Annotated in this window: 41 protein-coding genes and 1 pseudogene; 25 read left to right on the top strand and 17 right to left on the bottom strand. The window is 74.0% G+C overall.

Annotated features, from left to right (window positions below; genetic code table 11):
* Positions 1-89: 89 nt before the first annotated feature.
* Positions 90-1,535 (bottom strand): amidase, encoded by a 1,446-nt coding sequence (locus ACFY1T_RS34170; RefSeq protein WP_390791653.1) that lies wholly within the window; start codon positions 1,533-1,535, stop codon positions 90-92.
* Between the two features lie 120 nt (positions 1,536-1,655).
* Between ACFY1T_RS34170 and ACFY1T_RS34175 the strand changes: the two genes are divergently transcribed.
* Positions 1,656-2,279 carry a TetR/AcrR family transcriptional regulator gene (locus tag ACFY1T_RS34175; RefSeq protein WP_384705822.1) on the top strand — a complete coding sequence of 208 codons (624 nt, stop codon included), beginning with the start codon at positions 1,656-1,658 and terminating at the stop codon, positions 2,277-2,279.
* A gap of 105 nt (positions 2,280-2,384) precedes the next feature.
* Here the strand turns inward: ACFY1T_RS34175 and cynS are convergent, their stop codons facing one another.
* The gene (cynS, locus tag ACFY1T_RS34180; protein ID WP_384705820.1) at positions 2,385-2,855 is read right to left on the bottom strand and encodes a cyanase; all 471 of its coding nucleotides are present in this window, start codon (positions 2,853-2,855) and stop codon (positions 2,385-2,387) included.
* 50 nt (positions 2,856-2,905) lie between these two features.
* Positions 2,906-3,511 (bottom strand): carbonic anhydrase, encoded by a 606-nt coding sequence (locus tag ACFY1T_RS34185; RefSeq protein WP_384705818.1) that lies wholly within the window; start codon positions 3,509-3,511, stop codon positions 2,906-2,908.
* A 124-nt stretch (positions 3,512-3,635) separates the two neighbouring features.
* Here ACFY1T_RS34185 and cynR point away from each other — a divergent pair, with 124 nt between their 5' ends.
* On the top strand, positions 3,636-4,523 hold the full coding sequence (gene cynR / locus ACFY1T_RS34190; RefSeq protein WP_390791654.1) for a transcriptional regulator CynR: 888 nt from the start codon (positions 3,636-3,638) through the stop codon (positions 4,521-4,523).
* Positions 4,524-4,547: 24 nt separating this feature from the next.
* On the opposite strand, the gene ACFY1T_RS34195 is transcribed toward cynR, so the two are convergent.
* Positions 4,548-5,240, bottom strand: coding sequence for a hemerythrin domain-containing protein (locus ACFY1T_RS34195; RefSeq protein WP_390791655.1), 693 nt, complete (start codon positions 5,238-5,240; stop codon positions 4,548-4,550).
* A gap of 115 nt (positions 5,241-5,355) precedes the next feature.
* On the opposite strand from ACFY1T_RS34195, the gene ACFY1T_RS34200 reads away from it, so the two are divergent.
* Positions 5,356-6,099, top strand: coding sequence for an IclR family transcriptional regulator (locus ACFY1T_RS34200; protein WP_390791656.1), 744 nt, complete (start codon positions 5,356-5,358; stop codon positions 6,097-6,099).
* Positions 6,100-6,196: 97 nt separating this feature from the next.
* A complete protein-coding gene (locus ACFY1T_RS34205) occupies positions 6,197-6,523 on the top strand; it encodes a putative quinol monooxygenase (RefSeq protein WP_030160993.1) in 327 nt (108 codons plus the stop codon).
* 25 nt (positions 6,524-6,548) lie between these two features.
* Here ACFY1T_RS34205 and ACFY1T_RS34210 read toward each other — a convergent pair whose 3' ends face one another.
* Together ACFY1T_RS34210 and ACFY1T_RS34215 are read right to left on the bottom strand one after the other, a co-directional pair.
* Entirely contained in the window at positions 6,549-8,189 is a 1,641-nt protein-coding gene (locus tag ACFY1T_RS34210) for an AMP-binding protein (protein WP_390791657.1), read from the bottom strand.
* A 192-nt stretch (positions 8,190-8,381) separates the two neighbouring features.
* Positions 8,382-10,217 carry a hypothetical protein gene (locus tag ACFY1T_RS34215; RefSeq protein WP_390791658.1) on the bottom strand — a complete coding sequence of 612 codons (1,836 nt, stop codon included), beginning with the start codon at positions 10,215-10,217 and terminating at the stop codon, positions 8,382-8,384.
* A gap of 289 nt (positions 10,218-10,506) precedes the next feature.
* Between ACFY1T_RS34215 and ACFY1T_RS34220 the strand changes: the two genes are divergently transcribed.
* On the top strand, positions 10,507-12,096 hold the full coding sequence (locus tag ACFY1T_RS34220; RefSeq protein ID WP_390791659.1) for an alpha/beta hydrolase: 1,590 nt from the start codon (positions 10,507-10,509) through the stop codon (positions 12,094-12,096).
* A 12-nt stretch (positions 12,097-12,108) separates the two neighbouring features.
* Here the strand turns inward: ACFY1T_RS34220 and ACFY1T_RS34225 are convergent, their stop codons facing one another.
* From ACFY1T_RS34225 to ACFY1T_RS34235, 3 genes are all read right to left on the bottom strand, one after another.
* Entirely contained in the window at positions 12,109-12,801 is a 693-nt protein-coding gene (locus ACFY1T_RS34225; protein WP_390791660.1) for an RraA family protein, read from the bottom strand.
* A 99-nt stretch (positions 12,802-12,900) separates the two neighbouring features.
* Positions 12,901-13,149, bottom strand: coding sequence for a hypothetical protein (locus tag ACFY1T_RS34230; RefSeq protein ID WP_390791661.1), 249 nt, complete (start codon positions 13,147-13,149; stop codon positions 12,901-12,903).
* Between the two features lie 135 nt (positions 13,150-13,284).
* Positions 13,285-14,397, bottom strand: a complete 1,113-nt coding sequence (locus ACFY1T_RS34235; RefSeq protein ID WP_390791662.1) for an alpha/beta hydrolase — start codon at positions 14,395-14,397, stop codon at positions 13,285-13,287.
* A gap of 414 nt (positions 14,398-14,811) precedes the next feature.
* On the opposite strand from ACFY1T_RS34235, the gene ACFY1T_RS34240 reads away from it, so the two are divergent.
* Complete coding sequence (locus ACFY1T_RS34240) at positions 14,812-15,312, top strand: hypothetical protein (protein ID WP_384705799.1); 501 nt, start codon at positions 14,812-14,814, stop codon at positions 15,310-15,312.
* 57 nt (positions 15,313-15,369) lie between these two features.
* Here ACFY1T_RS34240 and ddaH read toward each other — a convergent pair whose 3' ends face one another.
* Both ddaH and ACFY1T_RS34250 read right to left on the bottom strand, forming a co-directional pair.
* Positions 15,370-16,206 (bottom strand): dimethylargininase, encoded by an 837-nt coding sequence (ddaH, locus tag ACFY1T_RS34245; RefSeq protein ID WP_390791663.1) that lies wholly within the window; start codon positions 16,204-16,206, stop codon positions 15,370-15,372.
* A 217-nt stretch (positions 16,207-16,423) separates the two neighbouring features.
* The gene (locus ACFY1T_RS34250) at positions 16,424-18,085 is read right to left on the bottom strand and encodes a phospholipase D-like domain-containing protein (RefSeq protein ID WP_390791664.1); all 1,662 of its coding nucleotides are present in this window, start codon (positions 18,083-18,085) and stop codon (positions 16,424-16,426) included.
* 308 nt (positions 18,086-18,393) lie between these two features.
* Between ACFY1T_RS34250 and ACFY1T_RS34255 the strand changes: the two genes are divergently transcribed.
* The 3 genes and pseudogenes from ACFY1T_RS34255 to ACFY1T_RS34265 all read left to right on the top strand — a co-directional run bounded on the left by ACFY1T_RS34255 (position 18,394) and on the right by ACFY1T_RS34265 (position 21,322).
* A complete protein-coding gene (locus ACFY1T_RS34255; RefSeq protein ID WP_390791665.1) occupies positions 18,394-19,047 on the top strand; it encodes an RDD family protein in 654 nt (217 codons plus the stop codon).
* Between the two features lie 282 nt (positions 19,048-19,329).
* Positions 19,330-20,976 (top strand): annotated as a pseudogene (locus ACFY1T_RS34260) (alpha-N-acetylglucosaminidase TIM-barrel domain-containing protein); the annotation flags it as partial.
* A 127-nt stretch (positions 20,977-21,103) separates the two neighbouring features.
* Positions 21,104-21,322: an alpha-N-acetylglucosaminidase C-terminal domain-containing protein gene (locus tag ACFY1T_RS34265; protein ID WP_390791678.1), complete on the top strand. Its 219-nt coding sequence runs from the start codon at positions 21,104-21,106 to the stop codon at positions 21,320-21,322.
* A 27-nt stretch (positions 21,323-21,349) separates the two neighbouring features.
* Here the strand turns inward: ACFY1T_RS34265 and ACFY1T_RS34270 are convergent, their stop codons facing one another.
* Both ACFY1T_RS34270 and ACFY1T_RS34275 read right to left on the bottom strand, forming a co-directional pair.
* Positions 21,350-22,303, bottom strand: coding sequence for an MASE1 domain-containing protein (locus ACFY1T_RS34270; RefSeq protein ID WP_390791679.1), 954 nt, complete (start codon positions 22,301-22,303; stop codon positions 21,350-21,352).
* Between the two features lie 45 nt (positions 22,304-22,348).
* Positions 22,349-23,182 carry a PP2C family protein-serine/threonine phosphatase gene (locus ACFY1T_RS34275; RefSeq protein WP_384705791.1) on the bottom strand — a complete coding sequence of 278 codons (834 nt, stop codon included), beginning with the start codon at positions 23,180-23,182 and terminating at the stop codon, positions 22,349-22,351.
* Between the two features lie 221 nt (positions 23,183-23,403).
* Here ACFY1T_RS34275 and ACFY1T_RS34280 point away from each other — a divergent pair, with 221 nt between their 5' ends.
* The 6 genes from ACFY1T_RS34280 (at position 23,404) to ACFY1T_RS34305 (ending at position 28,211) form a co-directional block, all read left to right on the top strand.
* Positions 23,404-24,324: a MurR/RpiR family transcriptional regulator gene (locus tag ACFY1T_RS34280; protein ID WP_384705789.1), complete on the top strand. Its 921-nt coding sequence runs from the start codon at positions 23,404-23,406 to the stop codon at positions 24,322-24,324.
* Between the two features lie 317 nt (positions 24,325-24,641).
* The gene (locus ACFY1T_RS34285; protein ID WP_390791666.1) at positions 24,642-25,013 is read left to right on the top strand and encodes a hypothetical protein; all 372 of its coding nucleotides are present in this window, start codon (positions 24,642-24,644) and stop codon (positions 25,011-25,013) included.
* Between the two features lie 60 nt (positions 25,014-25,073).
* A complete protein-coding gene (locus ACFY1T_RS34290; protein ID WP_390791667.1) occupies positions 25,074-26,009 on the top strand; it encodes a ketopantoate reductase family protein in 936 nt (311 codons plus the stop codon).
* A 258-nt stretch (positions 26,010-26,267) separates the two neighbouring features.
* The gene (locus tag ACFY1T_RS34295; protein ID WP_030860847.1) at positions 26,268-26,459 is read left to right on the top strand and encodes a DUF5302 domain-containing protein; all 192 of its coding nucleotides are present in this window, start codon (positions 26,268-26,270) and stop codon (positions 26,457-26,459) included.
* A 222-nt stretch (positions 26,460-26,681) separates the two neighbouring features.
* Entirely contained in the window at positions 26,682-27,095 is a 414-nt protein-coding gene (locus tag ACFY1T_RS34300) for a rodlin (RefSeq protein WP_030860844.1), read from the top strand.
* Between the two features lie 198 nt (positions 27,096-27,293).
* Positions 27,294-28,211: a glycoside hydrolase family 19 protein gene (locus tag ACFY1T_RS34305; RefSeq protein WP_229342868.1), complete on the top strand. Its 918-nt coding sequence runs from the start codon at positions 27,294-27,296 to the stop codon at positions 28,209-28,211.
* Positions 28,212-28,241: 30 nt separating this feature from the next.
* Here the strand turns inward: ACFY1T_RS34305 and ACFY1T_RS34310 are convergent, their stop codons facing one another.
* The 3 genes from ACFY1T_RS34310 to ACFY1T_RS34320 all read right to left on the bottom strand — a co-directional run bounded on the left by ACFY1T_RS34310 (position 28,242) and on the right by ACFY1T_RS34320 (position 34,267).
* Entirely contained in the window at positions 28,242-31,016 is a 2,775-nt protein-coding gene (locus tag ACFY1T_RS34310; protein ID WP_390791668.1) for an AAA family ATPase, read from the bottom strand.
* A gap of 225 nt (positions 31,017-31,241) precedes the next feature.
* Complete coding sequence (locus ACFY1T_RS34315) at positions 31,242-33,026, bottom strand: S8 family serine peptidase (protein WP_390791680.1); 1,785 nt, start codon at positions 33,024-33,026, stop codon at positions 31,242-31,244.
* 506 nt (positions 33,027-33,532) lie between these two features.
* On the bottom strand, positions 33,533-34,267 hold the full coding sequence (locus ACFY1T_RS34320) for a DUF1838 family protein (protein WP_390791669.1): 735 nt from the start codon (positions 34,265-34,267) through the stop codon (positions 33,533-33,535).
* Positions 34,268-34,391: 124 nt separating this feature from the next.
* Between ACFY1T_RS34320 and ACFY1T_RS34325 the strand changes: the two genes are divergently transcribed.
* From ACFY1T_RS34325 to ACFY1T_RS34365, 9 genes are all read left to right on the top strand, one after another.
* Positions 34,392-35,387, top strand: a complete 996-nt coding sequence (locus ACFY1T_RS34325) for a DUF1996 domain-containing protein (RefSeq protein WP_390791670.1) — start codon at positions 34,392-34,394, stop codon at positions 35,385-35,387.
* A gap of 99 nt (positions 35,388-35,486) precedes the next feature.
* The gene (locus tag ACFY1T_RS34330) at positions 35,487-36,092 is read left to right on the top strand and encodes a sigma-70 family RNA polymerase sigma factor (protein ID WP_030873768.1); all 606 of its coding nucleotides are present in this window, start codon (positions 35,487-35,489) and stop codon (positions 36,090-36,092) included.
* Positions 36,089-36,820, top strand: coding sequence for a zf-HC2 domain-containing protein (locus tag ACFY1T_RS34335; protein WP_030873770.1), 732 nt, complete (start codon positions 36,089-36,091; stop codon positions 36,818-36,820). Before ACFY1T_RS34330 ends, ACFY1T_RS34335 begins: the two co-directional genes overlap by 4 nt.
* 151 nt (positions 36,821-36,971) lie before the next feature.
* Positions 36,972-40,352 (top strand): hypothetical protein, encoded by a 3,381-nt coding sequence (locus ACFY1T_RS34340; protein WP_390791671.1) that lies wholly within the window; start codon positions 36,972-36,974, stop codon positions 40,350-40,352.
* A gap of 130 nt (positions 40,353-40,482) precedes the next feature.
* Positions 40,483-41,436 carry a RimK family alpha-L-glutamate ligase gene (locus ACFY1T_RS34345; RefSeq protein ID WP_390791672.1) on the top strand — a complete coding sequence of 318 codons (954 nt, stop codon included), beginning with the start codon at positions 40,483-40,485 and terminating at the stop codon, positions 41,434-41,436.
* Positions 41,433-42,236, top strand: coding sequence for a RimK family alpha-L-glutamate ligase (locus tag ACFY1T_RS34350; protein WP_390791673.1), 804 nt, complete (start codon positions 41,433-41,435; stop codon positions 42,234-42,236). Before ACFY1T_RS34345 ends, ACFY1T_RS34350 begins: the two co-directional genes overlap by 4 nt.
* A gap of 90 nt (positions 42,237-42,326) precedes the next feature.
* Positions 42,327-43,181, top strand: coding sequence for a DMT family transporter (locus ACFY1T_RS34355; RefSeq protein WP_390791674.1), 855 nt, complete (start codon positions 42,327-42,329; stop codon positions 43,179-43,181).
* Positions 43,182-43,240: 59 nt separating this feature from the next.
* The gene (locus ACFY1T_RS34360) at positions 43,241-44,293 is read left to right on the top strand and encodes a zinc-dependent alcohol dehydrogenase family protein (RefSeq protein ID WP_390791675.1); all 1,053 of its coding nucleotides are present in this window, start codon (positions 43,241-43,243) and stop codon (positions 44,291-44,293) included.
* A 46-nt stretch (positions 44,294-44,339) separates the two neighbouring features.
* Positions 44,340-44,771, top strand: coding sequence for a hypothetical protein (locus ACFY1T_RS34365; RefSeq protein ID WP_390791676.1), 432 nt, complete (start codon positions 44,340-44,342; stop codon positions 44,769-44,771).
* 45 nt (positions 44,772-44,816) lie between these two features.
* Here the strand turns inward: ACFY1T_RS34365 and ACFY1T_RS34370 are convergent, their stop codons facing one another.
* Positions 44,817-45,230 carry a helix-turn-helix domain-containing protein gene (locus tag ACFY1T_RS34370; protein ID WP_030864746.1) on the bottom strand — a complete coding sequence of 138 codons (414 nt, stop codon included), beginning with the start codon at positions 45,228-45,230 and terminating at the stop codon, positions 44,817-44,819.
* An 85-nt stretch (positions 45,231-45,315) separates the two neighbouring features.
* Here ACFY1T_RS34370 and ACFY1T_RS34375 point away from each other — a divergent pair, with 85 nt between their 5' ends.
* Positions 45,316-46,125 carry an NAD(P)H-binding protein gene (locus ACFY1T_RS34375; protein WP_390791677.1) on the top strand — a complete coding sequence of 270 codons (810 nt, stop codon included), beginning with the start codon at positions 45,316-45,318 and terminating at the stop codon, positions 46,123-46,125.
* Positions 46,126-46,216 lie beyond the last annotated feature (91 nt).

Here is a 46,216-nt window from a genome sequence, read left to right on the forward strand (position 1 = left end):
CCTTGTACTGGACGTACTCGGGATTTCGCCCGGTGCGCCGAGAGCGCGTGCCGGGCGTCGCGGGGCAGGCGGGACTTTGCGGACACGCCCTAGGGAGCGTCGCCCGCCCATACGGCGGGCTTGCGCTCCGCCCAGGGTTCGGCCTTCTCCAGTTGCGCGGCGAGCCGGAAGAGCAGGTCCTCGCGCCCGTAGCCCGCGGCGAACTGGACACCGATCGGCATGCCGGTCGCCGGGTCGGATGCGAGCGGAACCGACATCGCGGGTGTGCCGGCGACGTTGAAGGCGGCGGTGAACGGCGAGCGGTGGAACAGGTGCTCCACCCAGCCCCGCCCGTCGGCGCCCTCCGCCCCACGGCCGTAGGTGTTCAGGGCGACCGGCAGCTCGGGGAGCGTGGGCGTCAGCAGCAGGTCCCGGGCCTCGAACTGGGCCCCGATCGAGCGGGCGACCCGGTTGCGCACGTCGAGGGCGTGCACGAACTCCGCGCCGCTCACCGTGAGTCCCCACGCGTAGCTCGCGAGCATCTCGGGCTCGACGGTGGACTCGTCGACGGGCCGGCCGGACGCCTCGGCGAAGCCGTCGATCCACTGCACGAGGTTGGCGCACCACAGGCGGGCGTTGGCGAGGACGAACTCCTCCCAGCTCACGCCGAGTTCCACCGTGGTGACGTCGACCCGGTGGCCGAGTGATTCCAGCAGCCGGGCTGCGGCCAGGGTGGCTCCGGTCACCGCCGGTTCCACGGCGCGTCCGCTCCCGGGGGTGGTCACCAGGCCGACGCGCAGGCGGCCGGGTTCCCTGGTGACCTCTTCGAGGTACGGGCGGCGGGGGCGCTGCGCGAAGTAGGGGTCGCCGGTCTCCGGACCCTGGATCAGATCGAGCAGGGCGGCGCTGTCCCGTACGGTCCGGCTGAGTCCGCCGTGCACCGCGAGGCCGTTGAAGACCTCGTCGGCCTCCGGCCCCAGGGAGACCCGGCCCCGGGTGGGCTTGAGCCCGAACAGCCCGGTACTGGCGGCCGGTACCCGTATCGATCCCGCCGCATCGGTGGCGTGCGCGAGGGGGGTCACGCCGGCGGCGACGGCCGCGGCCGACCCGCCGCTGGAGCCGCCCGGCGTCCGGGTGAGGTCCCAGGGGTTGCGGGCGGCTCCGTACAGGACCGGCTCCGTGGTCGTGCTGAAGGCGAACTCGGGCGTGCCCGTGCGGCCCAGCGTCACCAGGCCGGCCCGGCGGAACCTCCGCATCAGGAAGGAGTCCTCCCCCGCCACGTTGCCGGCGGCGAGGCGGCTGCCCGACTCGACGCGCTTGCCCTTCATCGACACGGCCAGGTCCTTGATGAGGAACGGCACGCCGGCGAGCGGTGTGCCGCCCGGGAGCGGGGCGTCCTCGGCGGGCCAGCTCTCCACGACGGCGTTGATCCGCGGGTTCACGGCCGCGATCGCGGCCTGGGCCGCGTCCGTGAGCTCCGCCCGGGTCACCTCTCCCCGGGCCACGAGCCCGGCCAGTCCCACCGCGTCGTACCGGGTGTATTCGTGCAGCTCCACGGAGTCCCACCTCTGTTTCCGATCGGTCCTGTGCGATACCGATCGGTATCGCTTGGGGGTGATCGGTAACGTAACATGGCCCGGGAGAGGCCGGCCAGCGCGACCGAAGCGAGGCACACCATGACGAGCAGCACCACGAGGCCGGGGCGGGAGTCGAGGGTCCCCCGCCTCCCGCCGCGCGAGCGCATCCTCGACGCGGCGGAGGAACTGTTCCTCCGCGAGGGCGTCAGGGCGGTCGGGGTCCAGGCCATCGCCGAGCAGGCGCAGACCACGAAGATGGCCCTCTACCGCCACTTCGCCACCAAGGACGCGCTGATCGAGGAGTGGCTGGGGATCGTCGCGGCGCAGTACAGGACCGCCTTCGACCAGGTGGAGGCGGAGCACGCGGACGACGGCCGGGCCCAGGTGCTCGGCGTCGCGCGGTTCGTCGCCGACGGGCTGGCGGACATCGTCCGGAGGGGCTGCCCGTTCGTGAACTCCATCGCCGGGCTGGGCGATCCCGGCCACCCGGCCCGCCGGCTGATCGAGGACCACAAGGCCGGTCAGCGCCGCCGCCTCACGGCCATGTGCGAGCGGGCGGGTGCGCGGATGCCCGACGACGTGTCCGCGGAGATCACCTTCCTCCTGGAAGGGGCCCAGGTCAGTGCGCAGAACGGCAGCGTCGACCGTGCGGGCGAAAGGCTCGTGGCCGCGGTCACGGCGGCACTGGACCGGGCGACGGCGGTGCGCGAGGAACGCCGATGAGTCCTGAAGGGATTCCTTCAGGACTCACGGACACCCCGGAAGGGCCTGGCCCGCGGCAGGGCTCGGACCACGGCAGGGCCTGGACCCCTAGAAGGGCTTGGACCCCTAGAAGGGCTTGGTCGGGAGGTACTTGCCGTCGAGGGTGATGACGGCGCGCTCCCCGCCGTCCGGGTCGGCGACCTTCTTGACGTCCAGCCTGAAGTTGATCGCGCTGATGATGCCGTCGCCCAGCTGCTCGTGCACCAGGGCCTTGAGGGTGGTGCCGTAGACCTGGAGCATCTCGTGGAAGCGGTAGATCGTCGGGTCGGTCGGGATGCCGCCGGGGATGGAGCCGCGGGTCGGGATGGTCTGCAGGAGCCGTGCGGCGTCGGCGTCGAGGCCGAGGAGCCCGGCGACGGCCTCGGCGGAGGCGGCCGGCAGGGGGTGCTGGCCGAGCACGGCCGCGGTGACGAAGGCGACGGACAGGCCCGCCGCGTCGGCGATCTGCTGCCAGGAGAGGTCCTTTCGGATCTTGGCGTCGACGGCGGCGACGGCCAGGGCCTGACGGGCGGAGGGGTCGAACTGGGCGTGGATCACGAGAGGTTCCTCTTTCGGGGTGGGATGGTGCACGGCCGTGGGTACGGGCTTCAGGCCGCGAGGACGGCGGACCGGCCAGCGGCCGGGGCGATGCGCTCGACCGCGCCGGTGGGGATGTCGTAGACCCAGCCGTGCAGGGTGACGGTCCCGGCGGCCAGGGCGCGGGACACCGCGGGGTGTGTGGCCAGGTTCGCCAGTTGCGCGGCGACGTTGCCGCGGATCAGGGCCCCCAATTCCTGCCGTGACGCCGCGGCCGGGGCCGCGTGGCGCAGCCAGCGGGCGACGGCGGGCAGCTCCGCGAGGTCGTGGCCGGCGGCGAGTGCGGTCATGGCGCCGCAGGCGGAGTGCCCGCAGACCACGATGTCGCCGACGCCGAGGACGGCCACCGCGTACTCGATGCTGGCGGCGACTCCGTCGCCGCCGTCGGCACCTTCCGCGAGGGCCGCGTGGGCCGGTACGAGATTGCCGGCGGTCCGGATCACGAAGAGCTCGCCCGGCTCCCGCTGGGTGATCAGCTCGGGGACGACGCGGGCGTCGGAGCAGCCGATGAAGAGCGTCTGCGGCCGGTGGGTGGTCGCCAGGCGGGCGAATAGCTCCGCCTTCGCCGGGAAGACGTCCTGCTGAAAGTGCGCGAGGCCCTCGGTGAGGTCTTGCACGGTCACTCCCTTCGGTGGGGCCGGCCCTGGTCGGGCTGACGAGATCCACCATGCATGACCTGCATCTATAGTGTCCAAGTCGCATCAAGCATGATCGCTATTGCTGTCATCTATACTCACTCCCATGCCCCTGGAACTGCGCCACCTCCGCTACCTGCTGGCCGTGGCCGAACACGGCAGCTTCACCCGCGCCGCCGAGGAGCTGCACATCTCGCAGCCCACGCTCTCGCAGCAGGTCAAGCAGCTGGAGCGGACCGTCGGCGTTCAGCTCCTGGACCGCACCGGGCGCGCCGTGCGCCTGACCGACGCGGGCTCGGCCTTCGCCTCGTACGCGCGCCGTGCGGTCCAGGACCTGGCCGCCGCCGAGCGGGCCGTACTGGACGTGGCGGACCTGTCCCGCGGCAGCCTGCGCCTGGCGATGACGCCGACCTTCACCGCGTACCTGCTGGGTCCACTCGCCGCCCGGCTGCACGCCCTCCACCCCGGAATCACCCTGAACGTCAAGGAGATGACGCAGGGTCAGCTGGAGTCGGCGCTGCTGGCCGACGCCGTCGACCTCGGCATCGCCTTTCAGGGGGCGCACCTGCCCGGCATCGGCTCCACCGATCTGTTCACCGAGACCCTCGGCCTGGTCGTGGGCCCCGGCCATCCGCACGCCGGCCGCACCGAACCCCTGCCCGTGGCCGAACTCCGCGAGTTTCCACTCGCGTTGCTCAGCGGCGACTTCGCCACGAGGGCCCACATCGACGCGTACTTCCGCCGCCACCGCGTCGAACCGCGGATCGCCGTCGAGGCCAACTCCATCAGCGCCCTCACCGAGATCGTCCGGCGCACCGGGCTGGCCACCGTGCTGCCCGACGCCCTCACCCGCGACGGCGCCCCGCTGCACCCCGTCCCGCTCGACCCCGCCCTCCCCGCGCGGACCGTGGTCCTGCTGCGCCGCGAGAGCGCGTACGAGAGCGCCGCCGCCCTCGCCTTCGCCTCGCTCGCCCGGCGGTGGGCGCAGTCCTGACCCGGGCGCGGCGGCCGCAACCGCTCAGCCGGCGAACACCGCCGACGCCTCGGCGGCGTACGCCCGCAGCTGTGGTTCCAAGGCGGCCGTTCCCCCGCCCCCCGCGGGCAGCAGGCGGCGGGCCTCGTCCTCGGTGGCGTGGCTGAGCAGCCAGGCGCGGGACCAGGCCGGATCCGCGGACCGGTCGGCCCTGCGGATGCGGGCCTGCGCCGCGGCGTAGGCGGCGGCCGGCACCTGGCCGGAGATCACCGGGAGGACGTGCTCCTCCTCGGCCTCGAGGTGCGCGGCCAGCAGGTCCCGCTGGTCGGCGAGGAGCCCTGCCAGGCGGCCGGCGTGGCGGCCGGGTTCGGCGGCGAAACGGGCCGCGACGGCATCGCAGTCGGCGCGGAGCGCGTCGAGCGCCTCGTGGTCGGCGACGAAGCGCACGATGCCGGCCAGCGCCTCGGCGGCGTCGGGAACGGCGTCCAGGACGACCGGCCACAGGATCTCGTCCTCGCGGTGGTGGCCGCGTACGACGTCGTTGTACCGGTGCACGTACCCGGCGATGGCCTCGGCCCGCGCGGGCTCGGCCGGTTCGGCGGCCGCGGCGAGTGCGGCGAGCAGCCCGGCCAGGCGCTCGATGTCGGCCAGGATCGCGCGGTGGGCGACCCGGACACGTGTGAGATCGGCGGCCGCCCGGCCGTGAGCCCTCGCGGGGGCGACGTGTTCGCTGTCCATGGGGAGACTGTGCGCGCCACGTGTCAGCGTCGGGTCAACGTCCGATGAACGCCACCCGTCCACTGAGGCATAAGCTCGGGGACACGTCACGCCCCCGTCTCCGGAGATCCGCACCATGCCGCCCACCGGTCCGCAGTCCGTCGACCGCGCGCTCGCGATCCTCGACGCCGTCGCCGACGCGCCCGGACCGGTCGGCGCCAAGGCCCTGGCCCGCAGGATGGAGTGCTCGCTGTCCACCGCCTACCACCTGCTGGCCCCGCTCACGGCACGCGGATACCTCGTCCGCACCGCGCAGGGGTACGTGCTGGGACCGCGGATCCCCGGGCTGCACCGGAGCCTGCTGCGCCATCTGGAGCCCGCCCCGCGCATGGCCGACCTGCTGACCCGGCTGCGCCGGACCACCGGCGCAGAGGCGTACTACACCGCCTACCGGGGCGGCCTGATCACGGTCGTGGACACCACCGCCCCGGTCACGGACGCGGGGAATCCGTTCACCCCGGGCCGGGAGACCCGGGCGCACGCCACCGCGCACGGCAAGGCGCTGCTCGCCGAGCTCCCCCGCCCGCTGCGCCGGCGGTACCTGGCCGAGCACGGGATGGCCCGCCTGACCGGGGCCACCATCACCAGCGCCGAACTGCTGGAGGCGGAGCTCTCCCGGGTCCGCGGGCAGGGCTTCGCCGTGTCGGTCGGCGAGGCCGATCCCGCGTACACCTGCCTGGCCGTCGCCCTGCGGCGCGGCCCGGACCACGACGGCGAGGCCGTGCACGCCCTGTCGGTGTCGCTGCCGACCGCGGAGTTCCGGCGGCGCCCCCTGGAGATCCGCACGGCGCTCGCGCGGGCCGCGGCCGACTGCGCCTGAGGCCGCCCGGCGGGCCGTCGCACCGCGTTTCCGACGCTGCCGGAAATACGGTGCGATCGGGATGCGCGGGCCGCCGCGGGGTGCCAGGCTGGTCGGCATGATCTTCATCGCCGTCAGGTTCGACGTCCGTCCGGAGCACAGCGACAACTGGCTCACGCTCGTCGACGACTTCACCCGGGCCACCCGCAACGAGCCGGGGAACCTCTTCTACGACTGGTCGCGCAGCGTCGACGACCCCACCAAGTACACCCTCCTGGAAGCCTTCACCGACGCCGAGGCCGGCGCCGCGCACGTGGCGTCCGACCACTTCAAGGCCGGTATGGAGACCCTCGCCGGCGCCATCGCCAGTACGCCGGAGATCATCCACGTCGAGGTGCCCGGCCAGGGCTGGAGCGCCATGGCCGAGCTGTCCCCCCGTAGCTGATCCGGCCTGATCGACAAGACACCCCCTAGGACAACCCGAGCAGCCGGGCCGCCGTCTCGCGCATCTCGACCTTGCGGACCTTGCCGGTCACGGTCATCGGGAACTCCTCCACGACGTGGACGTAGCGGGGGATCTTGAAGTGCGCCAGCCGTCCGCCGCAGTACGCGCGGACGGCTTCCGCCGTCAGCGGCTCCGCCCCTTCACGCATCCGCACCCAGGCCATCAGCTCCTCCCCGTACTTGGCGTCGGGGACTCCGATGACCTGCACGTCCAGCACGTCCGGATGACCGTGGAGGAACTCCTCGATCTCGCGCGGGTACACGTTCTCCCCGCCCCGGATCACCATGTCCTTGATGCGGCCCGTGATGCTCAGGTAGCCGTCCTCGTCCATCACCGCGAGGTCGCCGGTGTGCATCCAGCGGGCGGCGTCGACGGCCTCGGCGGTGCGCTCCGGCTCGCCCCAGTAGCCGAGCATCACCGAGTAGCCGCGGGTGCAGAGCTCCCCCGGCTCACCGCGCCGTACGGTCCGCCCCGACTGCGGATCGACCACCTTGACCTCCAGGTGCGGTCCGACGCGGCCCACCGTGGACACCCGGCGCTCCACGGAGTCTCCGGCGCGGGTCTGCGTGGACACCGGCGAGGTTTCCGTCATCCCGTAGCAGATGGACACCTCGCGCATGCCCATCCGGTCGATGACCTCCTTCATCACCTCGACCGGGCAGGGCGAGCCCGCCATGATGCCCGTACGCAGGCTGGACAGGTCGTACGAGTCGAAGCCGGGCGCGGCCAGTTCGGCGATGAACATCGTGGGGACCCCGTACAGGGAGGTGCACGACTCCGCCTCCACCGCGGCGAGCGTGGCCGCCGGGTCGAAGGCCGGGGCCGGGATGACCATGGCGGCGCCGTGGCTGGTGCAGGCGAGGTTGCCCATCACCATCCCGAAGCAGTGGTAGAAGGGGACCGGGATGCAGACCCGGTCCCGCTCGGTGTAGTGGCACAACTCCCCGACGAAGAAGCCGTTGTTGAGGATGTTGTGGTGGGAGAGGGTCGCCCCCTTGGGGAAGCCGGTGGTCCCCGAGGTGTACTGGATGTTGACCGGGTCGTCCGGGCTCAGCTCCGCCGCCGCCCGCGCGAGGTCCGCCGGATCACCGCCGCGGCCCCGCTCCAGGAGACGGGCCCACTCCGGGGTCTCCAGCAGGACGGTGAAATCCAGGTCCGGGCAGCGCGGGGCGACTTCCTCGATCATCCCGGCGTAGTCGGAGGACTTGAAGCGCTCCGCCGCGACGAGCAGCCGGATCCCGGCCTGGCGCAGGACGTACTCCACCTCGTGCGAGCGGTACGCCGGGTTGACGGTGACGAGGATCGCCCCGATCTTGGCGCTGGCGTACTGCACCAGCGTCCACTCGGCGCGGTTGGGCGCCCAGATGCCGACCCGGTCCCCCTTCCCGATGCCCAGGTCCAGCAGGCCGAGCGCGAGGGCGTCGACGTCGGCGGCGAGCTCCGCGTACGTCCACCGGCGCCCGGCGGCGAGGTCGACGAGGGCGTCGCGGTCGGGGAACCGGCGGACCGTGCGGTCCAGGTTCTCGCCGATCGTGTCGCCCAGCAGCGGCACTTCGAAGACCCCGGACGCGTAGCTCGACGACGCGGTGTTCGACGCGGCAGACACACGTACCTCCTGGACTCGGTGGCGGGGCGGGCCCGGCGGGCCGGCGCCTCCCTCATGATCCTCTTCGTCCGGCGCCCCGGCCACCGTCCTGCGGCCTTTCCCCCGAGGGGTGTTCAGCGATCGGTCGCGCGTGCCCGGTCGCCGGTGTCCGGTGTTGCGTGCCCCCGGTGCCCGATGTTGCGTGCCGGATCTTCAGCGGATGCAGCCGACGATCCTGACGGAGATCTCCGCGCTGCCGGTGAGCCCGGCCGCCGGATCGGTCGCGGTGAACACCAGCTTGTACGTCCCGTCGGGCAGCAGGGGGACCAGGAACCGGCCCGACGCGCCCGCGCCCAGCGCCACGGGCCCGTTCGGCCCGGTGATCCGCCAGCTCGTGTACTGCGGGTCGGTCAGGGGCTGGTCACCCGGGCGGGTCCGGGCCGTCCCGGCGAACGACTCCTCGCAGCCGCGCCGCAACTGGCCGCCGCCGGAGGGCTGCTGGATGTCCACCGCCGGGGCCTGCGGCTGCTGCCGGGTCGGCGTACCGCTCTGCGACGGCGTGCCGGGCCGGGTCGGGCCGCCCTTGGTCGGGTTCCCCGGGCTGTTGGGGCCACCGGGTGTGGGAGTCGTACCGGGCGGGGCGGACGGGCTCGTCGACGGCGAAGCGCCGGCCGGCGGGGCGGAGGGCGAGGGCGGCGCGGAGCCCGTGCCGTCCGTGCCGCCCGGCGCCGGGTCCAGGGCGTGCGGCAGCTCCGGCCGGGAGACGGACGGCGCAGCGGGGGCCTTGGCCGGCTCGGTGGGCTTGGCGTCGATCTTCGCGCAGACCGCGCTGGCGACCAGCTCCTGGCTGTCCGGCACCGGCGAGACGTGCAGCTCCTGGTCGTCGGGGCCGCGGCGGTGCGTGTCGAAGTAGCCGTTTCCGGTGCGCGTCTCCCGGTCGCTGTGCTCGTCCCAGACCGAGTTGTGGTAGTCGACACCGGCCTTCTGCCCGTTCCTGCCGGTGACGTGCCAGGCCGTCACCTTGCGGCCCGACGGTTCACCGGCCGCCGGCGCGTCGGCCGGTGCGTACAGCCAGCCGTCGCCGAAGAAGCGCGCCGGGGCCTCCGGGCCGCCCGTCTCGTTGGCCGCCGGGAACTGGAAGCCGCCTCCGACCACCAGCTTGCCCTTGGGGCACGACACCGCCGCGTCCACGCTGCCGCCCGCGGTCACCGCGACTTTGACGGTGGCCACGGACACGCTCCCCAGCCGGACGCAGATCGGGCGGACGGAGACGGCGTAGTTCGCCTCCGGCGGCTGCGGGTCCTCGATCCGCGTCTGGTGCGTGATGAACTCGGACGAGCGGATCGGGAAGGTGGCGCCGCTCAGACGACTGCCCGGATTGAGCCTGACGTAGGGCACGGCCTTGGCCGGGTCGGCATACGCCGACTTCGTGGTCAGGGTGTCGAGCGGCACCGGCGCCACCCCGCGGCCCGTCACGGTGCGGCCCGACCTGAACTCCGTTCCCAGCGAGGTGAAGTCGCCCGGGCAGGAGGGCGAGGCGGAGGCGTGCCTGGCCGCGTCCACGAACGGCCCGTCGGTCGTGAGGTCGTGGATCGACCCGCCACCGCTGGCGCTCGTCATCTTGTTGCCCCGGTCCTGGTAGGCGTGCGCCTGCTCGGACCAGCCGACGCCGCCCAGGAACTCGGGCTTCGCGTTGACGCACAGCGCGTACGAGGTCAGCGTGGCGGGCACGGCGTCCGGGTTGTACGCGGCCGCCAGCCAGGCATCGCCCACGAAGAGGCTGCTCGTGGCGAAGCCCGTGCCGGTGACGGCGTATCCGCCGCCGAGCGCCTTCTCATGGCTCTGGCAGGCGGCGACCGCGGACTGCTCGCCGCCCGCCGCGACCGGTACGGAGACGCTGCGCTGGACGACCTCCAGCCGCGGGCCGCCTCCGAGCGCCCATACGCCCGCCCCCACCGCGCCGGACACCACCACGGCGCCGGCGACGGCCACGGCGGCCGTTTTCGCGGTGACCGCGCTCCCCAGTTTCGCGAAGACTCCAGAGCCCATCGTCGATGCCCCTCCCCCGGCCGTACGGCCCGCACCTCCCCGCAGCCGCGGGGCGTGGGCAATGTAGCGCTGCGTGCGATACACGTCACAGAGGCGTGAAGTATCGGTTCTGCTACGGACTCCCCGCCCCAGGGCAAAGCCGTCGCAGAAGGGTGGCACGGGTACGGGGCGGCGGTGGCACGGGGTGGCACTGGTGCCACCCCGGATGCGGATGGCAGGGCTATCGAGGGCGCGGGGGCCGGCGCGGCACGATCAAGGGGACCAACCGGATCCCAGGGGGAGTTCAGACATGCACCTGTTCAAGAAGCCCGCGCGACGGCTCGCGGCGGCCGCCTGCGGGCTGCTCGCCGCGGCCGCCCTGCCCGTCGGCCCGGCGGAAGCCGCGGCCGTCGCGAACACCGCGGCCGTCGCGAACACCGCGGCCGCCGCCGACGCCGCGATCGCAAGGCCGGCGGGCCCCGCGACCCCGCCGGTGCCGGACCGGTACCGGCGGCAGCGGCTCGACTGGCAGCCGTGCGCGGACGGTGCGCTGGAATGCGCCTCGATGTCCGTACCGCGGGACTGGTACCACCCGGACTCCGGCCCGGACCTGACGATCGCGGTCTCCCGCCGCCGCGCGGCGGATCCGGCGAAGCGCCGGGGCGTGCTCATGATGGCGGCCGGCGGTCCCGGGGCCTCGGGGCTCCCCCGGCCGGCCCGGCTCGCCTCGTACAGCCCGAAGCTGGCGGCCGCGTACGACATCGTCGGCTTCGACCAGCGGGGCGTGGGCTCCAGTACGAAGGTCGTCTGCTCGGACCAGGGCAAGGTCGACACCATGTTCGGCGGCGGCGACCTGCGCGACCGCTCGGCGGCCGCCGTCCGCCGCACCTTCGACCGCGCGCGGGAGTTCGTACGGGACTGCGAGCGCAACTCGGGCCCGCTGCTGCCGTACATCACCACCGATCAGGCCGTCCACGACATGGACCTGTACCGGGAGTTGCTCGGGGTGGAGCAGATCGCGTACTACGGGCCCTCGTACGCCAGCTTCCTCGGGGCGTACTACGCGACCGAGTTCCCCCGCCGCGTGGAACGGGTCGTCCTGGACAGCAACATCGACTTCACCGGAGACTGGCAGTCCTTCCTGACCGGGCAGCCGATGAGCTTCCAGCGCCGCTTCGAGCAGGACTTCCTGCCGTGGCTGGCCGCCAACGACGCCACGTACCACCAGGGGCGCACCCCCGAGGAGGCGCGGGCCTCGTACGAGCGGGTGCGCGCCGCCCTGCACGACCGGCCACTGGACGTCGAGGGGACGGTCATCACGCCAAACCACCTCGACGGGGCGGCCACGAACGCCCTCTACAACACCGGCCAGTTCGCGGACCTCGCGGCGCTCCTCGGCTTCCTGGAGCATCCGGAGCAGGCTCCGGCGGAGACGAGGAAGGCCGTCGCCGGGAAGCTGAAGCACCTGATGGGCGCCGAGTTCATCGCCGACTTCTTCTCGGTCACCTGCGGCGACACCCCGTGGAACCGTGACGGCCGGTACTGGGTGGAGCGCAGCGCCGAAGCCACGCGCACCCATCCGCTGGCCGGAGCGCGGGAGTTGACGTACGCCTCGGTCTGCGCGAACTGGCCGCGCTCCAAGGCTCCGCGCGTCAAGGTCACCGGGGAGGGGTTGCCGCCGGTGCTGATGCTCAACTCGAGGAACGACCCGGCGACGTACTACGAGGCCGCCGTACGCGCCCACCGGGGACTGGCCGGATCCCGGCTGGTCACCGTCGAGGGCGGCGACCACGTCCAGTTCCAGAACGGCAACGCCTGCGTCGACGCGTACGTCGAGGGCTACCTGCTGGACGGCGCCCTGCCGGCCGGGGACACCGTGTGCCCGGCCGCGCGGCGGTGACCGGGGGCGCCGTCACTCCTCGATGGCGCCGCCCATCCGGCGCAGGTGCCGGCGGAAGGTGTACGAGGGGTCGGCGTCGCGCAGGACCAGGTAGTCGGCGAAGGCCGTCTGGCTGCGCAGGGTCTCGCCCGTGCGGATCCGGCGGGCCTGTTCGCGCTCGGTCTCGCGGATCGCGAGCGCGGTGTCCAGCACCTCCTCGACCCGGTCGCCGGGTACGAACAGCACCCCGTCCGCATCGCCGAAGACGAAGTCCCAGCCGCCGACGAGGTGCGGCCCGAACCGGGCGGTGACCAGTGCCTCCGGCTCGCGTTCGTCCAGCCGCACCGGCCCCGGCGGGTGGCTTCCGTAGCTGAACACGGGGAAGCCGATCTCGGCCAGCTCGGGCGTGTCGCGGTGCAGTCCCCACACGACGAGGCCGGACAGGCCGACGGCCTCGGCCTCGAGTGCGGTGAGGTCGCCGACGCAGGCCTCGTCCGTGCGGCCGCCGTTGTCGACGACCAGCACGTCGCCGGGCTCGGCGGATCCGTACGCCTCCAGGAACACGTCGACGCTGCCGTAGTGCCGCGCCGGCAGCGCGCGGCCCGCGACCCGGTGGCCGGGCAGCACGGTGCGGATCCCGGGCGGTGCCACGCGCAGTGGCACACCCGTACGGACGCAGGCATCGGCCACGAGCGGCGTGGACAGGTCGGCGAAGGCCTTCAGCATGCCGTCTTCCCCTTCATCTCCCGAACGGACGGCTCGGATCAGCCACCGCCCCCATGGTGCCCTCCCGGTCGCCCGGGCGTCGGGGTTCGGGACGGGGAGTCACGGGATGTCGGTGTCGGAGGGTTCCGCTTCGAAGGCGTGCGGCTCGTCGCCCTGCCATTCGACGAGCTCGGAGCCGCCGAGGACCGTGTCGTCGGGGTCGGGTACGCCGGCCCGGCGCAGGAACTCGATCACGTCGGAGTCGTCGAAGGCCAGGCCGAGGACGGTGTCCCGGCCCTCGGCGCGCAGGGAGACGCGGCGGCCGCCGGCCGGGGCGATCGGGTGGACGAGGATCGGCGTGTGGTGCATGGCCCCAGCCTCCGCCCGGGCGGCCGGGCCCGCATCCGGGCGGAGCCGGCACGGGGCGGCGGGCCGGTCCGCCCGGGCGAGAGCGGGAGAGTAGGAGGGAGAGAGGGCGGGAGGGAGAGAGGGCGGGAAACCGGCTCACTCGGCGGCGATGCGGCCGCCGAGCCACTCCAGTGCGGGCGGGATCTCCCGGCGCCACGTGTTGAAGCCGTGGCCGCCGCTGTCGAGGGTGATCGACGAGACGCGGGCCGGCTCCTTCACCTTCGCGACGAACTTCCGCGTGTCCTTGTAGTTCGGCTCGCCCTGCTTCGAGCTCGCCACCAGGAAGGAGGACTTGCCCTGCGGCAGGTTGTCCAGGCTCCACAGCAGGTCGGATCGTTTCTCCTCCGCGGCGTTCCCGTGGAAGAGATCACCGGAGTACTGGTCGAGCTCCGGCTTGTAGTCCGTCGACAGGCCCACTCCGGCCGCGTAGTGCTCCGGGTGCTCCAACGCCATCTTCAGCGCGCAGTAGCCCCCGGTGGAGTCCCCCATGACGGCCCAGCTCGAGGGCGAGGTGCCGACGCGGTAGGCGCCCGAGACCGCCTTGGGCAGGTCCGTACCGAAGAAGGTCTCGCTGAGCGGGCCGCCCGGCACGTCGACGCACTGGCTGTTGCGGGTCGGGATCACCGAGGGCTGCATCATCACCAGGACCATCGGCGGCATCTTCTTCTGCTTGGCGAGCCTCCACGCCGTCTTCGGGTAGTCCAGCCCCTTGAGCAGGTTCTCCGCCATCCCCGGGAAGCCGGTGAGCACCACCGTGGCGGGGAACTTCCTGTTCTCGTTCCCCTTCTGGAAGTACTCGGGCGGCAGGTACACGTACGCCTGCACCACGGCCTTGGACCCCTCGCCGCGCACGGTGATCTTCTCGATCTCACCGCCGATGCGGGGCGTTCCGCCGCCGGGTACGTCCGTGGGCTGCCGGCCGAGGACGCGGACCGCCGCGCCTCCGGGCGCGTCCTGACCCATGGAGGGCGCCGGCCGCTCCGCCCCGGCGAGGTCCGCCCAGGAACCGTAGAGCAGGAAGGTCCGGTTGGCGGTGAGCCCGACGGAGGCGAGCAGCAGCACCTGGAGCGCGACGACGACGCCGACCCGGCCGAGCACCGGCCGCCCGCCCCGCCGGCCGAGGCGTGGCCACAGCCACACCGCGGCGGCGAAGGCCAGCACGGTGGCGAGGAGGACGAGGATCAGGAGCGTGCTGCTGGTGAGACTCACGGATCAGTGGGACTTTCTGCGCTGGCCGGGTCGGCGCGGACCTGTGGTCCGGCGGCGCCATCTGTGCGGGCGCACAAGGCTAGACCGCAACGGGGCCCGATCCGTTCCACACCGTTCACGGGAGAAGGGAATCCGCCGACTTGCCCGCGCACCTTTTGCGCCATCCCGGGCGTCCGACCGGGCGGGACGACCGCGGCCGGGCACGTGGCGGAGGGGATCCAGGACGAACTCCAGCCAATCACTTGACATGGGCCTGACATTTCAAGGTCCCTGTGGGACCTTCCCTGGCGTGTCTCGAAAGCTCTCTCCCCGGGCCGGCGCGGAAACCGCCTCCGCCGGGCCGGGCGCACGCCGGCGAGGCCCCCCAAGGCCCCGCTTCACACCCCACGAGGACGTGGCGAAGAGGAGCGAAGCATGAAGATCTCGACATGGCCGGGCGCCGCAGTACTGGCGGCAGCGGTGGTCGTCGGCGGAGCAACGTCGGCGACGGCCCTCGGCCCCACCGCGGACCAGCAGCTCGACGGCGTCATCGTCGTCGCCGGCAACACCTGTACGTGGACCAACGCGCGCACCAGTGCCAACCCCCCGGGCGCACTGACCGTCGACCGCACCACCATCAACACCCCCGGCGGCAACCTCGCCTGCAACGGCGGCATCACCGCATCCCTCAACAACAACCCCGCGTTCACCTTCGACGACGCCGCCGGCCTCGCCAGGACGGACGCCATCGACATCACGGGCAAGATGAGCTTCATCTCCTGCCGCTACAAGGCCACGAACATCACGTGGAACCGTGACGGGGCCACCCGCAAGTACCTCAACCAGGCCTTCACCGCGACCAAGACCTCGGGCAGCTTCCTGTGCCCCGGATCGGTCACGACGGCGGCCGGCGACGCCTCGATGCTGTTCCACTGACCCGTCCGTGCCGCGGCCCCCCCCGGGGCCGCGGCACACCCCCGCGGACCGGCTCGGTCAGGACCGGATCTCGAGGGTGCAGCACTTGACGCTGCCGCCGCCCTTGAGCAGTTCGGACAGGTCCACGCCGACGGGGCGGAAGCCGCGTTCGCGCAGCTGCCCGGCCAGCCCCTCGGCGGCCTCCGGCAGCACCACGTTCAACCCGTCGCTGACGGCGTTCAGCCCGAACACGGCGGCGTCCCGGGCGGATACGAGCAGCGCGTCGGGGAAGAGCGCCTCCAGCAGGGCGCGACTGCCGGGGGCGAAGGCCTCAGGGTGGTACATGATCTCGTCTTCGTCGAGCACGGCGAGCGCCGTGTCGAGGTGGTAGTAGCGCGGGTCGACCAGCTCCAGGCTGATGACGGGCCGGCCGAAGAACGCCTGCGCCTCCCGGTGGCCGCGCTCGTCGCTGCGGAACCCGTGTCCGGCCAGGACGTGCGCGGCCGTGACCAGGAAGTCGCCCTCGCCCTCGTTGACGTACCGGGGGTCGTGCAGCGCGCTGAAGCCGTTCTCCCGGAACCAGTCCAGGTACGCGGGCCCCTCGGCGGCGCGCTCGGCGTTGCGGAAGCGGGCGCCGAGGACGCGGCCGTCGACGACGGTGGCCCCGTTGGCCGCGTACACCATGTCGGGCAGGCCGGGTACCGGGTCGATGAGCTCGACGGTGTGCCCGAGCTCGCGGTAGAGCTCGCGCAGCCGCTCCCACTGGAGGACGGCGAGGTCTGCGTCGACCGGCTTCCCCGGGTCCATCCAGGGGTTGATCGCGTACACCACCTCGAAGTGGGAGGGGCGGCACATCAGGTACCGGCGCGGGCGCTGTTCGCGCGGCCGGGCGGACGGCGTCGGGGCAGAGGTCATGGTCGCTCCCGGGCGGGGGCCACGGTGGTGGCCGGTGTGAGGGGGTCTTCCCCGGCCGAGCTTGCGCGCCCCGGACGAACACCGGATGAAGCCGGCGCGGCGCCCGGGGGCGTTCTGAAAGGAGTGCGGGAACCGCACTGCCGACGCCGAACCCGCGCGCAACCGCCCCCGGCAGGGGCTGCCGGGGGCGGTTGCGCGCGGGTGGCGGGAGGAGGGGTCAGGACTGGCAGAGGGCGCGCTCGTGGTCGATCGTGGCCGTCGCGCGGGAGTACTGCCACTGCGGGGCCAGGAGCCGGGCGTTCAGCTGGGCGGCCGCCGCCGGGCTCTCCACCACGTAGCCGAAGTCCTGGAGCCACGCCGGGTAGAGGTTCTTGGAGCCGATGTAGAAGGCCGAGTCGTCGACGGAGACCACCTTGTGGTGCTGCGCGTACGGGTGGCCGTCGGCCCACGTCGGGCTCTGGGAGCTGCGGAAGGTGGCGAGCTGGAGGTTGGAGCACATGGTCGCCTTGGCCGCGCCCTGGTCGCCGGTCAGCAGGGCGAGGCGGTCGCGCAGGGTGTCGCTGATCTCCGAGAGCGACTTGATCTGGGAGTAGCCGCCGCTGCCCACGGCCCCGCGGTTGGCGGGGTCGCTGACGACGATGCGGACCTTGACGCCGGCCGCCATCCGCGCGGCGAGGGCGTCGTAGACGCGGATGTCGTAGCGGGGCAGCGGCGGGCAGGTCGCGTTCACGTCCTGCTGGGAGATCTCGATGTGCCGGTTCGCGCTGGAGATCAGCGTCCGCAGGGCGCTCTCCTCCGGGTTGACCGTGTCGTAGTCGCGGTCGGCGTTGGTGTTGTCGTGCAGGCCGACGACGCACTTGGTGTCGGGGGCGCTGGGCAGCGCGGGCCGGAAGGACGACGACGGGTCGTTGCGCTTGATGCCGACGCCGAGTCCGCCGACGGCGACGGCCGGTACGTCGCCCGGGGCCGGCGCGGGCGCGGCGGGGGCGGTGTCCTTGGCCATCGCCGGCATGCAGGCGGCGCCGTTGGAGGAGGCGAACCAGACGCTGGCGATGTTGCTCTTGTTCTGGCAGGTCCAGGACCAGAGCTCGTCCAGGTAGCGCCCCGCGGACGCGGCGGCGGGGCCGCGCAGGGCGAGGTCGAGGTCGGCGACCGGGTGGGCGGTCTCCAGGTAGTCGTCCTTCCAGTCGTTGATGCCGCCGGTGATCACGGACTGGCCGTCGACCACGAGGAGCTTGGAGTGGTTCCAGGAGAACGCCGTCTTCGAGGTGGTCATCGAGGCGACGTTGAGGTCGACGTTGCGGGCGTCGGCGCCGAGCTTGGCGACGAGCTCGTCCCGGTACTTCGACGGCAGCACGTTCAGGTGGTAGACCGGTGCGGCGCCGACCAGGACGCGCACCTTGAGCTTGTTGCCGCGCGCGGCCGAGGTCTTGAGGCCGGAGACGATCGCGTCCTGGAACGCACCGTTGGGGAAGGGCGCCAGGGTCGATATGTCGACGGTGCGCGTCGCCTGGGAGATGTTCTGCGTCATCTTCGAGAGCAGCTGCTCGGTCCCCGGGCGCGCGGTGCACTTGTCATCGCCCCAGCAACCGGGGGTCTGCAGCAGCCAGTCGGCGCCGCCGGGCGTCGAGGCGTCGAGGACGTTGCCGGCGGTGCGTTCCCACACCTGGCCTTCGAGGCCGGGGGAAACCTGGCGCAGGGTCTGCTCCACCGCGTCGAGGTGGGGCGCCGGCTCGGCCCCGGAGCCGGCCGCCGGGGCGGCCGAGGCCGGGACGGCGGCGAACAGCGCCAGCAGGGCCGCCGGTACCGCCGCGCGTACGGCGAGGGCTGACGGAAGGTGAGCGGACGGGCGGCGGAGCGAGGGGGTATGGCGGTGCACGGTGACTTCCTTGCGAGAGGGACCGCCGTCGCCGCGAGGGGGCGACCGGCAAGATCAACTCGCGGAAGTTACCACCGGGTCAGAAGCGCGGGGAATTCCCGCATATCGGATTCGGCCACCTCGGTGCGGCCGACACGCGCAGCCGGGCCGAAAGCAGCCGTTCTGGCCGGATTGGACAAGTGGTCGATGGAACGACCACGATGATGCGCGCTAGATCGCGGCAGCTCAGGGGGGCAAACCGGATACATGGTGATGTTCCTCCGATCCATCCGCTACGTCCCCGTTTCCGACACCGGAGAGTTTTCGCCATGAGCTTCGGCGACCCGAACAACCCGTACGGCCAGCAGCCCCCGCAGGGTCAGCCCGGCTACCCGCAGCAGGCCCCCCAGGGCGTGCCGCCGCAGTACGGCTACCCGCAGCAGCCTCCGCAGGGCGTGCCGCCGCAGTACGGCTACCCCCAGCAGGCCCCGCAGCAGACCCCGCCGCCGTACGGCGCCTACCCGCCGCCCGGCATGCCGGGCATGCCGGGCTCGGGCATGCCGCCGCTCGCGCACTGGGGCCAGCGCGTCGGTGCGTACCTGCTCGACGGCCTGATCATCGCGGGTCCGATGTACGCCCTCGGCTTCATCGACCTGGCCATCAGCAGCGACCCCGCGAACTCCGGCCCTGGTGTGTTCTTCATGATCGGCTGGCTGTACGCGCTGGGCATGGCCATCTTCCAGCTCTACAAGGAAGGCACCACGGGCCAGACGATCGGCAAGAAGGTCGTGGGCATCAGCCTGCGCCGCGAGGCCGACGGCGCCTTCCTCGGGTTCGGCATGGCCTTCGTCCGCAAGCTGGCCCACGCCCTCGACGGCATCCCCTGCTACATCGGCTTCCTGTGGCCGCTGTGGGACGACAAGAAGCAGACCTTCGCCGACAAGGTGTGCAACACCGTCGTCATCCAGGTCCCCAAGGGCTGAGTCCTCAAGGGCTTCGCGCCCACGCGGGGTGAGGCCGCTCCTCTCCCCTCTCCCTCCCCACCGCCCACCCGGCAGCGGAGCTCCTCCGCTGCCGGGTGGGCGCGTTTGCACCGCCGTGTTCGCTCGGACCAGCCGGTGGTGGGGGCGCCGCACGGACCGGCCGGGAGGAGGAGCCGGTTCGGCGGTACGGGCCGCGGGCACCTGCCGGCCCGTCACCTCCCGGGCCCTGTGGCGTCATCGGGCTGCCGCCCTGCGGGGACGCCGGGCCGGGAGGACCCCCCGATGCCACCATCCGACCGGCCCCGGCCGTCCCGCCGGTCCGGGCTCGCCGCCCTCCTCGCGCTGCTGGCCCTGGCGACCTCCCCGGGCGGAGCCGCTGCCCTGCCCCTCCCCCGGGCGGCTGCCGCGGCCGCACCCGGCCCGGCCGCCGCGTCCGACGGGCCGCCCCGCCCCCGGCTCCCCGCCGCCGAGGCCGCGCTGCGCCGCCTGCTGCCTCCGCGGCACGCCCTCCAGTTCACCCTCCTGCCCGGTTCCCGGGGCGCCGACGGCCAGGACCGCTTCACGGTGTCCGGCCGGGCGGGAGCCGTCGTGGTCCGGGGCAGTACGCCCGCGACCGCACTGACCGGGGTCGGCTGGTACCTGCGGAACGTGGCCCGGGTGGACATCGGCCGGCCGGGCGACAGCCTGGGCGCGCTCCCCGACGTCCTGCCCGGTGTGCCGCGGCCGGTCACCCGCACCGCCCCGGTCCGCCACCGGTACGCCCTCAACGACACCGACGACGGGTACGCGGGCGCGTACCGCACCTGGGAGGAACGCCGGCGTCAGATCGACCTGCTCGCCCTGCACGGCATCAACGAGGTACTGGTCCGGGTCGGCGCGGAGTACCCGTACTGCGCGGCCCTGCGGCGGCACGGGTACACGGCGGCGGAACTGCGCGCATGGATCCCCGCCCCCGCGCACCAGAGCTGGTGGCTGCTGCAGAACCCGAGCGGGTTCGGCGGCCCGGTCGGCGAGCGGCTGATCGAGGAGCGCGCGGCGCTCGGCGCGCGGGCCGCCGGTGAACTGCGCGCCCTCGGCATGACCCCGGTCCTTCCCGGCAGCTTCGGCACCGTGCCGCCCGGTTTCGCCGAGCGCAACCCCGGCGCCCGGGTCCATCCGCAGGGCACCTGGGACGGTTTCGCCCGGCCCGACTGGCTGGATCCCGCCGGTCCGGTCTTCACCTCGCTCGCGGCCGACTACTACGCCGCGCAGCGCGCCCGCGGCGGGCACACGACGATCGGCGCCGACACCGGTGCCTGGCTCCGGCGGTTCGACGCGTGGCGGGCCAAGCCGGACAGCGCGCTGGCCGGCATCGCGTACATGCCGGAGGCGGCCGGGCTCGATCCGGCGGCCTTCGCGCTCTTCACCGATCTGGCCTGGGAGCCGGGTCCCCTCGACCGGAAGAAGTGGTTCGCCGCCTACGCGCGCCGCCGCTACGGCGCCGAGGACGGGTACGCGGCCGCCGCCTGGGAGGCCCTGCGCAGCGGCCCCTACAGCACCGGTACGGACTCCGCGCAGCCCCAGGACGGCCTGTTCACGGCCCGCCCGAGCCTGACGGCGAACAAGGCGAGCGCCTGGACCCCCGGCGACATGCGCCATCCGGCGGCCACGGTGCGCACCGCACTGGACGCGCTGCTGAAGGTCTCGCCGCGGCTGCGCCGTTCGAGCGCGTACCGCTACGACCTCGTGGACACGGCCCGCCAGGCCCTCGCCAACCGCTCCCGGGTGCTGCTGCCGCGGATCAGGGCCGCCTACGGGGCCGGGGACCTGGGCCGGTTCCGGCTGCTGGTCGGGGAGTGGCAGCGCGACGAGCGGCTGCTGGCGGCCGCCACCGGATCCGACCCGCACTTCCTGTTCGGGCGGTGGACGGCCGACGCCCGGTCCTGGGGCGCGGACGAGGCGGAGCGGGACCGCTGCGAGTACGACGTACGCTCCCTGCTGACCACGGGGGGGCACCCGTACCGCCGGCGAGCGGCCCTCCTCGCTGCACGACTGCGCGAACCGCGAATGGGCCGGGCTGCCGGCGGAGTTCCACGCTCCGCGCTGGGCGCGCTACTTCGCCTCGCTGGACCGGGCCCTGGTCTCGGGAGCGGCGCCGCGGGCCATCGACCGGTACGCCGTCGAGGACGCCTGGGCGCCCCGTACGACCGGCCGTCTGACCCGGCCGAGCGGGGATCCGTACGCCCTCGCGCGCGCCGTCGCGGACGCGCTGCCGCCGGCGGGCGGCCGTACCTGAGCGGGGCCGGTCACTCCCCCGGCCGGGTCACTCCCCCGGCCGGCCCGGGGCGAGCCGCTCGACGACCTCGGCCAGTTCCCCGCACACGCGCTCGATCTCCGTGCGGACGTTGTTCTGCTCGGTGACCAGCGCGGACAGCAGCAGCGCGGTGAGGGCCGCCGAGCCGTTGAGCGCCTGGAGGTTGACCATGACCTCGAAGAGGGTGTGGTCGGCGAACGGGCCGACCTCGTCGGTCGCCGCCGAGATCGCCAGGACGGACACGAGCAGGACGCAGGGCGCGCTGCCGGCCAGTTGGAAGCGTACGGCCGACCAGATCAGCAGCGGGAAGACGAGGAAGAGCAGCGACAGGGAGCTCCGCGTGGCCACGAGGACGACGGCGCCGGCGGCCAGGGTCAGCCCCACCCCCTCGGCGACCCGGTAGGCGTCCCGGGGCATCCGCACCCGGGGCACGACGAGCAGCAGCGGGGTCAGCACGAGCACGCCCATCGCGTCGCCCGCCCACCACGCCGACCACACCGGCCAGAACCCGGAGGGCGCCAGGGTCCCGGTGGCCACCAGCACCGCGGTGCCGATGGTCGCGCTGATCAGCATCGGCACCAGGCCGCCGAGGAACACCAGGGCCAGGCCGTCGCGCAGCCGGTCGATCTCGACGCGGAAGCCCACGCGGCGCAGCAGCAGGTACGCGCACACCGGCGCGAGGGTGTTCCCGGCGATGATGCCGAGGTCGGCGAGGTGGAAGGTGGCGAGGTGTTCGATGGCGAGGAACGTTCCGAGGGCGATGCCCGGCCAGATCCGCAGTCCGAACCAGAGCAGGGCGGCGACCGCGATGCCGGTGGGCAGCCACAGGGGCGTCACCACCGCACCGTCGACCACCACGCGCAGCAGGAGGCCGATCCGTCCTGAGGCGTAGTAGGCGGTGGCGACGATCAGGATCCCGAGAAGAGTTCCGCCGACACGTCGCCATTCCTCGGTGCGCACCACAGCATCAGACAACAACCGCCGCCTCCGGGCGGGGCGTGACACGCGCTACCGGCGCGGGGGTCCTGCCGCGTCGTGGCTGAGGACGAGCACCGCCGCGTCGTCCGCGTGTCCGGTGGAGTCGGCCACCTTCATGATTTCGGCGGCGATCTCGTCGGGGTCGGCGCCCGCGGCCTCCCGGACCACGCGGGCCACCCGGGCCAGTCCCACGTCGATGGGGAACGAGGGCCCCTCGACCACGCCGTCGGTGAGCAGGACGATGGAGCCCGCCCGGTCCAGCCGGCGCCGGGTCACCGTGTACCGGGCCCCGGGCTCCACCCCGAGCGGCAGGCCGCCCTCGTCGTCGGTGATGCCGTAGCGGCCGTCGACCGTGGCCCAGACGGAGGGCACGTGTCCGGCCCGGGCGCTCTCGAGCACCCGGGTCTCGGGGTCGAAGCGGAGCAGCGTGCACGTCGCGAAGAGCTCGCAGTCCATCGACAGCAGGACGTCGTTGGCCCGGCTCAGCACCTCGCCGGGGTCCACGAGGACGGTGGACACGGCGCGCACGCCGACGCGGACCTGCCCCATGAAGGCGGCTGCCTCCACGTCGTGCCCCTGGACGTCGCCGATGGAGAAGGCGAGCCCGCCTCCGGACAGCCGGAAGCCGTCGTACCAGTCACCGCCGATGTCCAGGCCGTGGCGGGCGGGTGCGTAGCGGGCCGCGCTGCGCAGACCGGGCAGGGCGGGCAGGGAGCCGGGCAGCATCTCGCGCTGGAGGGCCTCGGCGAGCTCCACCCTGGCCACTTGCAGTTCCGCGCCCGCGCGGGCGCGGGCGGTGAGCCGCCCCAGGGTGCTCAGGAGGTCGGCCGCGCTCACCGACTTCGGAGGTCGGGGCGGGGTCATGGACCGCTCGCGGGTGCATCCATAGGTCCCTGCTTACGTCCCTGCTCTCGGCACTCGGATCCCGGCTTTCGCGGTGGGCGCTGCGCCGGAGAGCCGACCACATCATATTTCCGCCATCCGGGGGTCGCGAGAGATGCGCCCCGCGGCCCGGCACCGGCCCGGTCCGACCACAGGGCGTGAGCTATGTTTGAAGACGAGTGACATGAGAGGGAGGCCCATCGGTGTCATCGGGGCAGCAGGCACGCGCACAGGCGGCCGCGATCACGCCGAGTGGGCAGGCGCCGCCGGTCCATGAACGGGCCCCCGGCGACCGGGTCCGCGCCCTCTTCGACGGCCGCCGGCTGTCCCCGGGGCAGCGGCGCATCGCCCAGTACCTGGTCGACCACCTCACCGAGGCCGCGTTCCTCTCGATCACCGAGCTCGCGGAGCGGGTGGGGGTCAGCCAGCCCTCGGTGACACGTTTCGCCACGTCGCTCGGCTTCAGCGGTTATCCGGCCCTGCGCGACGCCCTGCAGCCGATGGCGCTGAGCGCGGTCGCGGGCTCCCCGGAGAGCCGCGAGCAGTTCCGCCGCAACGAGCTCCAGGCGGCCGTGGACGCCGAGATCGTGAACCTGGAGAACGTCCGGCGCCTGCTCGCCGACACCGACCAGGTGCTCGACATCGGCCGCGAGCTGGCCCGCTCGGTGCCGCTGACGGTCCTGGGGCTGCGGATCTCGGTCTCGCTCGCGGAGTACTTCGCGTACGCGGCACGGCGCATCCACCCCGATGTCCGGCTGGTGACACGTGGTGGCAGCGTCGCCTACGACGCACTGCTCCAGTCCAGGGAGGCCGGCGGGACCTGGGCACTGGCCTTCGCGATGCCCCGGCACGCCAAGGAGACCCTGTCGGCGCTGCGGGCGGCGCGCAGCGCCGGGCTGAAGATCGCGCTGATCACCGACACCACCCTGGGCCCGCTGGTGGACGAGGCGGACGTGGCGCTGACCGCCGGGACGGGTGCCCGGCTGGTCTTCGACTCGTACGCGGCCCCGGGGATGCTCTCCGCCGCACTTCTCCAGGCCATGGCCGACGCGGATCCCGAGCGGACGCAGGCGCGGCTCGAGGGGTACGAGCAGGTCGCCGACCAGCACGGCTTCTTCCTGTAAGGCCGATTTTCAACCGGTACGGGGTAGTCCACTTTCACGCCACGTAGGCGTATGTAATTTTTCATTCTCTTGTCTACTCGACGGTATATATGTTTACTGAGCAGCGCGCCGGATCCACGGACGCCAAGGAGGGCGACCCCACGCCCTCCCAGAACGGACACCCGCGCGGGACGGCTCCTCCTCACGCCCCGCGCCGGGTGCCCGTTCCCGGCACCGGTATCCAACCAGAGCGCTTGTGGCGGCCTCGGTCAACCCCTGGGCCGAGGCCGCCCACCAACGTCTCGATCAGAGTTCCACACCACTCGGAAGCGACGAGAATGCGCCAGACGGCCTCCACCACGCTCAGCCCCGACTGGCCCTGCCAGGTCAAGACCCCCGGCACCCACGACTGGGAACGCACGGCCATGCGCTGGCTGCGGGATCTGCTGCCGGCCCGCTACGGCAGCTACCCGACACTGACCCGCAGCCCCGTCCTCCTCACCCGGCACGCCCAGCTCCAGCTCCAGCACGAGATGCGCGCGGTCCGGGTCGCCCTGGAGACCAGCCGGGCGGAACTGCCCTCGATGGGCGTGGCCGAGACCGTCATCGAGAGCTCCATCCGGATGTACGCCGTCGAGCTCCAGCAGCTGGGCCGCCTCTCCCGCGCGGTACGCCTGGTCGGCGACGCGCTGCGCGTCACGCAGAGTTGACGCCGCTTTCCCTCCACCGGGCCCGGCGGGACCGCACGGTCCCGTGACAGGCTGTCCCGTATGAAAATCCTGACAGTCGGCGCCGGCGCCGTGGGCGGCTGGTTCGGCGCCCGTCTCGCCCTGGCCGGGCAGGACGTCACCTTCCTGGTCCGCCCGGAGCGGGCCGCCGTCCTGCGCGAGCGCGGGCTGCGGGTGACGGGCCTCGGCGAAGAGCTCGCCCTCACTCCCGAATTGGTGACCGCGGACGCGCTCTCGCGCCCGTACGACCTGGTCCTCCTGTCGGTGAAGTCCACCGCCCTCGACCGCGCGGCGAAGGACCTGGCCCCGGCGGTGGGGCCGGGCACCGCGATCGTGCCGCTGCTGAACGGCTTCGCCCATCTCGACCACCTGACCGACCGCTTCGGCGGGGCTCGGGTCCTCGGCGGTGTCGCCAAGGTGGTCACCACCCTGAACGAGCACGGCGACATTGTGCGCATGGCCCCGCCGTCGGTGGTGATCACCGGCGAACTCGACGGCCGGCCCTCCGCGCGCGTGGACGCCGTACGCGCCGCGCTGACCGCGGCGGGCATCGACAGCCCCGCCACCGCGGACGTCGTCGGCTCGATGTGGCACAAGTGGGTGTTCATCAGCACGCTGGCGGCCGTCACCTGCCTGGGGCGCGGCTCCGTGGGCGAGGTCGGGGCCGTGCCCGGCGGCGCCGGGCTCGGGCCGTCCGTACTCGCCGAGGCGGCGGCCGTCTCGGCCGCGGCCGGGCATCCCGTCCCGGAGGCCGAACTCGCCTTCACGGCGCGCACGGTGACCGCGCCCGGATCCCCGCTCACCCCGTCGATGTACCGGGACCTTGCCTCCGGCCGGCCCACCGAGGTCGAGCACGTCTTCGGCGATCTGACGGCCCGGGCCCGCGCGCTCGGCGTGCCCACCCCGCTGCTCGACCTCGCCACCCTGCAGCTGCGGGTGCACCAGCGGCGCGTACTGCCGGCCCGGACCGGTGCCTGATCTCCCGGGCGTGACCTCCGCACCGGTCCGTCGTTGAACACGGCGGTCAAGCGAAGTGCACCAGTGAAGTCCCGGGTCTCCCCGCGAGGCCCGGGATTTCGCTTGTACGGACCCGCGCCGGCCCCGGACGAGGCCGTCGCCCCGGGCCCGGAAGGCTCCCCGACCCGGTGCGGCCCGGGCCCCCGGAACGGAACTCGCTGGTCAGGGGGGACGGAGAGTGACAGACTGGGACGGCTTCAGGTCGATCCAGGAGGACACATGGCAGAAGAGTCGGACACCCCGCAGGACGAATCGCCGGCCGAGGAGGCCAAGCGCAAGTTCCGGGAGGCCCTCGACCGCAACGCCCGCAGTGCCCACGCACAGCAGGCTCACCAGAGCCGGGCCAAGATCCAGGGCGCCAGCGGTGGCGCCGGCGGCAAGAACAAGAAGACCCGCCGCAAGACGGGCTGACCGCCCGCGGCCGTCTCCACGGCGCACCCTGAAGATGTCGGACGAAGGGGCCGTCTCCCGCTCACGGAGTGGGAGACGGCCCCTTCGCGCGCCCCCGGCCGCGGTGGACGCGCTGGGCCACTCGGGTGACAGCGGATAACCAAGCGCACGGATTGCAGTTGATCAGCTCGTCCCGCCGGGGGCAGCCATCCCATGCAACAGCGCTACAGAAGGAAAATCCTCATGCTCAAGAAGCTCATGGCCACCACTGCGGTCACCGCCTCCGTGCTGGGCCTCGGTGCCGCGGTTGCCGCCCCGGCGATGGCGATCGGCAACGACAACGGGATCAACACCGTCAACGGCAACGACTCCGCGCAGATCTACGGCAACCAGGAGACCAAGGGCGCGATGAGCCCGCAGCTCAGCGCGGTCCAGGGCTCCCTCAACAAGCTCTGCGTCGGCCTGCCGGCGAAGGTCAACGCCCAGTCGCTGGTGGCCGTCCTCGCCAACATCGGCGTCCAGGACGTCAACGTCCTGTCCAACCCGATGAACCAGCAGTGCACCGAGAACTCCACCCAGGCCAAGGGCGACGAGTCTCTCTCCCACATCGTGGACAACATCCCGGTCCTCTCCGGCAACCTCTCCGCCGGCAGCTGACCGCTCCTGGACGACCGGCTGGGCCCGTACGCGCGATGGCGCGTACGGGCCCAGCCCGTTTCCTGCCGGAGCGGGCGCCCCCGGATGTTGTCCGAAACGAATGAATGCTGGTCTAGACCTTGACAGGTCCAGACCAGCTTCGCTTCAGTGGCCGGGAATGCCCCCCACGGCAATTCCCCCCACTGAAGGAGCAGTTACGTGATACGTGCGCTTCGCCGCCGAGCTCTCGCCCTGGCCGCCGCCGCGGCCGCCACCATCGGCCTCGCGGTCGCCCTCCCCGCCTCGCCCGCCTCCGCCGCCGCGGCCTGCGTCTCCCCGTGGTCCTCGTCCGCCGTCTACACGGGCGGTATGAGCGCCTCGTACAGCGGGCACAACTGGCAGGCCAAGTGGTGGACGCAGGGCGAGACGCCCGGCACCACCGGGCAATGGGGCGTCTGGTCCGACCTCGGCACCTGCGGCGGTGGCGGCGGCCAGGACCCGGATCCCGGCAACCCGTCCGGATTCGTGGTCTCCCAGGCCCAGTTCAACCAGATGTTCCCGAACCGGAACCCCTTCTACACGTACAACGGCCTGGTCGCGGCCCTGTCGGCGTACCCCGGCTTCGCCAACACCGGTGACGACACCGTCAAGCGGCGCGAGGCGGCGGCGTTCCTGGCGAACGTGTCGCACGAGACGGGCGGGCTCGTGTACATCGTCGAGCAGAACACCGCCAACTACCCCCACTACTGCGACGCGAGCCAGCCGTACGGCTGTCCCGCCGGGCAGGCCGCCTACTACGGCCGCGGCCCGATCCAGCTCAGCTGGAACTTCAACTACAAGGCCGCGGGCGACGCGCTCGGCATCAACCTGCTCGCCAACCCGTACCTCGTGGAGCAGGATCCGGCCGTCGCCATGAAGACCGCCCTCTGGTACTGGAACACCCAGAACGGCCCGGGCACCATGACCGCGCACGCCGCCATGGTCAACGGAGCCGGGTTCGGCGAGACGATCCGCTCCATCAACGGCTCCCTGGAGTGCAACGGCGGCAACCCCGCCCAGGTCCAGAGCCGGATCAACGCGTACCAGTCCTTCACGCAGATCCTGGGCGTGAGCCCGGGCGGCAACCTGGGCTGCTGAGCCCGCCGTCACCCCGGCCCCTGCGCACCCTCAGCGGGTGCGCAGGGTGGTGGCCAGCTGGGCCCGGGAGCGGACGTCGAGCTTCTGGTAGATCCGCGTCAGCCTGGCCTCGACCGTCTTGACGCTGACGAACAGCTTCGCGGCCGCCTCCTGGTTGCTGGCGCCCTCCGCGACGAGCAGGGCGAGCCGGGTCTCCGCCTCGGTCAGCACCCCCGGCGCCACGGCCCGGCCGCCGCCCGGGGCCGGGGCCGGCTCCCGGTGCTCCGCGGCTAGTTCGGCCCAGGGCTTCGCGCCGGCCGCGGTGAACACCTCCGCGGCGGCGCGCAGCGCGGCGCGGGCGGGGGCGCGCCGCCGCCGGCGCCGCTCCACCCGGGCCAGGGCGAGCAGCGTACGGCCGCGCTCCACCGGGAGCTCGAGCGCGGCGAACCGCTGCGCCGTGTCCTCCAGCAGCTCCACGGCGGCGTCGGCGTCGCCGTGCGCGGACAGGCACAGGCCGCGGGCCCGGTCCAGGGCGGCGACCACGCCGGTGCGGCCCAGACCGACGGCCACCGTACGGACGGCTCCGAGCAGTTCGGCCGCCTCGTCGGGTGCGTCGGCCGCCACCAGCGCCTCGGCCAGCTCTCCGTGCCAGCGCAGGATCGAGGGGTCGACGACCTGCTGGGCCTCCTCCAGTTCGGCCACGCGGCGCAGGGTGGCCACGGCTCTGGCCGCCTCCCCCGTCGCCAGCTCCGTCAGGCCGAGCGCGTACAGGCTGCGCGAGAGGAAGACCTGGTCGTGTTCCTCCTCGGAGGCCTGGATGCCGCGCCGGGCGTAGCCGGCGGCGCGGGCGAAGCTGCCGCCCATGGCCTCGGCCATCGCGGAGGCGTACCAGGCGGGGCCGGGCGAGAGGCCCGCCTCGATGGTGAGTTCGAGGGCGCGGCGGGCGTGCGCGGAGGCGGACGTACAGCGGCCGCGGCGCAGCTCCACCTCGGTGAGGCTGCGCAGGACCTCGAAGACGTCCTCGGCGGATCCGGTGCGCCGGACGGCGGGGAGCAGGACGAGCAGCTGCCGCCGGGCGTCGTCGAGGCGGTCGTCGAACAGGGCGTGCCGTACGTCGAGGTACTGGGGCGCGTTGCGCATGCCGAGCGGCACCTCGGGGGCGGGCAGGGCCAGGGCCTCGGCCAGGATGTCCTCGGCGTCGGGGTCCCCGAGGATGCGGCCCATCCGGGCCCGTACGGTCAGGGCCATGGCCTCGGCGACCTGGTCGCCGCCGAGGGCGGCGAGCGCGCCGGCCTCGGCCGCGGCGTCGCGGGAGCGGACGGGGTCGCCGTCGCTGAGGTTGTACTTCGTGGCGATCCGCAGCTGTACGGCCGCCTGGAGGGCGGGGTCCCCGGCGGCGTCGTCCATGGCGTACGCGAAGGTCTCGTCGAGGGCGGCGAGGGCCTGTCCCGCCGCGTCGATCACGGCGAGCCGGGCGCGCACCCGGTCGGCGGGCGAGGCGTCGCGGGCCAGGACCGCGCGGGTGGCGCGGCGGGCGAGGTCGGCGCGGCCGGCCCAGCCCGCGTCCTCGGCGGCGGCGACGAGGCGGGCCAGTTCGTCCCCGGGCCTGTTGGTCGGGGTGCGTTCGGCCGCGAGCAGGCCGAGCTCTGCGGCCAGGGCCCGCTGGCCGCGTCTGCGGCAGGCCGCGGCGGCCTCGGTGATCTCGGCGGCGAGCCACTCGTCGGGGGTGTCCACGGCCAGGGCGCGGTGGCGTACGGCCTGGACGGGGTCGTCGACGGCGGCGGCGAGCGCGGAATGCCCGGCCGCGCGCTCCGGCCAGCCGGCGTCGGCGGCCAGGGCCATGGGCAGGGCCCCTGCGGTGAAGGCGACGGCGCCGTCCTCCCCCACGGTGACCAGCGCGGCCCGTTCCGCTTCGGCCAGCTCGGCCTCGGCGTCGGGTCGTCCGGCCCGGCGCAGCAACGCGGTGGTCGGGCGCGCCGCGAGGGCGGCGAGCAGCAGGGTGCGGCGGGCGGGGGCCGGGGCTTCGGCGAGGAGCCGGCGGGCGACCTCGCGGGCCTGGCCGGACAGGGGCAGGGGGTCGGCGTGGTGGGCACTGGCGTCGCGGGCCTCGGCGGCCTCGGCGAGGGAGTGGCCGAGGGCGAGGGCGAGGCGCGGGTTGCCGCCGCTGGCCTGGTGGATGCGGCCGGCGAGGCGGGCGGGGAGGCCGTGGCGGGCGAGGAGTTCGGCGACCTCGTCGGCGCCGAGCGCGGGGACGCGGATCGCGGGGGTGCCGGGGCCGCACAGGGGGCCGCCGACGGGGGCGCCGCCCTGGACGCATTCGGCCACGAGGACCCGTACGCGGGGCGGGGTCAGCCGCAGGGCGAACCGGAGCAGATCGGTGCTTTCCGCATCCAGCCACTGGGCGTTGTCGAGGACGAGCAGGACGGGGGTGCGGGCGGCGAGGGTGCGCAGGACCTCGACGACGGCGAGGCGCAGCGCGACGTGGTCGCGGCCGGCGCGGGGTGCGTCGGCCTCGCGGCGCAGGAGGGCGATGGCGGTGCGCTGGGGCCCGGAGAGCCGGTCCAGGGCGGCGCCGGGTACGGAGGCGAGGAGCGCGGCGGCCGAGGCCTCCGGTATCCACTGGTCGGCGGCCTCGGGAGCGAGGCGGAGCACGGTCTCGTGGCGGGCCGCGGCGGCGGCCGCGACGGCCCCGGCCACCTCGGTCTTGCCCGCGCCGGCGGGTCCGGTGAGGAGGGCCCGCCCGTGCCCGGTCAGGGCACGTTCGACCTCCTTGATCAGTTCACCGTGTCCGACGGTCGTGTCAGCGTTCCCCGTCGCCGCCACCACGCAGCAGCCACCAGCCTCTCGTCCCCGCTCCTGTGCATGTCCTGTGAGACGCGACAATACGAGGTCGGATGCCGGGTGGACCCGGATTGTGACGCAGAATTCAGTCAGCTGTCAGGAAACGGCTGCGGACCTGCCGATACGAGGTGTATCGGCAGGTCCGCGGGCTCATCGGTCCGTACTGGCGCGGCCGGCCGGGTGCTGCTGACCGGCGCGGGTTTCAGGTCCTCAGAAGCCGAGGCTCCAGGAGTCGATGAAGCCGGTGTCGCCGCCCGCGTTGTCGTTGACGCGGAGCTTCCAGGTGCCGTTGGCGACCTCCGAGGAGGCGTTCACGGAGTACTGCTGGTTGATGTTGGCGGTGCCGCCGCCCGCGCGGTTGTGCAGGGTGTAGACGGAACCGTCCGGGGCGACCAGGTCGACCTTGAGGTCACCGATGTAGGTGTGCACGATGTTCACGTTCACCTTGAGCGCGGCCGGGGCGTTGCCCGCGACTCCGCTGACGGTGATCGGGCTCTCGACGGTCGTGTTGTCGAGGATGTTCACGTTCGTACCGTTCTCAAAGCCCGGGGCGGGCGTCGAGGTGACGGCGGCGATGGTCGCGGCCGCGTCGGCGATGCCGGTGCCGCAGCCGCCGGTGCAGGTGCCGGGCAGCGGGCGGGCGTTGGCCTTGATGGCCGACTCGACCTGCGCCGGGGTCAGCGAGGGCTTGGCGGCGACGACGAGCGCGGCGAGGCCCGCGATGTGCGGGGCGGCCATGCTGGTGCCCTGGTAGGGCTTGTAGATCTCGGAGCCCGGGGTGGTGGCGCCGTTGTTCAGCGTCGAGAGGATCCCGTTCTCGGGGGTGGTGACGGTGCCGGGCGTGTCGGTGGCGCGGCGGGTCTCACCGCCCGGGGCGGAGACGTCGACGCGGCTGCCGAAGTTCGAGTAGAACGAGCGGTCACCGGTGCGGTTGGTGGCGGCCACGGAGACCACGTTGTTGCAGCTGGCGGGCGAGAAGCCGGCCGCGTCCGCGTTGCTGTTGCCGGCGGCGACCACGACGGTGGTGCCGCGGGCGACGGCCGCGTTGATGGCGTTCTGGTAGCTCGCGGTGCAGGCGCCGGAGCCGCCGAGGCTCATGTTGATGACCTTGGCGGGGGTGGCGTTCGCCGGGACGCCCGAGACGGTGCCGCCGGAGGCCCAGGTGATCGCGTCGACGATGTCGGAGGTGGTACCGCCGCACTTGCCGAGCACGCGGACGGGCTGGATCTTCGCGTTGTACGCGATGCCCGCGACGCCCTTGGCGTTGTTGGTGGCGGCCGCGATGGTGCCCGCGACGTGGGTGCCGTGCCAGGAGGAACCGCTGGCCGGGGAGCCGGTGCCGCACTCGCCGGCCGCGCTCCAGTCGCCCGCGTCGGCGGGGTTGTTGTCGCGGCCGTTGCCGTCACGGGCGCCCGTGGCGTCGGAGATGAAGTCGTAGCCGGCGACGATGTTCGAGGCGACGTCCGAGTGGGTCACGTAGCCGGTGTCGATCACGGCGACGGTGACGCCGGAGCCGGTGGTCTTGTCCCAGGCGGCAGGAACGTTCATGCCGCCGGTGGGCTCGAAGAGGTCCCACTGCTTGGCGTACTCGGTGTCGTTCGGGGTGGCCATCGCGTAGGCGCGGGAGTCGGCCTCGACGTACGCGACGTCCGGGTCGGCACGGAACTGGGCCATCACGTCGGCCGCGGCGGCCGGGGCGACGGAGCCGCCCAGGTTGACGAGGGCCGCACCGGTGCCCAGACGGCGGTCGAACTTCGCCTTCTTGCCGGCCTTCTTGCCCTTGGCGGTCGCGTCGTCCGCGGCGGCCTTGTTGGAGCTGGCCTCGGTGGCCGAGGACTTGTAGCCGACGATCAGGTTCTGCACCGGAGCGGCGTCCGGAGCGGCCGGCGCCCCCGCGGCCGGCAGGGTGGAGGCGGCGGCCGGAGCCGGAGCGGGCTCCGAACCGGCCAGGGCGACGGAAGCGGTGGCGGAGCCGGCGAGCAGGGTGACGGACATCGCCACCACGGATATGAGCCTGCTTCGTCTCGTTGCGTGCACTGTGTTCCCTTTCGCGGGCCCGGTTCCGGGCAAGCCGGAGCGGGCGGTTGAGCAGTGTGGGAGGTGAACCGGCGGCTACGGGGCCGGGGACGGGTCGGTCAATCCCGTCCCGGCCACCGCTGCTCGCCGCGTTGTCCCGGCCGCTTCGGCGGGGCTGGGGCAACGGCGGTGCGGGCGATCCACCCGCCCGGACGGCTTCACACCATGTGGGGTTGGCGCGGGGTCCGTTCGGAGCGGGAGAGATCGCCGGTGGGCAGACAGTAGGCAACGCGGGGATGAACCCGATACAGGGAAAACCCTTGTCCGCACCCCTGCCGCCCCCCCTACACCTTCCCCGGACCCTACCCCCCGCCCCCGTGCCCCGGACCCCCAGGCCCCCCGTATCCCCCGCCGCCCGGAGCACCGCCCGGATCGCCCCCCGGACCCGCGCCCGGACCCGCGCCCGGTTTCGCCGGGAAAGCCCGTTACCGGGCGTGGTGGGTGCGGAAGTAGGTCCAGCTCGTCTCGTTGGGCTCCGTCCACTTCTCCGGGGCGTGGGCGTACTCCGGGTGACGGGCCGCGATGTACGCGCGGGTGCGCTCCGGGACCTCCGCGTAGGAGCCCAGCTTGTGGCCCCGGCAGTGGAAGGTGAGGCCGCCCGGGCGCTGCCCCTGCTCCATCCACGGCATCCACGGGGACATCCGGGTCCAGGACATGGTGCTCGGGACGCTCGGCTCGTCGGTGGTCAGCACCGCGGCCGGCGCGAAGAACTGGAAGAGCTCCAGCGCCCGGTACGTGTCGTCGGCGGAGTTCAGCGGGTAGTCGGCGACCGGCAGCGGCGACGGATAGGCGAGCGGGATCTCGAGACTGAAGCAGACCTGGTCCCCGAGCTCGGTCAGCGGGACCGGGAAGGGCCGCAGCCGCAGATTGGCGGGATCGTTCCAGATGTGGACGACCGGCTTGTCCTCCCAGGTCTCCAGGATCTCGCGGGTCTGCGGATCCAGGAAGAAGGCGGCCTCCCGGGTGAGCAGTTGGAAACCGTCGGTCTCCGGGTCCGGGACGAGCCGGGCGACGTTGAGGCCCTCGAAGCCGAAGAGGCGCCGGTACGGCTGGCCGGGGGCCCAGGAGTGGATGTCCCCGGACCACCGGAAGGTCACCTCGCCGCCGTCGAGCGAGGCGCGGGTGCGGGCGAACGCGTGCAGGAGCTGGGCGGGTGTCATGCCGGTCACTCTGCGCGGTCCGAGACCGGCTCGGCAAGGTCGCGAGGTGCCCGGCGGCGGGCCCGCGCCCGGCATCCGGGATGCCAGGTTGACGCTGCGGCGCGCAGCGGCGACCGTGACCCGCATGCGGAACGAACGCCGACTGCTCCCACTGCTCGTCTGCCTGGTGCTCGGCATCGGACTGACGGCCGCCGTGCTGGGCGCCACCCGGGCCTCGGGCCCCGACGGGACCTCGCATTCCGGGATGAACTCCCGCGACTACGTGGACATACAGGATGTACCGCCCGGCCCCCGCGAACCGTCGGCGACCGGTCCCGACGCCTCGGCGGGCACCGTGGCGGTGGACTGCGGGCGCAACGAAGAGCGCCACTACAACGAGGACAACCTCGTGGTGTCCCCGGGGCTGCGCTCCGGCGCCCACCACACCCACGCGTACGTGGGGAACCTGACCACGAACGCGATGTCGACCGACGCCTCCCTGGCCGCCGCCGCGACCAGTTGCCGCGGCGGCGACCGCTCCACGTACTACTGGCCGGTCCTGCGCCGGACGGACCGGGCGGGCAGCCACCCGCACGAAGGCTCCGCCGGGCACGGCAACGCGGGCGAGATCCTGCCCGAGGCGGCGGTCTCCGTGGAGTTCCGCGGCAACCCGGTGGGCAAGGTCGTGCCGATGCCGCGCTTCCTGCGGGCGATGACCGGCGACGCGGTGGCGTACACCGCGCCGAGCGACGCCGACGTACGCGCCCGCTGGGGCTGTTCCGGCTCCCCGGACCGGTCCACCACCCGCTACCCGCGCTGCCCCGCCGGCGAGCGCCTCACCCGTACGCTCGTCTTCCCCAGCTGCTGGAACGGGCTGGACACCGAGAGCCCGGGGCACCGCGCCCACCTCCTCTTCCCCGCGGCCAACGGGGTCTGCCCGCAGGGCACGTTCGCCGTGCCCCAGCTGCGCGTCTCCCTCGCGTACGACGTGCCGGCGGGGGTCCCGGTCGCCGTCGACTCCTTCCCCGAGCAGCGGCACAGCCCGAAGACGGACCACGCGATGTTCGTGAACGCCATGACGGACGCGCAGATGGCCTTCGTCGTCGGCTGCCTCAACGCGGGGCGCGCCTGCCGCACCTGAGCGCCGTCACGCACGAGTGACGGGGGTCACATGAACCGGGTCCCGGCGGGGCGCGTGTTCTGACCGCACCAGATGGGCGAGGAAGACGGAGAGGGTGAGATGGCCGGACCACTGTGGCCCCGTACACGGCGGGGATCGACCGATGAGGCACTGATCAGGTCGGTGTACGAGGAGCACGGCCACGCCCTGCTCGCATACGCCACCCGGCTGACCGGAGACCGGGCCACTGCCGAGGACGTCGTCCAGGAGACGCTCATACGCGCCTGGCGGCACTCCGAGGTGCTGGTCAACGGGAAGGGTTCGGTGCGCGGCTGGCTGCTGACGGTGGCCCGCAACATCATCACCGACCGCTACCGGGCCAAGGCGGCACGCCCCGCCGAGGTTTCCGGGGACGCGGCCGCTCCCCCGGTGGAGCTGGACCACGCGGATTCCATCGTGGACACGATGACCGTGCTGGGCGCTCTCGACCAGTTGTCCCCGGAACACCGGGACGTGCTGAAGGAGCTGTACTACCGCCAGCTGAGCGTGGCCGAGGCGGCCGACAGCCTCGGCATCCCGGCGGGCACGGTCAAATCACGGGCGCACTACGCGCTGAAGGCACTGCGCGAGGTGTTCCGCCAAGGCGGGACCACGGAGGGCCGAGCGGGCAATCGAATGGGCAGGCCGCCCCGGCAGGGCGCTGGACTGCAGGAGGTGGTGGCATGAACCGGCAGCGGCACGAGGAGGAGGAGCTGCTCGGCCCGTACGTTCTCGGCGTCCTGGACGCGCATGAGATCTATCGGGCCGAGGCGCACATGAGCGGCTGCGTGCAATGCCGTGAGGAGGTGACCGCGTTGCGCGAAATGGAAGCGGCGTTGGGCGAGGTGCCCGCGGAGGCCTTCCTCGACGGACCGCCTCAGGGCGGCGATCTGCTGCTCCAGCGCACGCTGCGGCAGGTGCGGGGCGAGGCGGCGGGCGAGCGGCGCCGCCGATGGGGCCTCGCGGGACTGGCCGCGGCGGCCTCGCTGGCCGCCGTGTTCTGGGCGGGGGCGCAATTGGGCTCGGCGGACGGCACTCCGGTGGCACTGCCGCCGACGCCCTCGCCGTCGGTCTCGGCGCAGCCTTCGCCGCCGCCGGCGGGTACGAAGGTGGCCTCGGCGACCGACGCGCGCACGAATGCGCGCATGACCGTGCAGGTGACGCCGGCGGCCAAGTGGGTCCGGGTGCACGCGGCGGTGGCGGGGATCCCGCCGGGCGAGCGCTGCCTGCTGATCGTGGTCGGCAAGGACGGCAAGCGCACGTCCGCCGGCAGCTGGGTCGTCGGCAGCCAGAACGGCGAGGGCAAGGGCGCGTCGCTGGACGGCTCGGCGGCGGTTGACCCGACCGACGTCAAGGAGGTCGTGGTCGAGAACGAGTCGGGCAAGCGGTTCGTGTCGGTGCCCATGCCGGTGTGACAGGCGGGCCGCACCGCGGTGGGGGGCCGGGCATCCGTGGTCACGGACGCCCGGCCCCCGCCGCACGCGGCCGCGGTCTCGGCCGCGGTCTCGGCCGCGGCCTCGACGAAATCGCTTTCTCCCGGTCCGCCCCGCTCGGCACACTGGCCCGATGCCACACTCTGTCGAACAGTTGCTCGCCGAACTCGATCCGCTCCCGCACGCCGCCCGGCTGCGGCTGCTCGCCACCACCGCCCGCGACCTCGCCCGCACCGGCGAGCTGAGCGGTGTGCTCGACGGGCCGGACGGGCTGGCCGGGCGGGGCCGCCACGAGCGGCGGCTGGCCGCGCTGGCGGCCCTCGCGGGGCGGCAGACCGAGTACCTGGCGCGGCGGCTGGCCGACCCGGACCCGGTGGTCCGGTCCTACGCCCACCGGGCCGTCCGTACGCTGCCCGTACCGGACGAGGCGATCGAAGCGGCGTACGACGACGCCTGCGCCGCGATCCGCGCGGAGTTGACGCACGCCGTCTTCCGCGGCTCGCGCCGGGACCTCGCCCAGCGCCTGGTGCCCCTCGTGCGGGCCGAGTGGGGTGACCGCGAGGCGGCCGCCCTGCTCCCCGCCTGCGGCCCGGAGTTCGTCTCCCGGCTGCTGCCCGAGATGGCCGACGCCGTCACGCACCGGGTCCGGCTGGGGCGCTGCCACCCCGGCCCGGTGCTGGAGCAGGCGGCGGCCGAGCTGGCGGAGCTGCCGGAGAACCTGCGCCCCGGCTGGTGGCTGCACCGGGCGGCGGGAGTCGCCGCGGCCCTGCCCGCCGCGCCGGAGCGCGTGCTCGACCTGCTGGAGCGGTACGGGCCGGCCCGGCTGCCCCGGCCCCTGGAGGGCGGGGTCCGCCACCTGATCGCCGCCGACGCGGAGCGGTTCGTACGCTGGCTGACCGCGCCCGAGCGGCCGACCGGGTACCAGGAGTACCTCCCGCCGTCCAGCCGGCTGCGACAGCTCGTCCGGGCCGATCCCCCGTCCCTGCCCGTCCTCGGGCGACGTTGGGCGGATCGACCCGCGTACCTGGCCGCGCTGCTGAAGGCGCTGCCCCCGAGCAGGCGCGAGGCCTTCCACGACACGGCCACCGCGCACACCCCCGCTCCGGGCGGGACCCCCGCCGACCCCGTCCTGGCCGTGCTTCCGCACGAGCGCCGTCAGGCCGAGGCGCGGCGCGAAGTGGACCGCGCCCGCCGTGAGGCGTGGCCGGACGAGCGGCTCCTCGCGGCGGTCTCGCGGCTTCCGGTCGCCGAGGCCCGGCCCGAACTCCTCGCCGCGACGCGGCGGTCCGACGCCGACGTCCGCCGCACGGCCTGGCCCCGGCTCGTCGAGAACGCGGTCCGCGCGCGCGACGCCGAAGCGCTGGGCGAGGTGCTCGAACTGGCGGCGGGGCGGCTGCGCAACGACCGCGATCCCGTCCGCGCCGCCGCGCTCACGGCGCTGGCCCGGGTGCCGGTGCCGCTGCTGGCCGCCGAGGAGTCGGTCGTCTGCCTGGAGCGGATCGCCCTGGACGCCGTCGAGGCCCGCGACTGCTCCGCCGAGACCCGCGAGGCCCTGGAACGCCTGGTGTTCGCGGTACTGGCGACCCCGGCCCCCTCCTCCGTCCTGCTCGACTGGGCGCTGCGCACCCTCCACGAGCTGACCGTCCGCACCGGCCGCCTCGTGCAGGGCGGATACCGTGAGGAGCTCCCGCGCGGCCGGGAGCGGCAGGTCTTCGAGGCGCTGCGCCCCTGGCTCGACACGCGCGCGGCCCGGCGCGAGTACGGGGCGCTGGTCACGCTCGCGTCCGCCCTCGGCGACCGCGGCCACCGGCTGCCGGAGCTCCAGCGGATGCTCGACGAGGTCCGGACGCGCTGCTCCGACGGGCTGTTCACGCAGTTCGCCCAGGTCTGGCTGGCCGACCCGCGCACGCGCGGCGAACGCGTGGCCGCGCTGCTGGAGCAGGAACCTTCGGCGGCCGCGCTGGCTCCCGTGGTGGAGGTGCTGTCGGCGCACCGCACCGATCTGCTGGACCGCGTACTCGCCGCCCGCCCGCCGTACGGCCGGTTCCTGCGCGAAGGGGCGGCGCGGCCGCTCCCCCGGTTCGACCGGGCGCCCCTGTGGGTGCCCCGCCAGCAGGAGGAGGCGGCGTGGCTGGCCGAGGTCGCCGTCGGCGACGAGTCCAGGGCGGTGTACGAGCGGTCGGAGATCCTGCGGGCCGCGGCGCACATCCCCGACCACGGGCTGGAGCTCGTACGACGGCACGCGCGCTCGGCGGACACGCGGCTCGCGGAGAGCGCGCTCGCCGCCTCGGCCCGGACGGTGGAGCCCGCCGCGGTCCTGCCCGACCTGCTCTCGCTCGCGGGCGGGGACCGGGCCCGCGTCGCCGTGTACGCCGCCGGGCGGGCGGCGGCCGCGACCCCGCCGACGCGGCTCGCGGAGCTGCTGGACGGGCTGTTGGGGGCGTCCTCGGGGGTCAAGGTGACCAGCCGCAAGGAGGCGGTCCGGCTGACCGTGCGGTTCCTGCCGCCCCGGCGGGCCGTGGCGCTGCTGGCGCGCATCGCCGCCGACGAGGACAGCCACCCCGATGTGGTGACCGCGGCGGTGAGCCTGGCGATCGGGCTCCTGTCGACCGGGGAGGTGTGGCCCCTGTTGGAGACGGCCGCGGCGAGCGGAACCGTGGAGGCCGCCGCGGTGATCGCGCGCACCCCGGCGCTGGGGGTGGCGCGGCAGCACCGGCCGCGCTACGCCCGGCTGGTGGCGCTCCTGGCCGCGTCCTCCCACCGGTCCGTGGCCGCGCATGCGGTCACCGCGCTGCCGGACTGGGTCGCGTACGCGCCCGAGGCGGCGGACGCCGTACGGCGGGCCGTCTGCGATCTGGAGGACTCCCCCGGGTGGAAGAACGCGGCGGCGGCCCTGGAGAGGATCGCGGCTTCGGGGCTGGCGCACCCCGTCGGCGGCGGTGAGCCCGGGAGCCAGTTCCACCGTGCCGTGGAGGGGCTGTTGGCCACCGTGCGCTCCGGTGACGACGCGGAAGCCGAGGCCGAGCGGGACCTGCCGGCTCTTCAGCGGGTGCGGTTCCTGAGCCGGATCGTCGCGCAGGAGCACCACGGGCTGCGTGCGGCCGTGCTTCGGCAGCTCGCCGGTGAACCGGCCCTGGCCGTGGAGCGCGTGGCGCTGCTGCGGCGCTCGGTGGACCTGCGCGCGGGCCTGCCCGAGCTGCGTGCGGCCCTGGACGCCCTGGCCGAGGCCCATGAGGGCCGGCCCGGGCTGGCCGCTTCGACGGCGGAGGCGCTGCGCGAGGGGAACTGGCACGGCGACCGGGTCCGGGACCCCGCCGTGGTGCTGGAGGCCGTACGCGAACTGGCGCAGGACGGCGCTCCGGTGCGGGGGCTGTTCGCCGCCGCTCTGACCGCGGCCATGGGCCGGCGCTGCGACTGGCCGCCGCAGTGGCGCGAGGTGCTGCTGAAGCTGAGGCGCCACCCGGAGCAGGAGGTACGGGACGCGGCGCTGGCGGCGTTCACGCACCGCGAGTGACCGGCGGCAGGCGGTGGCGCGGGCACCACCCCCAACCGGACCGATCATCACATTGCACTCCATGACATCCTGTGACGTCACAACTCGCCGGACGGGATCGGCGGACGTCCGGGGAATATGGGGAAGGTCGATGAGGCTCTGCTTCCTGGTGGAGGAGCACTACCGCCACGACGGCATGCCGAACGAGGTGATCCGGCAGCTGACCGCATGGGGACACCAGGTGGACGTGGTGCGGCCGGGCGGCTCGCTGCTGCGCATGGGCGAGGTGGTGGCCTCGGGCGCGCACGACGCCTGGGTGCTCAAGACCGTGTCCGGCGGGCCGGGGCTGACCCTGCTCGAAGCCGCGGCCGCGGCCGGCATGACCACCGTCAACGACGCCCGCTCGATCCGGGGCGTACGGGACAAGGCGCTGGCCGCCGCCATCGGCCGGACCGGGGGGCTCCCGATGCCCGCGACGTACGCCGTGGCGCGGCCGGAGCTGCTGCGCGAGATACCGGAGGCGGAGTACCCGCTCGTCGTGAAGCCCGCGGACGGCAGCTCCGGGCGGGGCGTGCACCTGGTGTCCGCGCCCGGGGATCTCGAAGCCCTGCTCCCGGAGCTGGCCGGGGAGCACATGCTCATCGCCCAGCCGTACGTGGCCAATTCGGGCACCGACATCAAGGTGTACGCGGTCGGCGGGGAGCTCTTCGCCACCGAGCGCTGCTCGCCCCTGCACCCGGATCCCGCGGTGCGGGAGCGGCGCGTGCCGCTGTCGGCCGAGGTGGCCGCGATCGCCGCGCAGGTGGGGGCCGTGTACGGGCTCGACCTGTACGGGGTGGACGTGCTGCTGGGTCCCGACGGACCGGTGGTGGTGGACGTGAACGACTTCCCGAGCTTCCGTCAGGTCCCGGACGCCGCGGCCCGGGTGGGACGGGCCGTGCTGGGCCTGGCCCGGGCGGGCGGCCCGGCGGCGGCTTCGGCCTGCCGTCCGCCGGCCCGCGGACTGCCCCTGGCGATCCCGGCGCAGGCGACCGCGGCGCCGGCCCCCGTGGCGCCCGCCGCGGTGGCGCCGGCGGCCGCACGCGCCGGCGAGGCCGCCCTGTGAGGATCTGCCTGGTCACCCCGGAGCCCGGCCATCCGCTGCTCGCCGCCGCGAGGGCGCTGCTCGAAGCCGACGGGCACCGGGTGGAGTCGCTGGACCCGGGTGCGGCGGACACGGCCCCGGGCGACCTGGCCGACGTGTACCTGCTGAAGGCGCGGACGCCGCGGGCGCTGGACCTCGCGCGGGAGCTGGAGCGGCGCGGGGCCCCGGTCGTGAACTCGGCGGCGGCCACCGCGCTCTGCCAGGACCGCACGCGGATGGCGGAGCTGGCCCTGAGCGGCGGTCTGCCGTTCGCGGGCACGCGTACGTACGATTCGCTGGCCGCCTGGGCGGCCGGCGCGCCGCTCGGCGGTTCGCCCCTGGTGGTCAAGAGCCGGCACAGCCGCCGGCACGACCTGGTCGCCCGGGTCGACGACGGCGACCGGCTGCGCGAGCTCGCGGGCGCCTGGCCGCAGGAGCCGGTCGTGGTGCAGGAGTTCGCGCCCAACAGCGGCTGGGACCACAAGCTGTGGGCCATCGGCGACCGGGTGTTCGCCGCCCTGCGCCGCTCCGAACTCGCACCGGCGGGCCGGGGTCCGACGCGGCCGCTCGCCCCGGCCGAACTGCCGCCCGGCTGGGCCGACGTGGTCCGCCGCACCGGCGAGGTGTTCTCGCTCGACGTCTACGGAGTGGACCTCATCGACACGGGCGACGGCGCCCCGCTCATCGTGGACGTCAACGCCTTCCCCGGGATCCGGGGCCAGGCCGGCGCCCCGGAGGCCCTGGCGGCCCTCGCCCTGGACCGGGCCGCGGCTCCTCGCTGACCCCCTCGTCCGGGGACCGGACAGGGGGAATCCGCCCCACCGGGCGTGTCGGCGGGCCGGAGCCGGAGCGGGCGCCGTGAGGATCGGCGGATGGGCGTCGTACTGCCGGTCTTCTTCGCGCTGTTCGCGGCGCTCAGCAACGCGCTGGCCACCGTGCTCCAGCGGCGGGCCGCGCTCACCGTGCCGCAGAGCAAGGGCTTCCGTTTCGGGCTGGTCCTCGATCTGCTGCGGCGGCCCGTGTGGGTCGCCGGCATCCTGGCGGTGATCGCGGCCGGGGTGGGGCAGGCCGCGGCGCTGGCGAACGGCGCACTGGTCCTCGTACAGCCGCTGTTCGTACTGGAGCTGCCGCTCGCGCTCCTGATCGCCTCGCTGCTGACCCGCCGGCGGCTGCCGGGGGCGCTGTGGCTGGCCGTGGCGGGGGTCGTGGCCGGGCTCGGGGTGGCCATGGCCGCGGCCTCCCCTACCGGGAACCGGACGCACGTCCCGGCCGACCGGTGGATCCCGGCCCTCCTGGCGTGCGCGGCCGTCGTCGCCGCCTTGGCGGTGGCCGGGCTGCGCCGCCCGCCGGGGCGCGCCCGGGCCGGCTGCCTCGGCGCGGCCACCGCCGTCTGCTACGCGATCACGGCCGCCCTGATGAAGCATTCCGTGTTCGTGCTGACCGAGCACGGCATCATCGGGTTCCTGACCGCGTGGCAGACGTACGCCTTCGGCGCGACCGGCATCTGCGCCCTGCTGCTGCTCGAACACGCCATGCAGGGCGGCCCGCTGGTCGCCTCGCAGCCCGCGCTGACACTGGGCGACGCGAGCGTCAGCGTGGCACTGGGCGTGGTCCTGTACGAGGAGCACCTGCGGACGGGCTGGTGGGTGCTGCCCCAGCTGCTGGGCGTGGCGCTGGTCTGCGTGGGCGTGGTCGCCCTCGCACGGGCCGGTACGGGCGCCCCCTGACGCGGCGCCGCCCCGCGGGGGTAGCGTGCGGGCGGGCAGTCGAGTGGAGGGCGGTTCCCATGCGCGCGGTGGTGTTCGAGCGGTACGGGCGGCAGGCCGAGGTCCGCGAGGTGCCCGATCCGAGCCCGTCCCCGGGCGGGGTGGTGGTGCGCGTCGAGGCGACGGGGCTGTGCCGCAGCGACTGGCACGGGTGGATGGGGCACGATCCGGACATCGTGCTGCCGCACGTGCCCGGGCACGAACTCGCCGGTGTGGTGGAGGCGGTGGGCTCCGCGGTGGTGGGCTGGCGGGCCGGGGACCGGGTCACCGTGCCGTTCGTGTGCGCCTGCGGGAGCTGCGCCGACTGCGCGGCCGGCGAGCAGCAGGTGTGCGCGCGGCAGACGCAGCCCGGGTTCACTCACTGGGGGTCCTTCGCACGGTACGTGGCCCTGGAGCACGCGGACGTCAATCTCGTGGCCGTGCCGCAGGAGCTCTCGTACGCGACGGCCGCCGCCCTGGGCTGCCGCTTCGCGACGGCGTTCCGGGCCGTGGTCGCCCGGGGGCGGGCGGCGCCGGGCGAGTGGGTCGCCGTGCACGGGTGCGGCGGGGTGGGACTGTCGGCCGTGATGGTCGCCGTGGCGGCCGGGGCGCGGGTGGTCGCGGTGGACACGGCGCCGGGGGCGCTGGAGCTGGCGCGGGAGTTCGGGGCGGCGCACTGCGTGGACGCGCGGGCGGGCGGTACCGCCGAGGCCGTACGGGAGCTGACCGGCGGCGGCGCGCACCTGTCGCTCGACGCGCTGGGCTCGCCGCAGACCGCGGCGGCCTCGGTGGCGGGCCTGCGCCGGCGGGGGCGGCACGTACAGGTCGGGCTGCTGCCGGCAGCGGCGGGGGAAACGGTCCTGCCGATGGAGCGGGTGATCGGCTGGGAGTTGGAGGTCCTGGGCAGCCACGGGATGGCCGCGCACGCGTACCCGCCGATGATGGAGCTGGTGCGGTCCGGCGCCCTGCGCCCCGACCGGCTGGTCACCTCGACGATCGCCCTGGACGCGGCCCCCGCGGCCCTGGCCGCGATGGGCACGGCGCCCGGGCGCGGGGTCACGATCATCCTGCCGGGAGCCTCCCCGCAGGTCTGAGCTACGCTCTGCGCGCATTGACGGTTCGTGTTCCAGGAGGTGGCCGGTGGGCGTCAGCCCTTACGGCAGAGTGCCGATGTCCGTGACCGCGCTGCTGGCGGGCGGCCTGCTGCTCGGCGGCTGTTCCGGCGGCACGTCCCCGGCACCGGAGAAGTCCGGTTCGCCGGCGCCGGGTACGGGCGCCGGACCGACGGCGACGGCCTCGCCGACCGTGGCGCCGCCCACGGCCACGCCCGCCGCCGCCACCTCCGCCGCCGCCTCCGCAGCGCCGGCCGGGGCCCCGGACCCGACGGCCACCCCCGGCGCCCGCCCGAAGTCCCCGCCGCCGTCGCGCGCCTCGCAGATCCCGCAGAACCCGTACCACGGCTCCAATCCCCCGCCGGCGCCGAAGCACGTCCCGACGCCGGACTGGACGCCGTGGAAGCCCGATCTCAAGGACCCCTCGATCCCGACCTACACCATCGCACCGCTCCCCTAGGGGGTGTCCCAGGGAGCGTCCTTCGGGGCTCGCGGAGGCGCCGGGTCAGCGGATACCGGCGTCGGGATGCGCGGCGTCCCAGTCACGGCGGGCTCGCCCGATGGCGTCGCGGTGTTCCGCCGACCAGTCGGCTAGGGCCTTCACCAGGTGCGTGAGGCTGTGGCCCGTCGGGGTGAGTTCGTACTCGACCTGCGGGGGCACCGTCGGGTGCACGGTCCTGGTGATCAGGCCGTCGCGCTCCAGCCGCCGCACGGTGAGCGTGAGCATCCGCTGCGATATGCCGGGCACGGCGCGCTGAAGCTGTCGGAACCGGCGCATGCCCTGGGCCAGTTCGACGACGACCAGGACCGACCACTTGTCGCCGATCCGGTCGAGCACGTCACGGATCCCGCAGTCCTCGTGCTCGTCGCCGCAGCTGACGACGGGTGGGGTGGTTACCGCCGTGTGCCCTGCTGACATGCAAGTGCCTCCTTACGCCCTTCGGGGCGAACCCGCAGGATGAGCCCGGTTACCGAAGAGAACCTACCGGAACGGGAAGACTCTGATGATCTTGGTTACCGGCGCCACCGGCGCCCTGGGCTCGCTGATCGCCGAACGGCTGTCCGGCCGCGGCGACACCGTCCTCGGAACCCGCGATCCGCGCGGGCTCCGGTCCTCGCTGCCGGTCCGCCGCATCGACTTCGACGACCCCGGCACCCTCGTCGAGGGATTCGCGGGCGTGGACGTGCTGCTGCTGGTCTCCGCCGGCTACGGAGAGGACGACGCCGTCATCGCCCGGCACGGCGCCGCCGTCGAGGCCGCCGAGAAGGCCGGTGTCGGGCAGGTCGTCTACACGAGCCTGACCGCCGCCGGCGATCACCTCCCGTACGCCCTGCCGCACCGCTGGACCGAGCGCAGGCTCCGGGAGAGCGCCCTGCGCTGGACGGTCCTGCGCAACGGCCTCTACGCGGAGTTGCTCGCCGCGATCGCGGCGCCCTCCGAGGACGGCCGGATCACGGCACCGCTCGGCGAGGGCCGGCTGGCGGCCGTCGCACGCGCGGATCTGGCCGACGTCGCGGCACGCGTGGCGGTGGAGGCCCCCGCCCATGCGGGACGCGTCTACGAGCTCGTCGGCGAACAGGCCCTCGGCGGCGCCGATCTGGCCCGCGCCCACGGGCCGCACGTCACGTACGAGCCCGGGACGCTCGCCGGGGCCCGTGCGCGCGTCGCCGCATCGGGCGCCGAACCCTTCCAGGTGCCGATGCTGGTGGGCACGTACTCCGCCGTCGCCGCCGGATTCCTGTCCGACACCACCGGTGACCTGCGCCGGCTCCTGGGACGCGCCCCCCGCCCGGCCATCGCGGCGGCCCTCTAGGGGGTGTCTTGTCGATCAGGCCGGATCAGGGAGCGGTGGTGGGCGCCGTGGATCGCAAGGCGGACGTGGGGGTCCCCCCGCCGAAGGCAGG

The sequence above is a fragment of the Streptomyces sp. NPDC001194 genome, assembly GCF_042896985.1.
Taxonomy (GTDB): domain Bacteria; phylum Actinomycetota; class Actinomycetes; order Streptomycetales; family Streptomycetaceae; genus Streptomyces.

What these genes read in the sequence shown, in the direction of transcription:
- ACFY1T_RS34175 (WP_384705822.1), top strand. Translation starts at nt 1,656, where the DNA reads ATGACGAGCAGCACCACGAGGCCGGGGCGGGAGTCGAGGGTCCCCCGC.
- cynR (WP_390791654.1), top strand. Translation starts at nt 3,636, where the DNA reads ATGCCCCTGGAACTGCGCCACCTCCGCTACCTGCTGGCCGTGGCCGAA.
- ACFY1T_RS34195 (WP_390791655.1), bottom strand. Translation starts at nt 5,240, where the DNA reads ATGGACAGCGAACACGTCGCCCCCGCGAGGGCTCACGGCCGGGCGGCC.
- ACFY1T_RS34200 (WP_390791656.1), top strand. Translation starts at nt 5,356, where the DNA reads ATGCCGCCCACCGGTCCGCAGTCCGTCGACCGCGCGCTCGCGATCCTC.
- ACFY1T_RS34205 (WP_030160993.1), top strand. Translation starts at nt 6,197, where the DNA reads ATGATCTTCATCGCCGTCAGGTTCGACGTCCGTCCGGAGCACAGCGAC.
- ACFY1T_RS34215 (WP_390791658.1), bottom strand. Translation starts at nt 10,217, where the DNA reads ATGGGCTCTGGAGTCTTCGCGAAACTGGGGAGCGCGGTCACCGCGAAA.
- ACFY1T_RS34220 (WP_390791659.1), top strand. Translation starts at nt 10,507, where the DNA reads ATGCACCTGTTCAAGAAGCCCGCGCGACGGCTCGCGGCGGCCGCCTGC.
- ACFY1T_RS34225 (WP_390791660.1), bottom strand. Translation starts at nt 12,801, where the DNA reads ATGCTGAAGGCCTTCGCCGACCTGTCCACGCCGCTCGTGGCCGATGCC.
- ACFY1T_RS34230 (WP_390791661.1), bottom strand. Translation starts at nt 13,149, where the DNA reads ATGCACCACACGCCGATCCTCGTCCACCCGATCGCCCCGGCCGGCGGC.
- ACFY1T_RS34240 (WP_384705799.1), top strand. Translation starts at nt 14,812, where the DNA reads ATGAAGATCTCGACATGGCCGGGCGCCGCAGTACTGGCGGCAGCGGTG.
- ddaH (WP_390791663.1), bottom strand. Translation starts at nt 16,206, where the DNA reads ATGACCTCTGCCCCGACGCCGTCCGCCCGGCCGCGCGAACAGCGCCCG.
- ACFY1T_RS34255 (WP_390791665.1), top strand. Translation starts at nt 18,394, where the DNA reads ATGAGCTTCGGCGACCCGAACAACCCGTACGGCCAGCAGCCCCCGCAG.
- ACFY1T_RS34275 (WP_384705791.1), bottom strand. Translation starts at nt 23,182, where the DNA reads ATGACCCCGCCCCGACCTCCGAAGTCGGTGAGCGCGGCCGACCTCCTG.
- ACFY1T_RS34285 (WP_390791666.1), top strand. Translation starts at nt 24,642, where the DNA reads ATGCGCCAGACGGCCTCCACCACGCTCAGCCCCGACTGGCCCTGCCAG.
- ACFY1T_RS34290 (WP_390791667.1), top strand. Translation starts at nt 25,074, where the DNA reads ATGAAAATCCTGACAGTCGGCGCCGGCGCCGTGGGCGGCTGGTTCGGC.
- ACFY1T_RS34295 (WP_030860847.1), top strand. Translation starts at nt 26,268, where the DNA reads ATGGCAGAAGAGTCGGACACCCCGCAGGACGAATCGCCGGCCGAGGAG.
- ACFY1T_RS34300 (WP_030860844.1), top strand. Translation starts at nt 26,682, where the DNA reads ATGCTCAAGAAGCTCATGGCCACCACTGCGGTCACCGCCTCCGTGCTG.
- ACFY1T_RS34315 (WP_390791680.1), bottom strand. Translation starts at nt 33,026, where the DNA reads ATGTCCGTCACCCTGCTCGCCGGCTCCGCCACCGCTTCCGTCGCCCTG.
- ACFY1T_RS34320 (WP_390791669.1), bottom strand. Translation starts at nt 34,267, where the DNA reads ATGACACCCGCCCAGCTCCTGCACGCGTTCGCCCGCACCCGCGCCTCG.
- ACFY1T_RS34325 (WP_390791670.1), top strand. Translation starts at nt 34,392, where the DNA reads ATGCGGAACGAACGCCGACTGCTCCCACTGCTCGTCTGCCTGGTGCTC.
- ACFY1T_RS34330 (WP_030873768.1), top strand. Translation starts at nt 35,487, where the DNA reads ATGGCCGGACCACTGTGGCCCCGTACACGGCGGGGATCGACCGATGAG.
- ACFY1T_RS34335 (WP_030873770.1), top strand. Translation starts at nt 36,089, where the DNA reads ATGAACCGGCAGCGGCACGAGGAGGAGGAGCTGCTCGGCCCGTACGTT.
- ACFY1T_RS34340 (WP_390791671.1), top strand. Translation starts at nt 36,972, where the DNA reads ATGCCACACTCTGTCGAACAGTTGCTCGCCGAACTCGATCCGCTCCCG.
- ACFY1T_RS34345 (WP_390791672.1), top strand. Translation starts at nt 40,483, where the DNA reads ATGAGGCTCTGCTTCCTGGTGGAGGAGCACTACCGCCACGACGGCATG.
- ACFY1T_RS34355 (WP_390791674.1), top strand. Translation starts at nt 42,327, where the DNA reads ATGGGCGTCGTACTGCCGGTCTTCTTCGCGCTGTTCGCGGCGCTCAGC.
- ACFY1T_RS34360 (WP_390791675.1), top strand. Translation starts at nt 43,241, where the DNA reads ATGCGCGCGGTGGTGTTCGAGCGGTACGGGCGGCAGGCCGAGGTCCGC.
- ACFY1T_RS34370 (WP_030864746.1), bottom strand. Translation starts at nt 45,230, where the DNA reads ATGTCAGCAGGGCACACGGCGGTAACCACCCCACCCGTCGTCAGCTGC.
- ACFY1T_RS34375 (WP_390791677.1), top strand. Translation starts at nt 45,316, where the DNA reads ATGATCTTGGTTACCGGCGCCACCGGCGCCCTGGGCTCGCTGATCGCC.